General features: G+C 61.9%; 24 protein-coding genes (1 of these 24 cut by a window edge). 9 read left to right on the top strand and 15 right to left on the bottom strand.

The genetic code is table 11. The features are described from left to right. From DNK50_RS15180 to DNK50_RS15140, 9 genes are all read right to left on the bottom strand, one after another. Positions 1-2,460 carry the 5' portion of a type VI secretion system Vgr family protein gene (locus DNK50_RS15180; RefSeq protein WP_112194895.1) on the bottom strand. It extends 261 nt beyond the left edge of the window, so the window shows 2,460 of its 2,721 coding nt (coding positions 1-2,460); it begins with the start codon at positions 2,458-2,460; the stop codon falls past the left edge of the window. A 2-nt stretch (positions 2,461-2,462) separates the two neighbouring features. Then, a complete protein-coding gene (tssH, locus tag DNK50_RS15175; protein ID WP_112194893.1) occupies positions 2,463-5,129 on the bottom strand; it encodes a type VI secretion system ATPase TssH in 2,667 nt (888 codons plus the stop codon). A gap of 137 nt (positions 5,130-5,266) precedes the next feature. Then, complete coding sequence (locus DNK50_RS15170) at positions 5,267-5,758, bottom strand: Hcp family type VI secretion system effector (RefSeq protein ID WP_112194891.1); 492 nt, start codon at positions 5,756-5,758, stop codon at positions 5,267-5,269. A 23-nt stretch (positions 5,759-5,781) separates the two neighbouring features. Next, a complete protein-coding gene (locus tag DNK50_RS15165) occupies positions 5,782-7,503 on the bottom strand; it encodes an OmpA family protein (protein ID WP_112194889.1) in 1,722 nt (573 codons plus the stop codon). A 7-nt stretch (positions 7,504-7,510) separates the two neighbouring features. Continuing rightward, positions 7,511-8,194, bottom strand: coding sequence for a type VI secretion system protein TssL, short form (gene tssL / locus DNK50_RS15160; protein WP_112194887.1), 684 nt, complete (start codon positions 8,192-8,194; stop codon positions 7,511-7,513). After that, on the bottom strand, positions 8,191-9,546 hold the full coding sequence (gene tssK / locus DNK50_RS15155) for a type VI secretion system baseplate subunit TssK (protein ID WP_112194885.1): 1,356 nt from the start codon (positions 9,544-9,546) through the stop codon (positions 8,191-8,193). Before tssK ends, tssL begins: the two co-directional genes overlap by 4 nt. Positions 9,547-9,569: 23 nt before the next feature. After that, positions 9,570-11,108: a type VI secretion system contractile sheath large subunit gene (gene tssC, locus DNK50_RS15150; RefSeq protein ID WP_099584238.1), complete on the bottom strand. Its 1,539-nt coding sequence runs from the start codon at positions 11,106-11,108 to the stop codon at positions 9,570-9,572. 31 nt (positions 11,109-11,139) lie between these two features. Continuing rightward, positions 11,140-11,643, bottom strand: coding sequence for a type VI secretion system contractile sheath small subunit (gene tssB, locus DNK50_RS15145; protein WP_099584246.1), 504 nt, complete (start codon positions 11,641-11,643; stop codon positions 11,140-11,142). A 543-nt stretch (positions 11,644-12,186) separates the two neighbouring features. Further along, the gene (locus DNK50_RS15140) at positions 12,187-13,815 is read right to left on the bottom strand and encodes a PvdJ/PvdD/PvdP-like protein (protein ID WP_112194883.1); all 1,629 of its coding nucleotides are present in this window, start codon (positions 13,813-13,815) and stop codon (positions 12,187-12,189) included. 143 nt (positions 13,816-13,958) lie between these two features. Here DNK50_RS15140 and pvdM point away from each other — a divergent pair, with 143 nt between their 5' ends. Genes pvdM through DNK50_RS15125 form a run of 3 tightly spaced genes read left to right on the top strand, consistent with a single transcriptional unit; the run spans position 13,959 to position 17,494 of the window. After that, a complete protein-coding gene (pvdM, locus tag DNK50_RS15135; protein WP_112194881.1) occupies positions 13,959-15,302 on the top strand; it encodes a pyoverdine-tailoring dipeptidase-like protein PvdM in 1,344 nt (447 codons plus the stop codon). 18 nt (positions 15,303-15,320) lie between these two features. Beyond that, entirely contained in the window at positions 15,321-16,589 is a 1,269-nt protein-coding gene (locus DNK50_RS15130) for an aminotransferase class V-fold PLP-dependent enzyme (RefSeq protein ID WP_112194879.1), read from the top strand. 32 nt (positions 16,590-16,621) lie between these two features. Then, entirely contained in the window at positions 16,622-17,494 is an 873-nt protein-coding gene (locus tag DNK50_RS15125) for a formylglycine-generating enzyme family protein (protein WP_112194877.1), read from the top strand. Positions 17,495-17,601: 107 nt separating this feature from the next. Here DNK50_RS15125 and DNK50_RS15120 read toward each other — a convergent pair whose 3' ends face one another. Further along, a complete protein-coding gene (locus DNK50_RS15120) occupies positions 17,602-20,094 on the bottom strand; it encodes a TonB-dependent siderophore receptor (RefSeq protein ID WP_099584233.1) in 2,493 nt (830 codons plus the stop codon). Positions 20,095-20,524: 430 nt separating this feature from the next. On the opposite strand from DNK50_RS15120, the gene DNK50_RS15115 reads away from it, so the two are divergent. The 3 genes from DNK50_RS15115 (at position 20,525) to DNK50_RS15105 (ending at position 38,213) form a co-directional block, all read left to right on the top strand. Further along, positions 20,525-22,174 (top strand): cyclic peptide export ABC transporter, encoded by a 1,650-nt coding sequence (locus DNK50_RS15115; protein ID WP_112194875.1) that lies wholly within the window; start codon positions 20,525-20,527, stop codon positions 22,172-22,174. Between the two features lie 132 nt (positions 22,175-22,306). Continuing rightward, entirely contained in the window at positions 22,307-37,198 is a 14,892-nt protein-coding gene (locus tag DNK50_RS15110) for a non-ribosomal peptide synthase/polyketide synthase (protein ID WP_112194873.1), read from the top strand. 61 nt (positions 37,199-37,259) lie between these two features. Further along, on the top strand, positions 37,260-38,213 hold the full coding sequence (locus DNK50_RS15105) for an alpha/beta hydrolase (RefSeq protein WP_112194871.1): 954 nt from the start codon (positions 37,260-37,262) through the stop codon (positions 38,211-38,213). Between the two features lie 62 nt (positions 38,214-38,275). Here DNK50_RS15105 and DNK50_RS15100 read toward each other — a convergent pair whose 3' ends face one another. Together DNK50_RS15100 and DNK50_RS15095 are read right to left on the bottom strand one after the other, a co-directional pair. Continuing rightward, complete coding sequence (locus DNK50_RS15100) at positions 38,276-41,455, bottom strand: amino acid adenylation domain-containing protein (RefSeq protein ID WP_112194869.1); 3,180 nt, start codon at positions 41,453-41,455, stop codon at positions 38,276-38,278. Further along, on the bottom strand, positions 41,452-51,654 hold the full coding sequence (locus DNK50_RS15095; protein ID WP_112194867.1) for a non-ribosomal peptide synthetase: 10,203 nt from the start codon (positions 51,652-51,654) through the stop codon (positions 41,452-41,454). The genes DNK50_RS15100 and DNK50_RS15095 overlap by 4 nt, the downstream gene beginning before the upstream one ends. A 209-nt stretch (positions 51,655-51,863) precedes the next feature. On the opposite strand from DNK50_RS15095, the gene DNK50_RS15090 reads away from it, so the two are divergent. The 3 genes from DNK50_RS15090 to DNK50_RS15080 all read left to right on the top strand — a co-directional run bounded on the left by DNK50_RS15090 (position 51,864) and on the right by DNK50_RS15080 (position 53,622). Beyond that, the gene (locus DNK50_RS15090; protein WP_099584227.1) at positions 51,864-52,115 is read left to right on the top strand and encodes a type II toxin-antitoxin system HicA family toxin; all 252 of its coding nucleotides are present in this window, start codon (positions 51,864-51,866) and stop codon (positions 52,113-52,115) included. Continuing rightward, positions 52,112-52,477: a type II toxin-antitoxin system HicB family antitoxin gene (locus tag DNK50_RS15085; protein WP_099584226.1), complete on the top strand. Its 366-nt coding sequence runs from the start codon at positions 52,112-52,114 to the stop codon at positions 52,475-52,477. Before DNK50_RS15090 ends, DNK50_RS15085 begins: the two co-directional genes overlap by 4 nt. Positions 52,478-52,623: 146 nt before the next feature. Further along, positions 52,624-53,622, top strand: a complete 999-nt coding sequence (locus DNK50_RS15080; RefSeq protein ID WP_112194865.1) for a family 2 encapsulin nanocompartment cargo protein terpene cyclase — start codon at positions 52,624-52,626, stop codon at positions 53,620-53,622. A 3-nt stretch (positions 53,623-53,625) separates the two neighbouring features. Here DNK50_RS15080 and DNK50_RS15075 read toward each other — a convergent pair whose 3' ends face one another. From DNK50_RS15075 to DNK50_RS28930, 3 genes are all read right to left on the bottom strand, one after another. Next, positions 53,626-54,798, bottom strand: coding sequence for an MFS transporter (locus DNK50_RS15075; protein WP_112194863.1), 1,173 nt, complete (start codon positions 54,796-54,798; stop codon positions 53,626-53,628). 2 nt (positions 54,799-54,800) lie between these two features. Continuing rightward, the gene (locus DNK50_RS15070; RefSeq protein WP_099584223.1) at positions 54,801-56,156 is read right to left on the bottom strand and encodes an MATE family efflux transporter; all 1,356 of its coding nucleotides are present in this window, start codon (positions 56,154-56,156) and stop codon (positions 54,801-54,803) included. 250 nt (positions 56,157-56,406) lie between these two features. After that, the gene (locus tag DNK50_RS28930; RefSeq protein WP_177411527.1) at positions 56,407-57,531 is read right to left on the bottom strand and encodes a hypothetical protein; all 1,125 of its coding nucleotides are present in this window, start codon (positions 57,529-57,531) and stop codon (positions 56,407-56,409) included. Positions 57,532-57,671: the final 140 nt, after the last annotated feature.

Genomic DNA, 57,671 nt, shown 5'->3' with positions numbered 1-57,671 from the left:
CGGCATCCAGGTATGGACGCTCATGGTCTTGCCGTCCTTGTCAGTCACACCGCTGAAGACCTCTCCCTGCTGAGTGGTTATTCGGTAGCGAGTGAATCGGAGCGCCGCCTGGGTGGCGTCTTTCAAGGTATAGCCACCGGCGTATCCGGTGGGCAACACTGATGCCGGCGTCTGAAGACTGGCGCTGCCAAGTTTTTGCACGTGGGCGGCCTTGAGGTAAATATTGCCGGGCGCACCCAGCTCGATATCGCCGCCCTTGAGGCGGATATAGGCCCCACCGCAATTGATCACTACCTCCCGTGGCGCACTGATTTCCACACGTCCTTCAACGCTTTCGATTTTGAGGTCGGACTTTGCCAGGGCGTGAAGGCTATTGCCCCGAGCATGCAGTTCGACCTTGCCTTTATCTGCTTTGAGTTGCAGCTCACCACGTTGAGCGAACACGCTCACGCTGGCCTCGGCGACTGCGGTTATGTCGTGACCAGCGGTGATATCGGTGTTGCGTGCCGCCATAATGCCCACGCTCTCGCCGCCGGAAGACAGGCACAGGGCCTTCGGGGTGAGCACGCCAATACCTGCCGGCGCATGGAGCAGGACACAGGGCTGTACGAGTCCTTTAAGCCGCTGCTGCAGACCCAACTGGCTATCGATGTCTGCGGGGTTCACTTCGGCGCTGCTGGCTGCCTGTGCCATGGAGCGCGCAAGCGACAACGCCCCCTCCAGTTGTGTAATGGCTGCCGCCATATCCAAATGATTACCTTGAGCTTGTCGCTGTTCATCAGCACTGATAAACACCCCCTTGCCCCCCCGAATCGCGCCCCAACCATCGGTGCGCAACTCAAACCCCTCCCCGCGCTTTTTCTTCTTGCCATCCACCAAATGCCCAAGATTCAACTGGCTCTTGCCACTGTGCTCAGTACTGAGCTTGACGTGCTCCTGCCCCCGCGTGTCGTCCAGGCGCAGTTTGTTATTGGTTGGGGTGCGCAGGACGTTGCGTTTGTAGTTGCGCAAGGTCACGTGGTCGACGTGCTGGCTGTCGTGCAAGGCGTGGGCGATGTAGGGGCGGTCGGGGTCGCCTTGTTCGAAGGCCACCGCCACTTCGGTGCCGGCGATCAGCGGCAGGTGCAGGCCGTGGGTGTCTCCCGCGTAGGGCCGGGCCAGGCGCAGCCAGAGGCTTTCCTGACCGAGCGTCCAGGTGTCGCGGTCAAACAGGAAGTTCACTCGGTAGCGCCCCTCCAGGTCGATATGGGCGTAGGCATCGTTGGCCTGGTTGCTGGTTACGCGCGCGGGGATAGTGCCGGCGATCAGGGGTTTGTTCTTGAGTGCTGGGCGGAAGCACACGCTTTGCGAATAAGGGATGGCCTCGAAGGTGGCGATGAAGCTGCTGTCACGGGCGGCGACGGTGGTCAGGCCGGTGATGACTGCCCCAGGTTTGAAGGCCTGTGGGGCGCCGTCGGTAACGTTGAGCACCTGGCCTGGGGCCAGGGTGGCGCTGCTGGTGATGCCGGCGAGGTGGGTCTGCTCGTTGAGGTAGCGCTCGTGGCGCAGGCGTGCGTAGAAGTGGCCGCTTTCGCTGAGCAGGTCTTCGTCCTGATCCAGCCGGTCGCCGAGCGCTGTGTAGGGTTCGGCGTAGTGGTAGGCCTCGCCGTAGGTGGTTTTGGCGCCGCGAGTCTGGTCAATCTCGCCGCTCAGGTGCGCGTGGGCTTCGCGGTGGTGGTAGGCGCGAACATGCACCTGTTGCTCCACCACCTGGTGGTTCGATTGCAGGTTCCACACGCCGTCCTGGGCAGTGCTGCCGAGGCCCGACTGCGGGCGGTATGGGAGCTCGACGTTGAACTGGTACAAGCGTTGGTCGTCGCAGAACTCGACCACATCGATGCCCAGGCGCTCGTCGCTGCTGAAGCGGTACCAGATGCCCACTTCGGCCAACAGGCGGGTGATGAACGCCAGGTCGCTTTCGCCGTATTGCATGACCTGTTCGCGCTTGGGGTAGTCGCGTTTGAGGCTGAACAGAAAGTCCTGGCCTTCAAAGTCGTGGCGGCTGCGCAGGAGACTGTCGACGATCTGCGGCACCGATTGGTGCTGGTAGATGCGAAACTGCCGACCGCGCGCGAGCAGGGCCAGGCGTGGCTGCAGGGTGATTTCATAGCTGGCCTGGTCGTTGGAGCCGCACTGGCGCCTGAAGCCGGTGACCACGCCGCGCAGGGTACGCAGGGGTTTGATGGGAGGCGGCGTCAGCCCCAGCAAGGGCAGTTTTTGCGCCGGTGCGTGCAGGCTGAAGCGGGCGTGCTGACCGAGCAGGGTTTCGGCGGCGAGGTCACGTTCGGTGCTGGTGAATTCGATGTGGTAGGCGAAGGGTTCGCTTAGCCGTTCCTGGCTGTTGAAGGCCAGGACGTCGAGGTGGGCGTTGACGTTGCGAACGCTCAGGGTGTGGCGGCTGTGGTCAAAGAAAGTCAGCATGTTCACACCTGCGAGGCGACGGCCTGAACCGTGCTTGGAAGATCGTCGAAGTGCAGGCTGATACCGTCTTCGGCGCTATAACCGAAGCGCACACCCTGGGTGCGTTGCTGTGCTGCTCGACGCTCCAACAGTTGCTGGCTGAGTACCGGCAGGATTTGCTCGTTGAGCAGGCTGTCGATATTGCGTGCACCCGAATCAGGCAGCAGGCAGGCGGCAACCAGCGCGTCGTTCAGGGCGTCGTCGCTCCGGCACTCCAGGCCGTAGTGGCGTTGCAGGCGTTTGGCAACCTGGGCCAGCTTGATGGCGACGATGCGCTTGAGCGCATCGGCTTGCAGCGGGCGATAGATGAGGGTCTGGAAGCGCGCCAGCAGCGCCGGCTGGAAGTGGTCGCTCAGGATCGGCCGCAGTCGTTCGTACAGCATGCTGTCCGGTGCGTCGGGTTGCGCCTGCACACAGCGGTGCAACAGCTCGCTGCCGAGGTTGGAGGTCATGAGAATGACGGTGTTGCGAAAGTCGATCTCACGGCCTTCGCCATCGCGCATGAAGCCGCGATCAAAGACCTGATAAAACAGATTGAGCACGTCGCGATGAGCCTTTTCCACTTCGTCGAGCAGCACGACGCTGTAGGGCCTTTGCCGCACCGCTTCGGTTAAAACCCCGCCTTGGCCATAACCGACGTAGCCGGGTGGCGAACCTTTGAGCTGGCTGACGGTGTGGGCTTCCTGGTACTCGGAAAAGTTGAGGGTGATCAGCGATTTTTCGCCACCGAACAGGCTATCGGCCAAGGCCAGGGCCGTTTCGGTCTTGCCCACGCCGCTGGTGCCGACCAGCAGGAACACACCCAGCGGCGCCTTGTCATCGGTGAGCCCGGTTTTGGCCGCCCGCAGGCGCTGCGCCATGGCGTTCAGTGCCGAAGCCTGCCCGATCACACGTTCTGCCAGTCGCTGTTCCAACATCAGCAGGTTGGCCTGTTCGTCCTTGAGCAGAATGCCCAGCGGCACGCCAGTCCAATCGGCAATCACGTGCGCAACGCTGCGCGCGTCCACATCCAGCGACAGCAGCGGTTGGCTGCCCTGGATCTCGCTCAACTGCTGCTGTAGTTGCTCGCAGGTCTCACGCTGCGGTGGCTGGGCCTGACGTGCATCAATCAGCTGTTGGGTGACGTCGAGTTCCTGTCGGTATTGCTGCTCCAGATCGAGGTACTGGCGTTGCAGCTCGGCGTGTTGTGCGGCGATCACTGCCAGGCGCGCATCAGCCTGCTGGCCGCCCATGCGCTGATCCTGCTCCAGCGCTTGCCGCTCCAGTTCCAGGGCCACTTGCCGCGCGCCCAGGTGGGCCAGCGCCTGCGGCTCGCAGTCCAGGCTCATGCGCACGCGGGCACTGGCGGTGTCCAGCAGGTCGACCGCTTTGTCGGGCAGTTGCCGGCCGGTCAGGTAGCGTCGCGACAGGCTGACAGCCGCCTGCACCGCCGTATCCTGGATGTGCACACCGTGATGGTTGGCGTAACGCGCCTTCAGGCCTCGCAGCATCAGGCAAGCATTCGCGTCATCCGGCTCCTCAACCTTGACCCTTTGGAAGCGCCGTTCCAGGGCGGCGTCGCGCTCAAAATACTGTTTGTATTCGCTCCAGGTGGTCGCGGCGATGGTGCGCAATTCGCCACGGGCCAAAGCCGGCTTGAGCAGGTTGGCTGCGTCGGCCCCGCCGGCCTGGTTGCCGGCGCCGATCAGGGTATGGGCCTCGTCGATAAACAACAGCACAGGTCTTTCGGATTGCTGTACGGCGTCGATCACGTTTTTCAGGCGCTGTTCGAATTCGCCCTTGACCCCGGCCCCAGCTTGCAACAAGCCCAGGTCAAGGGTGCGCACACTGATCGACTTGAGGCTGTCCGGCACCCTGCCTTGGGCGATGCTCAAGGCCAGGCCTTCAACCAGTGCTGTTTTGCCGACACCAGGCTCGCCCACCAGAATAGGATTGTTCTTGCGCCGACGACTTAGGATGTCGATGACCTGCCGAATTTCGTCGTCGCGGCCAAATACCGGGTCGATCTTGCCTTGCGCCGCCTGGGCAGTGAGGTCGTGGGTGAATCTGTCCAGCACTGCCTGCAATGAACCCTCCTGGCTGACACGGGGTGGAGCTATGGCGAGCTCGCCGCAGATGTCGGCGGCACTCCCCGACTGGGCAGGTGCCTGCAGTTGCGGACACTCCTCGGAAGTGTGATCCAACAGTCCCGAGAGACGCTGCAACTGGACGTGGCTGAGGCTGAGCAAAGGCCAGGCGGACTCACACGCCAACAGGCCTGGTGTTTCCATCAGCGCGCTCAGAAGATGCACTGAGCGAAGGTTGTCGTTGTTGTCGTCCAGCGAGGCCAGCACCCAGGCATCACGGATCAGTTGCTGCAATGGCTGAGACAACTGCGGTTTGCTCTGCACACTACGCGGCAGCTGATCAATATGTTCGAGCAACCCGTACCACAGCGCCTCCAGATTCCACTCGTAGCGACGGGCGATCACCGTCAGGTCACCTTCGCCCTGCCCCAGCAACTTGAGCAACCAGTGCTCAATGCTGATCTGCGCATGTGCCCGGTTCTGGCACAACGAAGCCGCTGCACTCAATGCCTGGGCGCAGTAGGGGTTGAGACGGCGAAGCAAGCGGGTGGAGTTGGGGGCCATACGGTTGCGTCCTTGTGCAAAGATTCATTAAGAAATGGCGTCTGGAATCGATGTGATTGGCTGAACGTCCGCGAGCAGGCGCTCAACCCAGCACACCGGGGCCAGCAGGCGAAAGCGCGCCTGCTGCTCCATACGTATCAAGCGCTTTGGCGTTCATTCCAGGAGTCGGAGTGGATGATGTTGCCGTCCTTGTAGGTCCAGGTGACCTTCTCGTAGCGCAACTCAATTTGTTCCAGATGGTTGTGTTTCTCTTTGCTCGGGTCTTTGACGTCGTGCATTTTCGGCGCGACTTTCACCACCTTGACGTTCTCCAGCTTGGTGATGAAGTACTCGACTTCCTGCCCGGCATCGTCGATGCGGTACCACTTGAACTCGGCACTCTTGAGGGTTTGCCCGGTGGTCACGGCCTTGTAGAGGTAGGGGCTGGACGCATCGATCTCCTTGGAGAACAGAAAGGGGGTATGAACCCGCGCGCCGGTCAGCTTTCCGGTGTTGTTGTCGGTGGGGATGTACAGGCTGTGGTCCTGGGCGACCACCTCGATACTGCCCACACGCTTATCGACATTCACCGAGCCTTTGATTTCGGCACCACCATCGTCTTGCAGCCAGAGGTAAACGGGAATTGCCATGTGAAGCTCCTTTTCTCAGGAAGTTAAACGTCGCGGGATGCGACAGGGGGTTGTCTGTTCGGACCAGGGGTCGCGAGCTCGCAGGCCCCCGCCTCTGGTACCAGGCGGATATCGACGCGGCGATTGGCGGCACGCCCCGCCTCGGTGTCATTACTCGCTATCGGATAAGTGGCGCCGAAGCCCTGCACCGCAAAGCAATTGGCAGGAATACGCCCCATGCGCTGCATCCAGGCGTGCACGGCGGCGGCACGGGCGTGGGAAAGCCGAAGGTTTTTTTCGGAATCGCCGGTGGCATCGGTGTGTCCCGCGATAACGATCAGCCAACCTGGCTGAGCCTTGATATCGACCAGCGCTTTGATCAGGACGTGGGTCGAGCCGGCTTTGAGCTGGGCGCTGCCGGGAGCGAACAATGACAGGCTGTCCAGCCGTACTGAACTGGCGCTCCGCTCGGGTTTTGTAGCCGGTGGCGGCTCACTGTGGGCCGCCAACACCGCCTGGAGCGGTGCGCGCAACTGCTCGCCACGATACAGGCCCAAGCCAAAGGCCAAGGGCACGCCGTGCCGGTAGTAAGCGTCCAGGCGCTGGGCGTGCTGCCGGAGTACGCCCAGCGCATTTTCACGCCAAAGAAACTCACGCTGATTACGCTGGGTCGGCACAGGTATAGCCGAATAGCGCCGCAGGTCATCACTGATCTGGCGCGCCAACAGGGTGTTCTGCCATGCCGAGCTGGCCAGAGCGATGACGAGCGCGCCGGTGAACAACCAGAGCGCAATGACGCTTGCGCGTTGCAGTGGGGTGCGTAGCGGTCGCAGCGCAAGGAGGTTGAGCAACGGATCGGGAAATGGCAACAGCACATCCGTCATGACCTGCCGGTTATCCGCCAGCGCCACCCTACTGTGCAACCATTGCTGCCAAAGGTTTTCGGGTACCGCCTGAGGCAGCGACGGCACCAGTTTGATCACCCACGTCGTTGCCAGGCAATTGCGCGAGTTTCGAGCGACGAGGTGTGGCCGCACCGCTTCATGCAACCAGGCCACAATGCTGTTGAGCTGTACGCTCGCGTGCATCCGCGCAGCCTGTAGGAGCCTGTCGGAGGTCTGCCGCTGCCATTCATCCGAACTGACACATGCACCGGCGTCATGGACGCGGACTTCGGTATGGCCGTTGTCCCAACAGAACCATGGCTCCTCGCCCTGCAAGGTTTGCAGGTAGCTCGCGAGCAATAGTGGCAGTGCACTCCCACGCTTGCGAGCCAGGGCAAGCTGATCGCTGAAACCGCGCACCTTACCCGCGAGGATTGCACCGTCGCTGTGAACGCCTGGATTGACGATGAACATCACACCCAGTTGCCCTGCCCACTCTGGACGCAGCGCCAACAGTGCGTCGGTGACAGCCGGCAGTTGCTCCACGTTCGGTACACGCACATAGCAACCCAAGGCCGTAACACGCAGGGCCAAGTGCTCGGCCGGGATCTCACCGAACAGATTGCTCAGGCTGTCTCCGCAGACCAGTACCACTGGGTGACGAAACGACGTCACAGGCAATGCCACGTTATCCGCCAACCTGAACGCCCCAGACTGGCGCTCGGCTCGGCGGTTCTGCGACACCCAGGCCCAGGCGACACAACACACCCCGATCAACATCCCGAGCGCTCGCGCCCACAGTTCAAGCGGAATGATGACCAGTAAAGCCATGGCCAAAACGCCCGCCCACAGGTAAAGGATTCGATGCAGGTTGAAGGTCATCGTCCGCTCACCCCTGACCAGGCATAAGCGAAGCCACCGCATCGCTCAACAACTGATCCAAACCCCATCCCGTAGCCGCAAGCAACAAGCCCATCGCCAGGATCTGGATCAGCGGTGAGTGCAGCCAGGACAGGCCCGCAGGCACGCCTCCACGGGCCGCTTGCGTAACGAGGGTATGCCTGACCTTGCGTGGGGTGACCTGCGCGTCAAGGGCAACGCGCAATTGCTCACGTTCGGGATCGTCCAGGTCACGGTAGCGCCCGCGAAAACCCAGCATCAATACCCGCTGGAATGCGGTCAGCACATGCCGATCAGGTGCCGGCCCGCGCAGCACTTCGCGTATGTCTTCATAAAGAAACTCACCCGCCTGGTGACGGTTGAAAAACTTGGCCTGCAGCGGTTCGCTGGCCCACGACGCCCGCGCATCATCGCTGGCGCAGGTCAGCACCGTCTCGTCGAGCAACGCACATTGCGCATGGCTGATGTGATCAATGCTGCGTTGACCAAGGCCCGCCAGCTTGAGCTGCTGGCGCACCTGCTCCACTTGCGCCGTGCAAAGCTGCTCCAACTCCCGACTGTTCTGCACCGAGGCTCCCTGGCGCAACTCAACCACCAACAGATAGGTGTCCTGCAGCAGCGCATCGATATCCACCGCAGCCGAACTGCGCTCTTCCAAAGACGTCACTTTCATGAGCGCAGCACCGCGAACAGTTCAAGCTTGACGTCGGCCAATGTGCTGGGGACGTAGAACGCGCAAACGCCTTCGTCCAGCATTGCCTGCCCACTGGGATGGCCGAGGTCCAGGGCGAAATATTGATTTTCCAGGCGTAATGGAATCGCCGCTGGCACATGGCTGAGCGACTGCAACGGCACCCCATCAAGCGCCGCATTGACCAGGTAGTTGACAGCGTCGGGCGTGCCGATCTTGCACAAGCACGGGAACTGATCCTGCAACTGCGCCGCCGGTAGCCGACAACGCACTGACAAATAGAAGTCGGCACCGTTGCGTTCACGCAGGCGCGGGTCATTGAGCGTGACTTGCCAGCGATTGGCCCCACGCGCCTCCAGTAGCAAGGCAACGACCCGCGACGGTAGGCTGGCCTCCAGCAGCAGGGAAATGCTGTGCATCAAGGGCGGGAATACGGCCTCCAGATGCGCGTGTCGATAAGCCGGGATTTCATCGACATCGTGCTCCAGTGAAAACGTCAGCAGGCCGCCCGCCAGCTTGATCAGCACTTGATAGACATGCTCTGGATGACGCGCCGCAAATGCACGCAGATCCGCCAGCACCGGCTGATAGGTGTTCAGCGCATTAAGCAGCCAGAACAGCGAGACATCGGCCACCGCAAAGTCGGCCATGCGCTGATTGCTTTCGCGCCGCATGCCCATGAGCCGTTGCCGCTTGGCAGCTAACTGGGTCAACAGGTTGTCCAGTTGATTCACCAGCCCAGGATGCGCGGCGAAGCTGAGCAATGGCGGCACGAAACCGAGGTCGAGGCTCCAGGCCCCTTTCCCGTCTCGCACCAGACGTGCGACCGGACACGTTACGTAATCCGGGTTATCGTCACTGTGAAGGCGCAGGCTCAGCGCGTGTTCCAGCACACCAATCGACTGGGCCTCGTCTGCGTAGATATCCTGAACCTGGCGCCAGTCCTGACGATAACGAGTGGGCCGATCGACTCTGCTGCCTTCAAACACGCAGTTGTTTCCGTTGGCTTGCTCCAATGGCAGCGCCAGCAGCACGGTCACTTCCTGAACCTCGTCGGTGAGCAGCGCCGCCAGTTCCAACGCGGGAGGCAGCCGATCCATGCATTCGGTGTCGACCCATGTGCCATCCGGCATTCGCACTTGCAACAGAGCGGCCTTGAGCTTGCCCAGTCGCAACGCATCCAGGTCGAACTCCACAGCCTGGACGCCCCAGGGATGTACCCAGGTCATTAGAGCGAGCTGGTTATTGGTCCAAGCCTCGTAGCGTGTCTGCTGCTGAAATTGCTGCGGCGACAGCAATGCTCCGGCGGCCCATAAAGGGCGATCGATCTTCATGGCATCGTTTCCCTACGATTGAATCAGGCCTTGGCCTTGGGCATCTGCGAAACCAGCGACAGGTTCACGTCCATGCCCTCGACCTGGAAGTGCGGCACGGCGTACAACTTGACGCGGAAGAAGCCCGGATTGTCATCAATGTCTTCGACCGTCACCTTGGCATCGCGCAGTGGATGCGAGGCCTGCAGGTCATCACCGGGGTCTGTCATTTCGGTCACCAGCCCGCCAATCCATTTGTTCAGCTCAAGCTCCAGCAGACGTCGGTCCTTGGTAGTACCGATGTTTTCGCGCTGGATCAGCTTCAGGTAATGGGCGATGCGTGAGAGCAGAAAGATGTAAGGCAAGCGTGCGTTGATTCGACTGTTGGCGGTGGCGTCGGCCGTGTCGTACAGCGCCGGTTTCTGCGCGGAATTGGCCGAAAAGAAACATGCATAGTCGCGGTTCTTGTAGTACGAGAGCGGAATGAAGCCGAGGTTAGCGAATTCGAACTCACGGGTTTCCGGGATCATGACTTCGGAAGGAATCTTGACCTGATTACCGGTGCCCAGGTCGTACAGATGGATCGGCAGTTCCGTCACCGCGCCGCCCGATTGCGGCCCACGAATCTGCACGCACCAGCCATTGGTGATGAAGCTTTTGACCATGTTGGCCGCAAAGGCAAATGAGGCATTGGTCCACAGGTATTTACCGTGATCCGGACCCTTGACGCTTTCGATGTAGTTGAAATTGCGTACTGGAATGGTGTCGGGGCCATAGGGCAAGCGCCCGAGGACGCGTGGCATGGTCAGACCGATGTAACGTGCATCGTCACTGTCGCGGAACGCCTTCCACTTGATGTATTCAGCGCGGTCAAAGTAGTTGCCGATGTCCTTGATCGCGGCAACTTCTTCCATGGACTCTTTGCCGAAGAAGGCTGGGCCGACCGCGCCCACAAATGGCATGTGCGCGGCGGCGGACACTTTCGAAATGTTGCGCAGCAGGGCGATATCCTGAGGGCTTCGGTCAAACTCGTAGTTGGAGATAGCTGCTGCAATCGGCTCACCGCCGGGAGTGTCGTACTCCTGGGTATAGGTGTGCAGATACAAGCCGCTCTGGGCGATTTCCGGCGCATCCTCGAAGTCCTGCACGAGGTGATCCTTACTGATATCCAACAGTTCGATGCGCACGTTCTGACGGAAATCCGTCTGATCAATCAGCGACTTCACGCCACGCCAAGTCGACTCGACACGTTGGAAATCCGGATGATGCATGACTGCGTCGAGTTGACGGCTGATCTGCATGTCCAGGGAGGCGATGTGTTCGTCCAGCAGGACTCTATCCAGACGCTCTACTTTCTGCGGTGATTGTTTAAGCAACTTTAAAAACACGCTGACCGCTGCGGTCACCCGCTCATCGGCTGATACCTCAGACAGCGCGTCGGCGTTTTGAAACGCTTCTATACCACCCATCGTTACTATCGGGTTTAGATTGATCTTGCTAAACAGCGCACCGTAAATACCACCGCACGCTTCAGTTAACACAGTGGCGCTGCGCGATTGTTCGCTGGAACCTTCTACAGTCATAACGGCATTCCCTTTAAAAGCATGAATTAAATCAACGATCTTCCACAGGCGCCAAGGCAGCCAGCTCCGTCCTTAGTTCATCACTGAGCGCGTCATCTTTGAGAATACGCTCTAACTCGTGGCGAAAGGTCACGTTATCCAGCAAGTTGGATTTGAGATCGCGCAACAGGTTGCGCATAGCCAACAAGGCCCGTAGTTGCGGAATCTGCCTCGCTACTTGCTCGGGCTCAAAGTCCTTCATACAGTGAAAGTTCAGTTCGACAGACGTATCAGATGCCTCGTCGCTCAACGTATCGGGAACGGCGAGCTTCAGGCTGGGCGAGAAGTCCGCCAAGACGCTGTCGAGGTTGTTTTTATTGATGTTGACCTTGCCTCGCTCTGACAGCGGACGTTGCTCCTGGCCGTTGCTGTAGTCACCCATCAGCATCAGTTTAAGTGGCAGTTCAATCTTCTTCTGCGCACCACCGGTATGCAGGTCAAGCTTGATGTTGATCCTGGCTTTGGGTACTTCATTTTGAAAGCTGCTTAAAGTCATAACTCCATCCGTAAGTCGCCTTTTCAACAGCGCAGTTAGCCATTGAAAAAATAAAGACCGAAATCCATAGAGAGAAAATGGATTCCTTATTGGAAAAGCCAACGCACTACCCGGCCGCTGGCAAACTCCTTCTACTTAGAATGAAGTATTGCCTTTTATATTTACCACCCCCAAATCACGGGCAAGAGCTTTCCGAGGCGCTTTGCGGAAACTTCCCACAAATCGCCCAGATCGGCCCTCTCGCAATCAACGTTTAATATTTAACTACGAACACAAGAAAGATCCGTCAGAGCTTCAAACTATTTGTAGGCAATCACTGTAGGAAGTTTTATTAAAGTAACAAAAAGCGGACACTCTCTTACCGTTATAGGCGCTGTGTTTATAACGTAAGAGGCAATCAAGGAGGAACAGTTAAACCGCCCAATCAGGAGGAAACACTTCCATACCGTCAAGCAGACACCGAGGCGGAAGCGGCGGCAGGTGCAGAGTACTGCCCGCCACCGCTGGTCAATATCGTAAAAATTGAAATTTACGCGTGCGCAGTCACACCTCCCGCGCCTTCACCTTCAAATGCCGCGCATACCAAGGCCGCTTCGGCACCCGCTTGAACAAGCCTTTGAGCGCATCGTCATCAGCGCCAAACGTAATCCTCAACGCGAGCTTCATGGTCTCCGGGTCCATTTCCATCGACTTGCCCATCTGCAAGCCCGGTGTGGTGCTGCAGCCATGGGTGTCCGGGCCGAGCCACGGGTCGCCGACTTCGACCCAGCGGCCGGGTGCGAACCAAGCCACGCCGTTGACCTCCAGCCGGCTGACTTCGCCTGGATTGAAGCGCTCGTGGGCGCGGAACCAGTCTTCGATGCGGTCGTCGATCCAGCCGTGGAAGTGCCAGAACACCGGGTTTACGTGGGAGGAAAAAGGGTCGCCAAGGAAGTCGTTTTCAGCGGCATACCAGCGTGCGGAAAAGTCTGCTGGGTCACGGGCAAAGGGTACTGGCGCGCCGTTGGAGGGGTCGCGGGGCACCGAGGCCCAGCGCATGTGCAGCCAGTCGTGCAGGCCCAGTTCCATTTGCGAGCCCAACTGCCCAAGCGTGAATTTGGCCAGGTAACGTGGGTCGCGGTATTGGGACTCCCAGACCTGGAAGTTGCTGTGGTAGGTCTCTTCGGACTTGATGTCGCTGACCCACTGGGTGTATTCGCTGTCGTCCGGGGCTGACCAGGTGGGCGGCAGCGCGAAGCCATCGTGGTTGTCGAAGTAGCGCACAAAGCCCAGGCGATCACGCTCCAGCGCCGGTTGCGGCTCAGGGAAGGCGGGCCACGAGGGCAAGTCCTGCATGGCGCGGGCGGCGCCCAGCATGTGCCGGTGCATGAAGAAGAAGTCGATACCCGAGCCGTTGCGGTCTTTGCGTTTGCCACGGGCATCGCGCTCCTGGCCACGGGGCCCCGGTTGCCAGCCGATGCCGCGCAGGGCGTCGCGCTTTTCTTCGGAGAGTTTGTGCCATTGGTCGCGCGTAGCGTGCCACAACTGGTGGAACAGGCGGTGTTCAGGGGCAATCAGCCACGCGAGCAGCGTCGGGTTATGGCCGATGCGCTGGCGGGCTTCGGGAAACAGTTGTTTGTGGGCGATAAAACGGTTGTCGCGCTCAGTCAGCGCCAAGGGGCGATCAAGGTCTAGGATCTGCCCGCTGAGGGTGCCGCTGCCGGCGTTGCCGAAGTCGGCCCAGACTTCATCGAGGGTCATCTTGAATTCATAGGCGGGCCGGCCATCGGCCGCGTCGCGGTCGATCAGGCGCCAGTAGAGCAAGGCGCCCTCGCCCGTCAGCAAATCGCCCAATACGCGATAACGTGGTTCGCCTTCGGCACGCAGGTTCGCAGCCGTGTCCAGGTAGCCGCGCAGGCCTCGGCCACGGGGTGCGATGTCGAGCAGCAGCTCCAGACCTTGCAGCGGCAGGCCCTTGAGGCCCGCGTCGCGGCCTTCCAGGCGCAGGCTCCAGACACCGCGCAAGGTATTGGCCAAGTGTTGGCCGGCAGTGTCAGCCAGATCCACCGTGGCTTCGCCGGGGGTGATGGGGAATTCTTCACACGTCCACTCGCGATGGGCATAGAAGGCGGCCGGCACAGCGGCGCCGGTGAGCGCGAGGCCTGCGATGAACCCACGTCGAGAGATGGTCATTGTCTACCTTAGGAAACGGCTTGATCAGAGCTAGAACGTTTGCTGACAGGGGAAATTTACCGCTGCCGCCTCGCCCGCCTAAATTTCCCCGCTCATTGCTCGTTCCTCCCTGATAGCGAAGGCCTCAACTGACTGAGATGGCAATGACAAAATCACGTTCGAAAAAGGCGCTGTACATCGGCCTGCCCCTGGCCCTGGCGGTCGGCGCTGGCTTGCTGGCCTGGGATCACTGGTTCAGGGGCAATGCCGGCTACCCGCTGGAGGTGATCAAGCAGGCCAATGAAATGCAGGACCGCCTGCTGTCATTCGACAGCCATATCACCGTGCCGGTGGATTTCGGCACCGCCGGCAAGGAAGCGGACAAGGACGGCAGTGATCAATTCGACCTGGTCAAGGCCAGTCGTGGCCGCTTGTCCGGCGCCGCGTTGACCATCTTCGGCTGGCCAGAGATCTGGAACGGCCCCAACGCACCACACAAGCCCACCGAAGGGTTCGTAGAAGCGGCACGCCATGAACAGGAAGTGCGCTACAAGATCATCAGCGCCATGGTGCGCGACTTCCCCAACCAGGTTGCCATTGCCTACACCCCGGATGACTTCCGGCGCCTGCATGGCGAGGGCAAGTTTGCGATCTTTATGAGCATGCTCAACGCCTACCCTCTGGGCAACGACCTGAACCAACTGGACCTGTGGGCCGCGCGCGGCATGCGCATGTTCGGCTTCAGTTATGTGGGCAATAACGCCTGGTCGGACTCCTCGCGCCCGCTGCCGTTTTTCAATGACAGCCCGGATGCCCTGGACGGCCTGTCGGACATTGGCAAGCAAGCTGTGCATCGCCTCAACGACCTGGGTGTGATCATTGATGTGTCGCAGATGTCGACCAAGGCCCTGGAGCAGGTGGCACAGCTGAGCCGTACGCCGATGGTGGCTTCTCACTCGGCACCGCGAGCATCGGTGGATATTCCGCGCAACCTCAGCGACAAGGAGTTGCAGCTGATCAAGCACAGCGGCGGCGTGGTGCAGATCGTGGCTTTCTCCGCCTACCTGCGCCCGCTGAGCCAGCCGACCCAGGACAAGCTCAACGCCCTGCGCGCCCGCTTCGACCTGCCGCCCCTGCCGAACCTGGCCATGGCGCTGATGCCGGGCGACCCCATCATCGCGGCTTGGCCCGAGCAGCGGTTCGGCGAGTACGCCAGCGCGCTGTACGGCATCCTCGAAGAAGAACCCAAGGCCACCCTCAAGGACCTGGGCAACGCGATCGACTACACCGTGCGCAAGATCGGTATCGACCATGTCGGCCTGTCTTCGGACTTCAACGACGGCGGCGGCATCGACGGCTGGAACAACGTGGGCGAAATCCGCAACGTCACCGCCGAGCTGATCCAGCGCGGCTACTCCGAAGCCGATATCGCCAAGCTGTGGGGAGGCAACTTCCTGCGGGTGTGGGACCAGGTACAAAAATCCGCCAAGCCATTGGCCAACCGCTAACCACCTGGAAGCCAGTCCATGACCGACCGCCGTACGTTTCTCAAGCAGGCCGGGGTATTTGCCGCCAGCCTGCCGCTTGGCGCTGCCATCCTGCCTCACGCACAGGCAGCCCCCACGCAAGACCCATGGACGGGATTCAAGCAACTGTTCAACCAGGACCCGGATTACCTGCATTTCTCCAATTTCCTGGTGGCCTCGCACCCCAAGCCGGTACGCGAGGCCATCGAGCGCTACCGTGCGCAGATCGACCGCAACCCAGGGCTGGCCATGGACTGGGACCTGCAGGAAACCTGGAAGCGCGAAGGCCAGGTGCGCGAATGGGCCGGTCACTACCTGAAGGCCACACCCCCGCAGATCGCTCTGACTGGCAGCACCTCCGAAGGGCTGGCGATGATTTATGGCGGGATCAAGGTGCGGCCCGACCAGGAAATCCTGACCACCGTTCACGAGCATTACGCTACCCAGAACGTGCTGGATTATCGCGTCCTCAAGCAAGGCACCCAGGTCCGTCGGATCACGCTGTTCGACAATGCCAACCAAGTGTCCGCCGACGAAGTGCTGGGCAATATCCAGCGCGCCATCCGGCCCAACACCCGCGTGCTGGGGATGACCTGGGTGCAGTCCGGCAGCGGCGTGAAGCTGCCCATCGGCGAAATCGGCAAGTGGGTGGACGAGCACAACCGCGACCGCGACGAGCAGGACCGCCTCCTCTATGTGGTGGACGGCGTGCACGGCTTCGGCGTGGAAAACCTCGATTTTCCCGACATGCACTGCGACTTCTTCATCGCCGGCACCCATAAATGGATGTTCGGCCCACGCGGCACCGGCCTGGTGTGCGCCCGCGACCCCGAGAACAAATACGTGACACCCATGGTGCCGACCTTCTCCGAGGACAAGGATTTCGCCACCAGCATGACGCCGGGCGGTTACCACGCCTTCGAGCATCGCTGGGCGGCGGACGAGGCCTTCAAGCTGCACTTGCAGTTGGGCAAGGCGCACGTGCAGGCGCGCATCCATGCGCTGAATACCGAATTGAAAGACCAGTTGCTGGCACAACCCCAAGTCGAACTGGTCACCCCGCGCAGCACCGAGCTGTCCGCTGGCTTCACCTTCTTCCGGGTCAAGGGCCAGGACAGCGACGCGGTGGTGGCCCAGATGATGAAACACCGCGTGGTGATCGATGCAGTGGAGCGTGATGTCGGCCCCGTGATCCGCACCTCGCCCGGCCTGCTTAACAACGCCGACGAAATCCAGCGGTTCATGACCCTGCTGCGCCAGCGGGTGTGACGCTTACCTTTCCCTTTGAACGAGATGCCCACATGATTCCATTCCGACCCAAACCCTTGAGCGCCCTGGCGCTGATGGCCCTGTGCAGCGCAATGCTGCCGGGCCTGGCCCAGGCCGCCGCGCCACAACCGGGCAAGGTGTTCAAGGACTGCAAGGACTGCCCGGAAATGGTCGTACTGCCCGCCGGCACCTTCACCATGGGAACGCCTGAAGATGAAGTCGGCCGCGAGCCGGATGAAGGCCCGATGCATGACGTGACCTTCGCCAAACCGTTCGCCATGAGCCGCTTCCATGTCACCGCCGGTGAATGGGACAGCTATGTGCGCCAGAGCGGTGTGAAGATCGCCAACGGCGACGAGCGCCCCGGCCGCGAATGCATCGCCAGCAAGCCGCGTTACCCGCAAGGCCCGCGCCAGCCGGCGGTGTGCATGGACATGGACGACATCAAAGCCTACGTCGCCTGGCTGTCGAAAAAGACCGGCCAGAAGTACCACATGGTCAGCGAAGCCCAACGTGAATACGCTGCCCGCGCCGGCTCCACCGGGCCGTTCCCGTTCCCCTTCGATGAAGGCAAGGGCTACAGCATCGCCCAGCACGCCAATACCTATGGACCGGCAGACGGCTACAGTTACTCCTCGCCCGTGGGCAGCTATCCGCCGAACGCGTTCGGCATGTACGACATGCACGGCAACGTCTACGAGCGCGTCGCGGACTGCGAACACACCAACTACATCGGTGCCCCGACTGACGGTAGCGCCTGGGTGGAACCGAACTGCGAGTCCTATCAGATTCGCGGCAATGACTGGGGCGAAGCACCCGTGTTTTCGCGCTCGGGCAACCGCAACACCATCTACCCGCAGACGCGGGGGGACTGGATCGGTTTCAGGGTGGTGCGTGATCTCTGATAACGCACGCTGAAACCGGCATAAAAAAACCGCCTGGCATGTGCCAGGCGGTTTTTTTATGTCTGGAGGAAGCTGGCGCGAGCGCCCGCTTCCGGTGGGTCAGTGAATCAGAAGGCGTACTTGGCGTTGATCATTGCGTTGCGCGGTTCGCCGTAAGAGCCCGACGCGAATGTGCCAATACCGTCGTAATATTTCTTATCGAACAAGTTGTTTACATTCAGACCAACGGTCAAGTGCTCATCCACTTTGTAGTTCGCCAACAGGCCCACCACTGCAAACGGATCCTGCGTCGCCTTGTAGGTAGGGCCGGTATATTGTGGAATTTGCCCCTCGGCGTACATCTTGCTCTGCCAGGTCACATTGCCGCCGATGGTCAAACGCTCCAGGTCACCCTGCAAGCGGTAGGTAGTGCCGAGTTTGAGGAGATTGGAAGGCTGGTTGGTCTGGACACGCTCACCGTTCTTGTCGTGCGACTCACGATAGGTGTAGCCACCAAATACGTTCCAACCAGTGGTCAACTCGCCCGAGATCTCGGTCTCAACACCGCGCGTACTGGTACCGCTGATCGCTTTATAGGCCGCCTTGTTGGAGTTCGGATTGGCGACTTCCTCAGGGCTGTTCTTCTGTTCTACGTCAAACACCGCAATGCTGGCGTTCAACGCACCGTTGAAGAACTCACCCTTGAGACCAATCTCATAGTTATCGCCCTGCAACGGCTCAAGAGACTTGTTATCAACCGTCTTATAGAACGTCTGCGGCAAGAAGATGTTGGTATAGCTGGCATATGCCGAGTACGTGTCATTCAGCTCGTAGACAATCCCTGCATAGGGAGTGACAACTCCGGTTTTTCGAGTTTTGTCAGTGGCTTTGGTCTGATTCGAAATGCTCGTTACGCGATCTTCCTGATCCCACCAGCTAACACGGGTGCCAAGAATCACGGTCAATGGATCGAATGGCTTTAGACGTACCGCACTGTAAATCCCGGATTGCTGCAGGGTCGTAACCGTTCCACCATTTTCTGCGAACTTCGGCCTGGCGAATTGGCGACCATCCCAGGCGAAAATATTATCCACCGCTGCGAAGTCCCCATCGGCTCCGGTGCTGACGTAGTCAGGGAAGTTCAGGTGCGTGCGCGAGGTGCTGGCACCGACCACCAACTCATGCTCACGCCCGCCCAAAGTGAACGGGCCGGTGGCAAAGGTATCCAGGGTGTCTTGCGTCTGATAGCTATCCAGGCGGCTGATGTAGGCATTCGCGCCGACGCCTGTCACTGGGTCGGGCGCGCCATTACTGGCAGAAGCACCTTCCCCTTTGCGATAACTGTATTGGTGGCTGTAGGCGGTTTTCCAACTCCAGTCATTACCCAGCTTGTGATCCAGCATGGTGCTGAAGTTGTAACTGGTGTTGTCCTGGAATGCCCAACGGCTGGCAGGGTTGAACGAACGAGAGAAGTTAGTCTGCTTACCCGTGTTGTAGAACAACGGGATATGCCCGTATGTCGTGCCATCAGCGTTGTTGTTCTGGTAATCGAGGCTGGTGCGTAACGTGGTGTCGTCGCTCAAGTCGATGTCCAACGCCCCGTACATCACGCGTTTTTCTTGCTTGTACCAATCAATGAACGAGTTCTGCTTCTGATAGGCCGCGACAAACCGCCCGCGTACGTTGCCGGTTTCCGTCAACGGGCCGGACACGTCCACCTCGGAGCGGTAACGGTCCCACGCACCCGCTTCACCGGAAACGTAGCCTTGGAAGTCTTTGGTCGGACGCTTGCGCACCAGGTTGATGGTGGCAGACGGAGTGCCTGCACCGCTCATCAGGCCGGTCGCGCCGCGCACCACTTCAACGCGGTCATAAATCGCCATGTCAGACAGTGGGCCGGTGTACTGCTGGGACTCGTTGGCCACTTGCGACGGAATGCCGTCGTACTGGAAGTTCTGGATTGAGAAGCCACGGGAATAGAAAGAATAACGCTCGCTGTCGCGATGGTTGATGCTGATGCCCGGCGTGAAGGCCAGGACTTCGTTGAGCGTCGAAAGATGCTGATCATCCATCAACTGGCGGGTAATCACGCTGACCGACTGCGGCGTTTCACGCAACGACAATGGGAGCTTGGTTGCCGTGCTGGTGGCCCCTGTAGTGTACGAACCGGTATTTTCGGTCGTCGCCCCAAGCCCCTCGGCACTGATGGTGGTTGCCCCAAGGTTCAGCGCAGAACCGCTGGTGGGCGTCATCACGATGTAGTTGCCGTTCGCTTCGCGACTGGCCTGCAAGCCACTGCCCGACAACAGTCGAGACAGGCCTTCATCCACGCCGAACTGCCCTCTCAGCCCTGGGGTGGAGCGCTGGCTGGCGAGCGCCGGATCATAGGAAATCGATACGCCGGCAGCCGAGCCGAATGCCATCAGCGCATCCGACAATTTACCGGCCGGGATCGCGAAGGCAACCTTGCCCGCTTCACTCTGGGCAAATGCAGCGCTCGGCATCAATGTGGCAGCAGCTGGCACAGCCAGCGCGGCACCCAGCATCATCAGACGCACGGTCTGCGGCAATTTCTTCAGCGCGTAATGCTTGGGCGTAGACAACCAAAGGAAATAAGGCATCGACAGCAATCCTTGAACAGTGAGGCGTGTGATTGGCAGAAATAGTGGCGTCTTTGAGCGCCTCTGGTTAATAAGACGGTTCAGGTAATGAAAACCAGACTCATTTACCTGCTTATTTTTCACCGCGCCTCCAAACGCACTCGACCAACAACCGCGAGGACTATTAATGCTCGGGCGCGCCAGCTCATCGAAATGAAAGCGTCCACGGGAGAGGAACGGCGTACCGGCCTACGGGTGCCGACCGAAGAACGCGGCCGCATCAAGCTATAACGTGGGACGGCAGGACAAATTTAGGCCCCGCGCTCAACGCAATAAGGCTAAATCGCGCCGCAGTCGAAACGTCTCCTACAAAAGCCCGCGAGCGATCAAATGGATCGCCGGGCCTCCACTCGCCCTTAGCACGTAGCCACGTCGCGACCGAGGTAGTTTCATGACTGCAAAACCGCGTAGCGCCCTCAGTGAACTCTTGAGCCTGCTCAAGCCGTATCGCTACACCGTCATCCTGTCGATTCTGTTCGGCATCCTCGGAGGCGTGAGCGTCACGGCCCTGCTTGCCACGGTCAACCAGGGCCTGCACAGCGAGTCCGGCCTCACCACCGCCGTGGTCCTGGCCTTCGCCGGCCTGTGCCTGCTCGCCCTGCTCAGCAGCATTGCCGCCGACATCGGCAGCAACTTCGTCGGGCAAAAAGTCATTGCCAGGCTGCGCAAGGACCTCGGCGCCAAGGTACTGTCAGCACCGATCGAACAGATCGAACGCTACCGCAGCCATCGCCTTATTCCGGTACTGACCCACGACGTCGACACCATCAGCGACTTCGCCTTCGCCTTTGCCCCGCTGGCCATTTCCATCACCGTCATCCTCGGCTGCCTGGGCTACCTGGCGAGCCTCTCGCTGCCGATCTTCATCATGACCCTGCTGGCCATCGGCATTGGCTCAGCCATCCAGTTCATCGCGCAAAGCAAAGGCATCAAAGGCTTCTACGCGGCGCGGGAAGCGGAAGACAACCTGCAAAAACACTACTCGGCCATCGCCGAGGGCGCCAAGGAACTGCGGATCCACCGCAAGCGCCGCCACGCCATGCTGACCCGCAATATCCAGGCCACCGCCGACCACATCTGCGACACCCACGTGCGCTCGATCAATATTTTCGTGATCGCCAAAAGCCTGGGTTCGATGCTGTTCTTCGTGGTCATCGGCCTGGCGCTGACCCTGCAATCGTTCTGGCCCAGCAACAACCCTGCGATGATGAGCGGCTTTGTCCTGGTACTGCTCTACATGAAAGGCCCGCTGGAGAACCTGATCGCCAACCTGCCGATTATCAGCCGCGCACAGATCGCCTTCCGCCGCATTGCCGACCTGTCCGAACGCTTCTCGTCGCCGGAACCGCACTTGCTGCTCGACGCCGATGAGAGCCGCACGCCGGCCATGAAGCATCTGGAGTTGCGCGACGTGCAGTACGCGTTCCCGCCCGTGGAAGGCAGCGCGCCTTTCAAGCTGGGCCCGGTGAACCTGACCATCGAGCCTGGGGAAATCCTGTTTATCGTCGGTGAAAACGGCTGCGGCAAGACCACCCTGATCAAGTTGCTGCTGGGCCTGTATACCCCGCAGCAAGGTGAGATCCGCCTCAACGGCACAACGGTGGACGCCCACGGCCTGGACGATTACCGGCAGATGTTCACCACCATTTTTGCCGACTACTACCTGTTCGACGAACTGGTGCAAAGCGACAAGGCCCTGCCGGACGACGCCAACCAGTACCTGGAGCGCATGGAAATCGCGCACAAGGTCAGCATTCGCGATGGCGCGTTCACCACCACCGACCTCTCCACCGGGCAGCGCAAGCGCCTGGCGCTGATCAACGCCTGGCTCGACGAGCGTCCAGTGCTGGTCTTCGACGAATGGGCCGCCGACCAGGACCCGACCTTCCGCCGCGTGTTCTACACAGAGCTGCTGCCGGACCTCAAGCGCCTGGGCAAGACCATCATCGTGATCTCCCACGATGATCGTTATTTCGATATCGCCGACCAATTGGTGCGCATGGAAGCCGGGCGCGTCATCACCGAAAAAGCTTTCGCCTGACCTCACCCTCCGGCGAGCGCCCTGCCGCTCGCCGCTTGCCCGCCAAGTCCCACGTCACACCTAAATCTCGTTGGCCACGCTTCGTCTTTCTGACAACGCATATTTACGCAGCCGATGGCGACGAGACCAAACATGAACCCACTGAATCAACTCCCCGACGACGACTTGCTGGCTTTGTTGATGGCCGACGACGTCGGTTCAGAGCATTCCATCAAGGCTTCCCCCCATCGCGGCCCCACTCCCCTGTCCTTCGCCCAACAACGCCTGTGGTTCCTGCAACAGCTCTCGCCCGACAGCAGCGCCTACAACCTGCCCAACGCACTGCACCTGCGCGGCCCGCTGGATACACCGGCGCTCGGTGCAGCCTTGCAACAGGTCATCGACCGGCACGACGTGCTGAAAACCGCATTCCACACCGTTGATGATGAACCCCGGCAAGTGCTCGACCCGCAAGCCCGCATCCACTTGCGCGAAGAGGACCTGTCCGGCCTGGCACCACACGCGCGTACCGCCGCCGTCACCGAGCGCCTGGCCGCCGAGGCCGGTGCGCCGTTTGACCTGGCGCGTGCGCCGCTGATTCGCGCCACCCTGATCAAACTTGAGCGCGATGACCACATCCTGCTGTTGAACATGCACCACATCGCCTCGGACGCCTGGTCCAACCCGATCCTGATGCACGACCTGATCCAGGCTTACCAACGCGCCTGCCAGGGCGACACGACGCCGTTGGCGCGACCTGCCATCCAGTACGCCGACTACGCCCGCTGGCAGCGCGAGGAGTACCCGAACACGCCTGAACAACAGCGCGCCGCCGAGTATTGGACGGATTACCTGGGACGCGAGATTCCCACGCTGGACCTGCCTACCGAGTTCCCCCGCAATGCCGGACAACAGCACCGCGCCGGCAATCTCCAGCTGTCAGTGCCCTCAGCCCTGAGCCAACAGTTGCAAGGCTTCTGCCAGCAACAGGAGGTGACGCCGTTTATCGTGCTGCTGGGCACTTGGCAACTGCTGCTCAGCCGCTACAGCGGCCAGCAGGACTTCACTGTCGGCGTGCCAAATGCAGGCCGCAATCAGAGCGAGACCCAGGACCTGGTGGGGTTCTTCGTCAGCAGCCAGATCTACCGCACGCAACTCACCGACGACCTGACCACAGGCGAGTTTCTCCAAGCGTTGCGCCAGCAATCGCGGGCGGCCATGGAACATGCCGACTACCCGATTGAACTGATCATTGAGCACCTGCAACTGCAACGCAGCACACAGGCCAATCCGCTGTTCCAGACCCTGTTCAACTGGCGTGTGAGCCAGGAACAAACCGGCGCGCTGAAGCTGGGTGAGTTGAGCCTGACGTTCCTGCCGGTGGCGCAACATGAGGCCAAGTTCGACCTGTCGATGGACGTGGACTACGCGCCACAGCACATCACCGCGAGCATCGAGTACAGCACCGCATTGTTTGGCGCGGCGACGATTGAACGCCTGGGACGCCACTGGCTGCGCTTGCTGCACAGCCTCATTGCCGACCCACAACAGCGGGTTGCCGACCTGCCGATGCTGGACCACGCCGAGCAACAGCAGATCGTCAGTACGTGGAACGCCACCACCACCCACTACCCGCTCGACCACAGCGTCCAGCAATTGATCGAAGCCCAAGCGGCCGCCACGCCCGATGCGCCGGCATTGGTGTTCGGCGACCATCAACTGAGCTATCGCCAGCTCAACCAGCGCGCCAACCAACTCGCCCACAAGCTGATGGCCCTGGGCGTCGGCCCGGATGCACTGGTGGGCATTGCCACCGAGCGCAGCCTGGAGATGGTCATCGGCCTGCTCGCCGTGCTCAAGGCCGGCGGCGCCTATGTGCCGCTGGACCCGGAATACCCGCAAGACCGCCTGAGCTACATGATCGAAGACAGCGGTATTGGCCTGCTGCTGACCCAGCAACACCTGCTCACGCAGTTGCCGATCCCCGCCGCGCTGCCGGTGCTGGCCCTCGACCAACTGGACGTCAGCGGCTATGCCGACACCAACCCGCAAGTCGCCGTTGACGGCGAAAACCTCGCCTACGTCATCTACACCTCAGGTTCCACCGGCAAGCCCAAGGGCGCCGGCAACCGGCATGCGGCCCTGACCAACCGGCTGTGCTGGATGCAGCAGGCCTATGCCTTGACCGCCGACGACACCGTGCTGCAAAAGACCCCGTTCAGCTTCGACGTGTCGGTGTGGGAGTTCTTCTGGCCGCTGATGACCGGCGCCCGTTTGGCCGTTGCCGGGCCTGGCGACCATCGCGATCCGGCGATCCTGGTCAGCCTGATTCAGCGTTACCAGGTCACGACCCTGCACTTCGTGCCGTCGATGCTGCAGGTGTTCCTGCTGGACGAGAACGTGGCCCAGTGCACCCGCCTGACACGCATCGTGTGCAGCGGCGAAGCCTTGCCCGTGGATGCCCAGCAACAGGTGTTCGCCAAGTTGCCGAACGCCGGGCTGTTCAACCTCTACGGCCCTACCGAAGCCGCCATCGACGTGACCCACTGGACCTGCCGCGAAGAAGGCAAGGCCAGCGTGCCGATTGGCCAGCCGATCGCCAACCTCACCACCTACATCCTCGATGCCGAGCTGCAACCGGTGCCGGCCGGTGTGATCGGCGAGCTGTACCTGGGCGGCGAAGGCCTGGCCCGGGGCTACCACCGCCGCCCTGCCCTTACCGCCGAGCGCTTCATGACCAGCCCGTTCGGTGACGGCCAACGCCTGTATCGCACCGGCGACCTGGCCAGCTACCGTCCCGACGGCGTCATCGAATATCGGGGCCGTATCGACCACCAGGTAAAAATTCGTGGCCTGCGCATTGAGCTGGGAGAGATCGAAACCCGCCTGATGGAACTGGACTGCGTACGCGAAGCCGTGGTGATTGCGGCCGACGGCCAGTTAGTCGCCTACGCCGTGCCCAGCGAAGCCGGTGACGCAGATGAACTGCGCAGCCACATCAAGCAACGCCTGGGCGAACACCTGCCCGACTACATGGTGCCTGCCCAGTTGATCTTCCTCGATCAACTGCCCCTGAGCCCCAACGGCAAACTGGACCGCAAGGCCCTGCCGAAACCCGATGCAAACCTGCTGCAAAAAACCTACGTGGCGCCGCACAGCCCGCTGGAACAGCAGATCGCCGCGATCTGGCAAGACGTGCTCAAGCGTGAAACCGTCGGCCTGCACGATGACTTCTTTGAGTTGGGCGGTCATTCACTGCTGGCCACCCAGGTCGTCTCCCGTGTGCGGCATGCCCTGAACACCGATGTGCCCCTGCGCAACCTGTTCGAGTGCAGCACCTTGCAGGCGTTCGTGGCCACCCTGGAGCAAGAACCGGCCCGCCATGAGCCGCCCTTGGTACGGGTCGCACGCGATCAGCCGCTGCGCCTGTCGTATGCCCAGGAACGCCAGTGGTTCCTCTGGCAACTGGACCCTCAAAGCACCGCGTACCACATCCCGGCGGCCCTGCGCCTGCGAGGCCATCTGGACACCCATGCACTGCAGCGCAGCTTTGACCACCTGATCGAGCGCCATGAAAGCCTGCGCACTTCGTTCGCCCAGGACGGCGAGCGTGCCGTGCAACGGATCGCCGCCCACGCCCCGCTGGCAATCACCGTCGAGTCACGGCCGGGCGCAGACCAGCAAGTGATCCAGGCGTGTGTTGAACACGAAATCCAGCAGCTGTTCGACTTGCAGCACGGCCCGCTGCTCAGGGTAAAACTGCTGAAACTGGCGGATGACGATCACGTCCTGATCCTCACCCAGCACCATATTGTCTCCGATGGCTGGTCGATCAACGTGATGATCCAGGAGCTGATTGCCCTGTACGCAGGTTTCAGCCAGCAGCAACCCGCCAGCCTGCCCGACCTGCCTGTGCAGTACGCCGACTATGGCGTGTGGCAGCGTCAGTGGATGGAAGCTGGAGAGCGCGAGCGCCAACTGGCCTACTGGACCGAACAGTTGGGTGGCGAGCAGACGGTATTGGAACTGCCCGCCGACCACACCCGGCCGTCCGAGCAGAGCTACCGCGGCGCCCAACTGGAACTTGCGCTGGGCCACCCGTTGAATCAGTCGCTCAAGCAATTGGCCCAGCAGCAAGGCGTGACGTTGTTCATGCTGTTGCTGGCCTCGTTCCAAACCCTGTTGCATCGCTACAGCGGGCAAACCGACATCCGTGTCGGTGTGCCGATTGCCAACCGCAACCGCGTGGAAACCGAAGGGCTGATCGGGTTTTTCGTCAACACCCAGGTATTGCGTGCAGAACTCGACGGCCAGGCGCGGTTTGTCGACGTGTTGCAACAGGTCAAACACCATGCCTTACAGGCCCAGGCTCACCAGGACCTGCCCTTCGAGCAACTGGTGGAAGCCCTGCAACCGGAGCGCAGCCTCAGCCATAGCCCGCTGTTCCAAGTCATGTACAACCATGCCAGCGTGCAGCCCCAACACAGCGTCAGCTTGCCCGGCCTGAGCCTTGAAGTCTTGGAAGGCACGTTGCCCAGCACCCAGTTCGACCTCTCGCTGGATACCACCGAGTCCGCCGACGATCTGCTGGCCACCCTCACCTATGCCATCGACCTGTTTGAAGCCTCAACCGTCCAGCGTCTGGCCGGGCATTGGCAAAACCTGTTGCAGGCCATCGTCCGTAACCCGCAGCAACGCCTGGGTGAACTGGACATGCTTGGGCGTGAAGAACGGCACCTGATGCTCCATGACTGGAGCAGTGCCACCCTCGAATACCCAAGTGAACAACGGGTCCATCAGTTGTTTGAAGCCCAGGTGGCGAAGCAACCATCAGCCCCGGCCTTGCTCTTCGAAGACCGCCAGCTGAGCTACGCCGAACTCAACGCCCAGGCCAATCGCCTGGCCCGCCATCTGGTGAGCCTGGGCGTCGGGCCCGACGTGCTGGTGGGGATTGCCGTGGAGCGCGGCCTGGACATGATCATCGGCTTGCTGGCGGTGCTCAAGGCCGGCGGCGCCTACGTGCCCCTGGACCCGGAATACCCGCAGGATCGGTTGCTGTGCATGATCGAAGACAGCGGCACGCAACTGATGCTGACCCAGGGCCACTTGCGCGAACGCCTGACGATTCCTGCCGATGTGGCGCACCTGTGCCTGGACCAGAACCAAGCCTGGGTCGATCTGGACGATAGCAACCTGGTCAATCGTGCCCATGCCGATAACCTTGCGTATGTGATGTTCACCTCTGGTTCCACGGGCCGGCCAAAAGGCGTGGGCATCAACCACTCCTCGCTGACTCGCCATGCCTATGTGTCGCTGGGGTTTTTCAATCTCAATGGCGGCGACCGCATCCTGCAGTTTTCCACCTTCAACTTCGACGGTTTCGTCGAGCAGTTGTACCCGGCACTGATCTGCGGCGCGTCGGTGGTGCTGCGCGGCACTGAAATCTGGGACACCGAGACGTTCTACCGCGCACTGCTCAAACACCAGATCAGTGTGGTCGACCTGACCACGGCCTACTGGAACCTGCTGGCCAAGGATTTTGCCGCGGCGGGCCCACGGGATTACGGGCGACTCAAGCAAGTACACGCCGGTGGTGAAGCCATGCCGCCGGAAGGCCTCGCCGCGTGGAGCCAGGCCGGCCTTGGCCACGTCAAATTGCTCAACACCTATGGCCCTACTGAAGCCACGGTCACGGTCACTGCCCTCGATTGCACCGACTACGTAACCGGCGCCCGCCCGACGCCACTGACCATGCCCATCGGCAAGGTTCTGGCCGGGCGCAGCATTTACCTGCTGGACGACAGCGGTGCCCCGGCGCCGATTGGCGTGGTGGGCGAACTGATGATCGGCGGCGAGTTGCTGGCACGCGGTTATTTCAATCGCCCGGACCTGACGGCCGAGCGCTTCATGCCCGACCCGTTCAGCCAAGGCGGCGGCCGCTTGTACCGCACCGGCGACCTGGCGCGCTACACCCCCGAGGGGGTGATCGAATATGTCGGCCGGATCGACCATCAGGTGAAGATTCGCGGTTTCCGTATCGAGTTGGGCGAAATCGAGGCCCGACTGCTGGAGCAAGACGTGGTGCGAGACGCCATCGTCCTCGCCCAACCGGCAGCCAGCGGCTTGCAGTTGGTGGGTTATGTGGTGCCCCATGCCACGGCCGTGCCGCACGCAGAGCTGCGTCAGTCGATCAAGGCCGCGTTGGCCGCCGTGCTGCCGGACTACATGGTGCCGGGCTTCCTGATGTTCCTTGATGTGCTGCCCCTGAGCCCGAACGGCAAGCTGGACCGTAAAGCGCTGCCCAAGCCGGATGCCAGCCAACAGCAAAACCACTATGTGGCGCCGCGAACGGCCCTGGAAACCCAGGTCGCCGGAATCTGGCAAAGCGTGCTCAACCTTGAGCAGGTGGGCCTCACGGATGACTTCTTCGCACTCGGCGGCCATTCGTTGCTGGCGACGCAGATCATTTCCAGGGTGCGTCAGGCCCTGGGGCTGGATGTCGCCCTGCGCAGCCTGTTCGAACGCAGCGTGCTCGGGGATTTCGTCGCCGGCCTGGACGGTCGCGCACGGCAGCATGAGCTGCCACTGGTGCCCGTCGAACGCACTCAATCGCTGCCCCTGTCCTACGCGCAGGAGCGCCAGTGGTTCCTCTGGCAATTGGACCCGCATAGCGCCGCGTACCACTTGCCGGCCGCACTGCGTCTCAAAGGCGCGCTGGATGTCGCGGCGCTGGAGCAAGCGTTCAATCAACTGATCGCCCGTCACGAGGCACTGCGTACCACCTTCGTGGTGGAAAACGAACAACCGCGCCAAATCATCGCCGACCATGCGCCGCTGGCGCTGGTGGTCGAGACGCTGAGCGGCACACCGGACGACGCCACGATCAAGACGTTTGTGGAGCACGAAACCCGGCAACTGTTCGACCTGCAAAACGGCCCGCTGCTGCGAGTCAGGCTGCTGCGCCTGGCGGACGATGAACATGTACTGGTACTTACCCAGCACCACATCGTTTCCGATGGCTGGTCGGTGCAGTTGATGGTGGAGGAACTGATCAGCCTGTATGGCGCCGCCCAGGCGGGGCAGCCTCACTCGCTGGCGCCGTTGCCCATCCAGTACGCCGACTATGCCGCCTGGCAACGGCAATGGATGCAAGCCGGCGAGCGCGAACGTCAACTGGCCTACTGGACCGGCCAGTTGGCCGGCGAAAACAGCGTATTGGAGTTGCCGACAGATCGCCCGCGCCCGGCTGAACAAAGCTACCGGGGTGCCCACCTGTCACTTACCCTCACGCCTGGCCTGGGCGATGCAGTGCAAGCCTTTGCCCATCGCCTGGGTGTGACGCCGTTCATGCTGTTGCTGGCGTCTTTCCAGGCGCTGTTGCACCGCTACAGCGGCCAGAACGATATTCGCGTCGGTGTGCCGATTGCCAACCGCAACCGGGTCGAAACCGAGGGGCTGATCGGCTTCTTCGTGAACACCCAAGTCATGAAAGCCGAGTTCAGCTCGCACCTGCGGGTCGAGGCTCTGCTGCAACAGGTCAAGCAACATGCACTGGATGCCCAGGCGCATCAGGACCTGCCGTTCGAGCAACTGGTGGAGGCCTTGCAACCGGAGCGCAGCCTCAGCCACAACCCGCTGTTCCAGGTGATGTTCAACCACCAGAGTGCCGACAAACCCAGCGCCACCGAACGCCCGTCACTGCCTTTGGCGTTGCAGGTCGAGGGATTGGACTGGGAGGGCAGCACCTCGCAATTTGACCTGACCCTCAGCACCAGCGAATCGGCCGAGGGCTTGAGCGCAACACTCACCTACGCCACCGACCTGTTCGACGCCACTACCATCGAGCGCCTGGGACGGCACTGGCTGCACTTGCTGCAAAGCCTCATTGCCGACCCGCAACAGCGGCTGGCCGACCTGGCGATGCTGGACCACGCCGAGCAGCAGCAGATCGTCAGCGCGTGGAACGCCACCACCACCCACTACCCGCTCGACCACAGCGTCCAGCAATTGATCGAAGCCCAAGCGGCCGCCACGCCCGATGCGCCGGCATTGGTGTTCGGCGACCATCAACTGAGCTATCGCCAGCTCAACCAGCGCGCCAACCAACTTGCCCACAAGCTGATGGAACTGGGCGTCGGCCCGGATGCACTGGTGGGCATTGCCACCGAGCGCAGCCTGGAGATGGTCATCGGCCTGCTCGCCGTGCTCAAGGCCGGCGGCGCCTATGTGCCGCTGGACCCCGAATACCCGCAAGACCGCCTGGGCTACATGATCGAAGACAGCGGTATTAGCTTGCTGCTGACCCAGCAACACCTGCTCACGCAGTTGCCGATCCCCGCCGCGCTGCCGGTGCTGGCCCTCGACCAACTGGACGTCAGCGGCTATGCCGACACCAACCCGCAAGTCGCCGTTGACGGCGAAAACCTCGCCTACGTCATCTACACCTCAGGTTCCACCGGCAAGCCCAAGGGCGCCGGCAACCGGCATGCGGCCCTGACCAACCGGCTGTGCTGGATGCAGCAGGCCTATGCCTTGACCGCCGACGACACCGTGCTGCAAAAGACCCCGTTCAGCTTCGACGTGTCGGTGTGGGAGTTCTTCTGGCCGCTGATGACCGGCGCCCGTTTGGCCGTTGCCGGGCCTGGCGACCATCGCGATCCGGCGATCCTGGTCAGCCTGATTCAGCGTTACCAGGTCACGACCCTGCACTTCGTGCCGTCGATGCTGCAGGTGTTCCTGCTGGACGAGAACGTCGCCCAGTGCACCCACCTGACACGCATCGTGTGCAGCGGCGAAGCCTTGCCCGTGGACGCCCAGCAACAGGTGTTCGCCAAGTTGCCGAACGCCGGGTTGTTCAACCTTTACGGCCCTACCGAAGCCGCCATCGACGTGACCCACTGGACCTGCCGCGAAGAAGGCAAGGCCAGCGTGCCGATTGGCCAGCCGATCGCCAACCTCACCACCTACATCCTTGATGCCGAGCTGCAACCGGTGCCGGCCGGTGTGATCGGCGAGCTGTACCTGGGCGGCGAAGGCCTGGCCCGGGGTTACCACCGCCGCCCTGCCCTTACCGCCGAGCGCTTCATGACCAGCCCGTTCGGTGACGGCCAACGCCTGTATCGCACCGGCGACCTGGCCAGCTACCGTCCCGACGGCGTCATCGAATACCGGGGCCGTATCGACCACCAGGTAAAAATCCGTGGCCTGCGCATTGAGCTGGGAGAGATCGAAACCCGCCTGATGGAACTGGACTGCGTACGCGAAGCCGTGGTGATTGCGGCCGACGGCCAGTTAGTCGCCTACGCCGTGCCCAGCGAAGCCGGTGACGCAGATCAGTTGCGCAGCGACATCAAGCAACGCCTGGGCGAACACCTGCCCGACTACATGGTGCCTGCCCAGTTGATCTTCCTCGATCAACTGCCCCTGAGCCCCAACGGCAAACTGGACCGCAAGGCCCTGCCGAAACCCGATGCAAACCTGCTGCAAAAAACCTACGTGGCGCCACACAGCCCGCTGGAACAGCAGATCGCCGCAATCTGGCAAGACGTGCTGAAACTGGAACGCGTCGGCCTGAACGACAATTTCTTCGAACTGGGCGGTGATTCCATCATTTCCATCCAGGTGGTCAGCCGCGCCCGCCAGCAGGGCATCGGCTTTACACCCAAGGAACTGTTCCAGCACCAGACCGTGCAAGGCCTGGCCAGCGTGGCCCGTATGGGCGCAAGTGCCCACGTGATCGACCAGGGCCCAGCCACGGGCCCGCTCACGTTGCTGCCGATTCACCAGGCATTTTTTGAAACGGCGATCCCAGAGCGCCATCACTGGAACCAGTCGGTACTGCTCCAACCTGCCCAGCCGCTGGTGGCCGAGGCACTGCAACAGGCGTTGCTCGCAGTGATTGAGCACCACGACGCCCTGCGTTTGAGCTTTGAGCAACACGCTGGCGACTGGAGCGCCCAGTACCGGCCAATGGCCGACTGGCAGTTGCAACAGGTAGACGCCAGCGTCGAGCAACTGCCGGACCTGTGCGATCAAGCCCAGGCCAGCCTCGACCTGCAACACGGCCCGCTGATCTGCGCCGTATTGATCCACGTGGCCGACGGCAGCCAGCGCCTGCTGTTGGTGATTCACCACCTGGCAGTGGATGGCGTGTCCTGGCGGATTCTCTTTGAAGACCTGCAAAACGCCTATCAACAGGTCTGCAACCAGCAATCGGTGCAATTGCCGGCCCGCACCAGTTCAGTCAAGGCCTGGGCCGAGCGCCTGCAACAGCGTGCGCAACAACCCACCGCCCAGGACGAATTGCACTACTGGCTGGCGCAACTCGATACCGACACGCCCGATCTGCCCTGCGAACGCCCCCATGGCAGCCTGGACAATCGCTACAGCCACACCCTGCATACCCACCTCGACGCCCGGCAGACCAGACAGTTGCTGCAACAGGCGCCCAAGGCCTATCGCACGCAGATCAACGACCTGCTGCTGACGGCCCTGGCGCGTGTCATCAGCCGCTGGACCGGCGCCGCGCATTGCCTGGTGGAGCTGGAAGGCCATGGCCGCGAAGACCTGTTCGATGACATCGACCTGACTCGCACGGTGGGTTGGTTCACCAGCCTGTTCCCGGTCAAGCTGGTACCGGCCGGCACCCTTGGCGACTCCATCAAGCAGATCAAGGAACAGTTGCGGGCAATCCCCGACAAGGGCTTGGGCTATGGCGCCCTGCGCTACCTCGGCACGCCGCAGGCACGGGCCAGCCTCGGCGCCTTGCCGGCGCCACGCATCACCTTCAACTACCTGGGCCAGTTCGATGGCAGCTTCGATGCCAAACAGGGCTCGTTGCTGGCCCCCGCCGCCGAAGGCAGCGGCCGTGAGCAGGCGCCGGATGCGCCACTGGGCAACTGGCTGAGCCTCAATGGCCAGGTATACGGCGATGAACTGACCCTGGGCTGGCAATTCAGCCGTGAGATGTTCGACGAGGCGACCATTGCGCACCTGGCCGATGACCTCAAGCGCGAGTTGCTGGCCCTGATCGAGCACTGCTGCGACACCGCCAACATGGGGGTCACGCCGTCCGACTTTGCGCTGGCGCGTATCAGCCAGGCGCAACTGGACCGCCTGCCGGTGCCGTTGCCACAGCTCGAAGACCTCTACCCGTTGTCGGCGATGCAACAGGGCATGCTGTTCCACACACTGGAAGCACCGGAAAGCGCACTGTACGTGAACCAGATGGCCGTCTCGGTCACCGGCCTGGACGTTGCGCGGTTCACCGCCGCCTGGAACGCCGTGATTGAGCGCCATGAAATCCTGCGTACCGGGTTCTGGGCCGACAACCAACTGACCGAACCGCTGCAAGTGGTCTACCGCGCGGCGAAGATGCCAGTCGACGTCCTCGACTGGCAGCAACGGGACGTCAGCGCACAGGACCTGGAAGTACTCGCGAGCCAGGATTGCGCCCGTGGCTTCGAACTTCTGCGTGCACCGCTCACACGCCTGACCCTGGTACAGCTCGACGCGCAGACGCACTACCTGATCTGGACCAGCCACCACATCCTCATGGACGGCTGGTCCAACTCGCGGCTGTTGGGTGAAGTCTTCGCGATCTACAACGGCCAGGCCGCACCGCCCAAACGCGGGCATTACCGCGATTACATCCGCTGGCTGCAAGATCAATCCCAAGCGGTACTGGAGCAGTTCTGGAAAACCAAGCTCCAGGACTTGAACGGCACCTCGTCCCTCGCCAACAGCCTGTCGCCCAAGCCGGCCATGGAGTTGGAAGGCCACGCGGCGCTGTATCTGAATTGGGATACGCGGCAAACCGCACACTTGCGTGAGCAGGCCCAACGCCTGCGCGTCACGCCGAACACGCTGATCCAGGCCACTTGGTTACTGCTGTTGCAGCGCTATACCGGCCAGGACACCGTGTGCTTCGGCGCGACGGTCGCGGGTCGTCCGGCCAGCCTGCCAGGCTCAGAGGACATGCTCGGGCTGTTTATCAACACGTTGCCCATTATCCAGACCCCGCAACCGCATATGCCCGTCGCCCAATGGCTGCAAGCGTTGCAGGCCTATAACCTGGAAGTGCGCGACCACGAGCATGCGTCCCTGGCGGATGTACAACGCTGGTCGGGCCAAGGTGGCCAGCCGCTGTTTGACAGCATTCTGGTGTTTGAAAACTATCCGGTGGACGAGCGTCTGCAGGAAGCCGGGCAGGAACACCTGAGCTTCGGCGACGTCAGCAGCCGCGATGTGACCAACTTTGCCATGGACCTGGCGATCAACCTCGGCCACACCCTGAAGATCGAGTTCCTGTACCTGCGCAACCGCTTTACCGAGGCCGCCACCGCACAAATCCTGCGCAGCTTTGAAACCCTGCTGCTGGAACTGCTGAACAACGCCCAGGCCAACGTCGGCAGCCTCAACATGCTGGCAGGCCCCGAACAGCAATTGTTGCTGCAACGCAACCACCTGAACCCAGCCAAGGCGCCACGCGCGCACCTGGCACAGGTGATCCGGCAACACGCACTGGAGCGGCCAGACGCAGTGGCGGTCGTGTGCGACGGTATCGCGTTGAGCTACGGCGAACTGGATGCGCGGGCCAACCGCCTGGCCCACTGCCTCATGGCCCAGGGCATCGGCCCGGAGATGTTCGTCGGCGTCGCTCTGGAGCGCTCGGTGGACGTCATTGTCGCGTTCTATGGCGTCATGAAAACCGGCGCCGCCTACGTGCCCCTGGACATCGACTACCCACAGGACCGCGTGCAGTGGATCGTCGAAGACTCTGCCATGAGCGTACTGATCAGCCAGCACTCGCTGCGGTCGCGCTTCGACGGCCTGGGCGAGGCGACGCTTATCGAGCTGGATCGCCTGCCGCTGTCGGACTGGCCGGCGACGTGCCCGGCGACCCTGGTGCACGACCATAACCTGGCCTATCTGATTTACACCTCGGGCTCCACCGGCAAGCCCAAGGGGGTGGCCGTGGCCCACGGGCAAATCCGCATGCATTGCCAGGCCATCGCCGAGCGTTACGAGATGGACAGCAGCACCCGTGAATTGCTGTTCATGTCGTTCGCCTTCGACGGTGCCCAAGAGCGTTGGCTATCGACGCTGCAAAGCGGCGGATGCCTGGTCGTCAGGGGTAACCAGCTGTGGACACCGGAAGAAACCTGGCAGGCGCTGCACGCGCACAGCATCAGCATCGCGTGCTTCCCCCCGGCGTATCTGCAACAGCTGGCCGAGTACGGCGACAGCCAAATCGATGCACCACCGCCCGTGCGCATTTACTGCTTCGGCGGCGACGCGGTGGCAGAGGCCAACTTCGAGTTGGTCAAGCGCGTGCTCAAGCCGCAGTACCTGACCAACGGGTACGGCCCCACCGAAACCGTGGTGACCCCGCTGCTGTGGAAAGTGAGTGTCGATGAACGCTGCGACGCGGTGTACGCGCCGATCGGCACCCGCATCGGTGAACGTACCCTGTATGTGCTGGACGAACACCTCAACCCCCTGCCCGATGGTGTGGCGGGCGAGTTGTACATCGGCGGCGAAGGCGTTGCCCGTGGGTATCACCAGCGGCCCGGCCTGAGCGCCGAACGGTTTGTGGTTGACCCGTTCGCTGCCGACGGCACACGCCTGTATCGCACCGGGGATCTGGTGCGCCAGCGCCCCGACGGCGTGATCGACTACCTTGGCCGCCTGGACAACCAGGTGAAAATCCGTGGTTTCCGGATCGAGCTGGGAGAAATTGAGTCACGCCTGCGCGAGATCCCGGATGTGCAAGACGCCGTGGTGGTCGCCCGCGATACCGCCGGCGGCAAGCAACTGATCGGTTACGTGGTAGCCGACGCTTCGGCCGGGCTGGGCGAACGCCTGCGAGCGGCTTTGCAGGTGGAATTGCCCGACTACATGGTGCCGGCGCAAATCCTCGCGCTCCCAGCTTTCCCACTCAACCCCAACGGCAAGCTGGACCGCCTGGCCCTGCCTGACCCGGATTTCAAGGGCCGCGCCTTCGTTGCACCGCGCAATTCGTTGGAGGCACAACTGGCGGCGATCTGGCAGGAGGTGCTGGAACTAGAGAGCGTGGGCGTCACCGACAACTTCTTCGAATTGGGCGGCGACTCGCTGCGCATTCTCAAGGTGCTGTCGAAGGTGCGCAGCCAACCGGATATCGGCATCGAGCTGAAACTGCGGGACATGATCGGCAAGCCCACCATCGCTGAGTTGTCCGGGTTTGCCGAAGACGATGCGAGCCTCAATCCGCTGCTGCTGCTCAACAGTGAAACAACGCTCAGCGCGCCGCTGTTCTGCCTGCATGCCGGTTTTGGCACTGTGTTCGACTACGAGCCCCTGGCCCGTCGCCTGGATGGACAGCGCAGCGTCTACGGCCTGCAATGTCGCATGCTGCTGGACCGTCAGTGGAACGATGATTCGCTGGCGTCCATGGCCATCGATTACAGCCAGTACATCCGCCAGCAGCAAGCCAGCGGCCCTTACCACCTGATGGGCTGGTCGCTGGGTGGCACCCTTGCGGTGCTGGTGGCCCAGGAGCTGGAAAGCCAGGGCCAACGCGTGGAGTTCCTCGGCCTGGTGGACAGTTTTGTACCCACTGGCGAGGACGTCTTGAGTGACGACTGGAGCGAGGACCTGCGCGGGTTCCTCGCGGTACTGTTCGGCCTCTCGGCCGAGGAGTTGCCAACCTTTGAGGTCGGGGCGACGACGGACAGCACGGCGCTGGAGCAGCTGATCGCGCAGGTCCAGGCAGGTGCTGCCGCCCGTTCGGCGTACGCCGCAATCAGCACCGAGGAGCTGGCTCACACCTTCCAGGTAGCGATGAAACTCAAGGCGTTGTCCACGCGCCTGGACGGCTTGCCGCCCACCCGGGCGCAGGCCCATTGCTGGTGGGCCAAGGCGATTGCCGGCCAGCCTGCATCGAACATGGCCAGCGCCCGGAGCAACGAACAGATCGCCGCCGGCCACTACGACATTCTCAACCACCCGACCCTGCTTCAGGGTCTGTTGCAGCACCTGGCGCTGCAACCCGTAGCCAGTTGAAACCGTCGCCGCCCCTGATGGTCAGGGGCGGCGCTTCAGCCTATTTCACAAGGAACATGCAATGCCCCTGGACCCTGATCTCGAAGGTTTTCTGGAATTGGCACAGATGGGTCGCCTGACCGGTAAAAGCCAACCCATGCACGCACTGAGTGTTGAACAGGCACGGCGGGAGTTCGAACAGACTTCGGCCATTCTCGACCCCAGCCCGCCAGGGTCGGTGGTGGTCAGCCAACTGACGTTCACCGCCCGCGATGGCCATGCCTTGCCCGCCCGCCTATACCGGGCGCCGGGCACCGCGCAATTGCCGGTGATTGCGTATTTCCACGGCGGCGGTTATGTGGTGGGCAGCCTGGACTCCCACGACTCCATCTGCCGCAGGCTCGCGGCCAGCGGCGAGTACGCGGTGTTCGCGCCCGCTTACCGTCTGGCGCCACAGGCGAGCTTCCCGACCGCTGTCAATGACAGCCTTGACGCCGCCAATTGGCTGGCCGAACAGGCTGGCAACCTGCAACTGGACAACAACCGGATTACCCTGGCAGGTGACAGTGTGGGGGCAACGCTGGCGACCGTCCTGGCGATCACCGCAGTGAAAGCGCCGCTGCAACTGGCGTTCAAACCCTGGGCCCAGTTGCTGTTTTACCCCGTCACCGATACCTCGCGGCAGCGTGATTCCCATCGCCAGTATGCCGAGGATTACCTGCTGGAAACGGCCACGCTGCAATGGTTCTACCACCACTATTGCCCGGATGCCCAACAGCGCCTCGACTGGCGGGTCTCGCCACTGCTGGCGCAGGGGCTGACAGCATTGGCCCCGGCCTATATCAGCCTGGCCCAATACGATCCGCTGTATGACGAAGGACAGGCTTACGCCCAGATGCTGGCGGCGAGCGGCACAGCGGTGAGCCTGCACGTAGAGTCGGGGTTGACCCATGACTTTCTGCGCATGAACGGTATTACCGGTGCGGTTGCGGGTATTTATGAAGGGGTGTTGAGCTGGTTGGGGGAACAGCGCTAAGCGCCACTTGAGCATTCCCGCCATTAACCAACGGGGCTGATTGCCAGCCCCGTTTTACATGCCTATCCCTGCTCCTTGCTCGCTTGCAACTGCTTGGCCTTCTCCACAAGCGCCGCTTTCTCTTCAGGGGTCATTGCATCCAGGCGCAAACGCGCCTGGGCGATTTTCTCCAACTGCCCCGCGACACTCTCACGCTCGCGCAGCACCCGCGCCAGTGCCGCCACGCTGGGGTGATCAAACACCACACCCGGATGAATCTCGCATTGCAGCAGTTTGCGGATACCTGCCACGAGCTTGATCACCAACAAGGAATGCCCGCCTGCGGCGAAAAAGTCCTCCTCGATGCTCAGCCGTTCCAAACCGACCAATTGGGCCATGCGCGTGGACAACAGCGTTTCGAGCGCATCCCGTGGCGCGACGTACAGCGTCTGGGAAACCACGGGTTGAGTGTGCTGCAGCGCCTTGCGGTCAACCTTGCCGTTTGGCAGGCGCGGCATGCGTTCAAGGCTCACAATCTGGCGTGGCACCATGGCCGCCGGGAGGTGCTGAGCCAGTTGTTTTTTCAATTGAGGCCCTGCGTCCTCTGCCGTCGCCGCACGCATGACCACGAACGCTTGCGGCTCCTCCTGCACCAGCACCACCACGGCCTCACTGACCTCGGGCAACCGCAGCAACTGCGCCTCTATCTCCGCCAGCTCAATGCGGAAACCCCGCACCTTGACCTGATGATCACGGCGGCCATACAACTGCACGCCACCCTCCACGCGGTAACGGGCCAGGTCTCCCGTGCGGTAAAGGCGCTCGCCGCCCACCAGTGGGCTATGGATAAACGCGTCTGCGTCAGCCTCGCCCTGCAAGTAGCCTCGGCACAGCTGTCGGCCACCGATGAACAACTCACCGAGTTCCCCCGTCGCCAGCAGTTGTGCGTCCGCACCGAGTACGAACACCTGGTTGCCGGCGAGCACCTGTGTCAGCGGCACGCCATGGGACACGTCCTCAGCGGGGAGTAACGGATGCACCATCACCCCCACCGTCGCTTCGGTCGGGCCGTAATGGTTGAATACACGGCAGTCGGGCCGCAGCTGGCGAATGCGCTGCACCAGGCTTGCGCCGATGGCTTCACCGCCCAGCACCAGCGTGCCAGGTAATACGGCGGCATCAGCCTCAAGCAAGGCGGCCAGGTGTGAAGGCACGATTTTCAGGCAATCGATGCGGTTTTCCCGCAGGAACCCGGCGAAGCCCTGGGGATCTTGCAGGGTGAGGTCATCCACGACGTGCAGCGTAGCCCCGTTGTACAGCGCGCCGAACAAGGTGGTGTTGCCCAGGTCCGCCGCTACCGTGGAACTGAAGGCAAAATCGCGGCAGGCGGACAGGCCCAATTGCTGACTGCTGCTCGCGACATAGCTGAGCAACGCGCCATGCTCGATCACCACGCCTTTGGGCTGGCCGGTGGAGCCGGAAGTGAAGAGCACATACGCGACATCATGGGCCTGCACGGATACCGCCGGGGCCACCGGCACATCCAAGGTCGCGGCGCCCAGGTTGAGCAGCTTGAACGAGGTCAGCGGATCGTCCTGGCTCGGCGCGTGTGCCACCAGAATCAGGCTCGCGGCGGCGTGCCGTGCGATTTCAGCCTGGCGCGCCACTGGCCATTGCGGGTCCAGCGGCAGATAGGCTGCGCCCGCACGCCAGGTGGCGAGAATAGCGACGACCAGTTCCACCGAGCGCGGCAGCGCCAGGGCCACAATCGACCCAGCGCTCACACCCTGGCGCAGTAATTCGGCACTCAATTGCGCGGTGCGGGCGTCCAGTTCGGCGTAGCTGAGGGTCTGGCCCGCCGCGACCAACGCCACGGCATCCGGCGTCTGCCCAGCCCAAGCGGCAATACGTTGGGGCAACAGCTGCAGCGCCTGCATCCCCTGAACCGGCGGGTTCAGCGCCAGCAACCGGCTCTTTTCCTCGTTATCCAGCAGGTTCAGACGCGCAAGGGTTTCATCCGGTTTATCGGCAATGCTGTGGAGCAACTGGCGCAGCTGGCCCAACAGCGTCTCGACGGCGTGCGCCGAATAGCGTGCGGGAGTGAAGTCCAGTGATAAACCTTGAGGTTCGCCCGACACGGCGATTTCCAGCTGCAGTGCCAACTCGAACTCAGGCAGACGGGCCGGCAGGTCGCTGCCCGCCCAGACCGTCCCGGCGACTTCAAGCGGTGCCGACACCAACCGATTGCCAAAACCGACCGCAGGCGCGGCCTGTTGGGGGAATGACAACGGTGCCCAGTATTCCTGCCAGGTGCGGTGCTGATCCAACTGTGCGGCAAGGGTGGTCACCAGCTCACGGAAAGTGCTGGCCGGATCAATACGAATCGCCAACGGCAGGGTTTTCTCGAACAGGCCCAGGCTGTGGCTGAAAAACTCATAGTCCTGGCGCGCATCATGCCGCCAGCCCGCCAGGAAAGAGTCGCGACCACTGATGCGTGCCAGCAGCACCCACCAGGCGGCGTGTATCAGCACGTCCAGCGGCAGCCCCGCCGTGCGCAGGCGGGCCAACAGCGATTGATCCAGTGGCATGCTCACGCGTTCTGCCGGCAGGACTTCTGCGCCGGTCAGGCGATAGGGCAAGTCTGGCCCGTTGACCAGATTCTCGTGCCCTTGCAGGTACTGCTGCCAGTAAGCCTTGGCAGTGTCTGCGTCTTCGTCGAAGATCACCTCGCTGCGCCATTCCAGGTACTGGGAGAACTGCCCCGGTTCGTCCTCTTCAAACCCTTGCTGCCCATAAGCGGCCACCAACTCCTGCTGGATCAGGGCCAGGGTCCCGGCATCCGCGGCATAACGCGCCACGCCTATCAGCAGTTGCCAGTGGTCCGTTTCCAGGCGCTGTAACAACGCGCCGATCAGCGGCTGTTGCTGCTGCCACCACTGCTGTTGGCGTGCAACCACCTGTTGGGGCGACGCCACGTCGAGCCACTGGGTCAAGCTCACCGCTTCAGCCAGCGCGACCCGCTGGCGCAATCCGTGATAACCACTGACGGGCGCAAATTGCGTACTCAATGCTTCGTGGCGCACCGCCAGGCTGTCGAGCGCGTGTTGCAGGCGCACCGGGTCCAGTTCGCCGCGAATATCCAGTTTCACGCAGTGGCTCAGATCGCCCCAGCTCGTCCCCTGTTGCCGGGCGTCCAGATGCTGTTGCTGTTCGACCAGCAACGCCAGTCCCGCGTCCACGGTGCCCTGTTGTGCAGTACTCATGCTCCGGCCTCTTCCTTTTCGGTCTCGCTGTGCGCCACGTTCAGCGCACTGCGTTCAATCATTTCGCCCATTGCCACGACAATCTTGCGCGGGCCTTCGAAAGGATCCCGAGCGTGGGCAGCCAGCATGTTGTCCAGCAGGATGACATCGCCCTTGTGCCAGTCGAACCGCACTGCGCACGCTTCGTACAGCTCGCCCACCAGGGCCATGACCTCGTCTTCAATCGGCGAGCCATCGCCGTAGTACACGTGCCGGGGCATACGCTGCTCGCCGAACAGCGCCAGCAAGTCTTCGCGCACGTCCGGGTCCAGGCAGAAGATGTGATGCAACTGAACCTGGTTGAAGAAGGTTTTTTCCCCCGTCACCGGGTGCCGGATGATCGCCGGGCACGGGGTGCGGATTTGCAGTTCATCGTTGTCCAGCCAGGTCCAGGCGATGCCCGCCGCCCGGCAACGCGCTTCGACGTCGGCACGCACGTCGGTCTTGAAGAAGTGCTGCCAGGAGACGTCCAGCTTGTCGGCAAAGGTGCGCACGTACAGCAACCCCTTGTCCTCGAAACGCTCGCGGATCGTCGCCGGCAACTTGAGGTACATCTGCCGGCAGTCCACCACCGGCGTGGCACCGCCGATTGGCGATGGCTGCTCGCAGAAGAACAGCTGCTTGCGCGGCCAGCGGTCCTGATGGGAGCTTTCGTTATGGAACAGGATCATTTTCTTTTCGGGGTACGGCGTGGACCGGTAGGTGTTCTTACCGCCCTCTTTTTTCGGCAAGTCGCCGTATTGGCCATAGAGGCCCGGCTGTACGGCTTCAGCAAACGCTTCGAAGTCATGAATATCGCGCAGGGCAAATCCACGGAACAGAACCCCCGCATGGCGGGCCAGTTTTTCTTCCACCAGGGCGCGGTTGTCCTTGATCCAGGCCACCAGGTCCAGGCCCGGATCGGTGGGTTCCATCAGCAATGGAAAATCCTGTCCGGGGACCAACAGCGATTCACGCATCAGCGCGCCGGCAGGCTTGTCGGTGCGACTCTGGGATTTTTTCAGGAACTTGCCCAGCTTGTCGGCCTTGATGGCTGGCGGTACGGGCGTCGTGGCGTGTTCAACAGTGTTGCTAGGCATGGTGATATCCCCTAATTGAATGTTCGGATCACACACAATCTGTTCAAGAATTCCCGTCCAGGCGTTGACGAAGGACTCGATGCGTTGTTGTTCAAACAGGTCGCTGGCGTACTGCCAGGTACCGTGCACGCCGCCTGCGTCCTCGTCGATGAACAGGGCCATATCGAACTTGGAGTAACCGCCACGAGTCGGCAGCACTTCAACCTCGATCCCGTCTATCCGGCCACCCTGCACCGGCAGGTTGTTCATGACGAACAGCACCTGTACCAGCGGGTTGAAACCCCGTTGGCGCGGGCGTGGCGAGGCCTCGACAATCATGTCGAAGGGCAGGTCCTGGTGATCGAAAGCGTCCAGCGCGGTGCCTTGGGTGTTAGCCAGGAAAGCGCTGAACGGTTGCAGCGGCGCAAAGGTCGAGCGCAGCGGCAGAATGTTCACGAAGAAACCGATCAGCCCTTCCAGCTCAGGCTGCTGGCGCCCGGCAACGTCGGCGCCGACCAGCACGTCATCGCTGCCGCTGAGGCGATGCAGCAGGATCTGGAACGCGGCCAGCATCGTGCTGTACAGCGTGACACCGGCACGCGCCGACAGCGCCTTGAGCCCTTCGTGCAACGCCACGGGCAGCGTGAAGCCTAGGTCGCGACCTTCATGGGTCGGCGCCTGGGGGCGCGGCTGGTCGGTGGGCAATTGCAATACGCCGCTGTGCCCGGCCAATGCCTGCTCCCAGTAACGCGCCTGCGCGGCCAGCACGCCGGTGTGTTGTAGTTGGTGTTGCCAGAGGGCGTAATCGGAGTACTGGATCGGCAGCGCAGGCAGCGGCTCAACCACCCCCGCCTTCGCCCGGCCGTAGAAGCCCACCAGTTCATTGACCAGCACCGCCATCGACCAGCCATCGGAGATGATGTGGTGCATCGAATACAGCAGCACATGTTCGGTGGGGCCCAGCTTGAGCACCTGTCCACGCAACAAGGGCGCCTGCAACAGGCTGATGGACTGGCGGGTATTGGCCTCAACGGCGGCGGCGACCCGGCGCTGCTGCTCGGCCGGATCCAGGGACGACAAGTCCAATACCGGCAAGTCGACCTCTACGTGCGCGGCGATGACCGCCAGCGGATCACCCTCCTCGTCGGTGATGTAGGCCGTGCGCAGGGTTTCGTGGCGGGCAATCACCTGTGCCAGGCTGCTGATCAGCAGCGGCACCGACAACTCGCCGCGCAAGCGCACGGCCAGCGGCATGCCATAGGCGCCACTGGCCTGCGACAGCTGTTCCACTACCCATAGCCGGCGCTGCACCAGAGAAAGCATCGCGCTGGTTTTTTCGCCGTGGGCCACTAACGGGCTGCGCGCCGGTGCCGCGTCCTGCCCGGTGCGCGTGGCCACTGCCGCGATAAAGTCTGCCAATCGCGGCGCACCAAACAGGTCGCGCAGGGTCAGGTCGCAGGCCAGCAGCGTCTTCAGGCGTGCAACCACTTGGGTGGCCAGCAGCGAATGCCCACCCAACTCAAAGAAGTGGTCGTCCAGCCCAACCTGCTCCAGCCCCAGCACGTTTTGCCAAACCTGCGCGACCTGGGTTTCCAGGGTCGTTCGGGGTGCCACATAGTGTTTTTGCCGTTGGCTGACATCCGGTTTTGGCAAGGCTTTTCGGTCGAGCTTGCCGTTGGGGCTCAGAGGCAACAGGTCGATCAGCATCAGGAAACTCGGCACCATGTAGTCCGGCAAGGACTGACGCAAAGCCGCCGTCAAGGCTGGCGCCTCCAAGGCATTCGACTGGGGCACGACATAGGCGACCAACTGCGCACCGGTTGGCCCGTCCAACGCAATCACAGCCGCCTCGCGCACCTGGGGCATGGCTTGCAGACAGGCTTCGATTTCCCCCATCTCGATCCGGAACCCACGGATTTTCACTTGATGGTCAATGCGGCCCACGTACTCCAGGGCCGCGTTGTCGTTGTAGCGAGCCAGGTCGCCGCTGCGGTAGAGCCGCGATCCCGGCACGCCGGAGAACGGGTCCGGCAGGAAGCGTTCGGCGGTCAGCGCCGGACGATCGAAGTAGCCCTGGGCCAAGCCCGCCGCAGCACCGATGCACAGCTCGCCGACGCCGCAGGTGGGCAGCAATTCAAATCCGCTGTCCAGCACGTACAGCGAGCGCCCGTCGATAGCCCGCCCGATCGGCATGCCGAAGGCGTCATTGGCATCTGCAAGCTGGCATTCATGCACGCTGGAGACCACGGTGGCCTCGGTCGGGCCATAAGTGTTCACCAAACGAACATTGCCCAACCCGGCCTCGTGCCAGGCACGTACGCCCTCCACGGCCATGGCTTCGCCGCCGACATGCACCTGGCGCAGGTTGCCCAGCGTGCGGCCATCGACAGCGCATTCCTTGGCCAGCAAGTACCAATAGGCCGCGGGCAGGTCGGCCAGGGTCACGCCCTGCTCGACGATTTCCCGCGCCAGCAACCCGGCGTCCCACAGCTCATCGCCGCGCATGATCAGCGCCGCGCCGACACACAGCGGCGGATAGCATTGCTCGACAAACCCGTCGAAGCTGAACGTCGCAAATTGCAGCACGCGGTCGGCGGGCGTCAGCGCACTGTAATCCGCCGCTGTGTCGCAGAACTGATCGAGTGCAGCATGATCGATGGCCACACCCTTGGGTTGGCCGGTGGAGCCGGAGGTGTAGATCACATAAGCGAGGTCGGCGGCGGTGGCGTGGTTGGCTGGGTTGGTCGACGGGTAACCCGCCAGCTCTTGACCCTGAGCGCTGAAATCCACACGTTTGAGCCCATGGGGCAATGGCAGCTCTGCCAGCAACCCGGTCTCGCTGAGCAATAGGTTCAGACGGCTGTCTGCCAACATGTAGCTGAGGCGCTCGGCGGGGTAATTGGGGTCCAGCGGCACGTAGGCCGCGCCGCTTTTTAGCACCGCCAGCAGGCTGACGATCAACTGCGGGCCACGGCGGGAAACCAGGCCTACGCGCTGGCCCGGGCCCACGCCCTGCTCCAGCAGGCGGTGAGCCAGGCGGTTGGCCCGCTGATTGAGCTGGGCATAGCTCAAGCGTTCACTGCCTGCCTGCACCGCCAGCGCATCCGGGGTGGCCTGGGCCTGGGCGGCGATGCGTTCATGCACGCGCACCTGGCGCCGGGGCGTGCCAGGGGATTGGCTGATGGCGAGCAGCGAAGCCTGCGTGCTGCTGTCCAGCAATTGCAGGTTGCCCAGTGGCACCTCGGTATCCGCCACCAGTTGCACCAGCAGGTGCTGCAGATTGGCGCTCAATTGCGCGACCTGTTGCTCGGTGAACCGCGCCCGGTCGTAGCTGAACTCCAGGCGCAAGCCGGTCCCCAACTCGATGCCCAGGGTCAACGGGTAGTGGGTGCGCTCATGGTTATGCATCTTGCCGAAGGTCAGGCCTGCCGGCGCGCCTTGCTTGAGCGCTTGCGCCACCGGGAAGTTTTCAAACACCAGCAAGGTGTCGAACAGTGCGCCACCGGGTTGACCGGCCCAGCCCTGGATGTCGTAAAGCGGTACGTGTTCATGGTCGCGCAGGCTGAGATTCAGCGCTTGCAGCTCAGCGAGCCAAGTGGCGGCGGACTGGGCCGGCGAGGCCGCGCTGATGATCGGCAGTGTGTTGATAAACAGGCCCAGTTGCTGCTCGATACCCGGCAACGGCGCCGAACGTCCGGCAACAGTGGCACCGAAGGCCACGCAATCCTGACCGGTGTAGCGTTGCAGCAAGAGGCTCCAGGCGCCTTGCAGGAGGGTGTTGAGGGTGACTTTGTGCTGGCGTGCGCAATCGCCGAGTGCACGGGTGAACTGGCTATCCAGGGTGGTGTGATGGTCAGCCATGCCCGCCCCTTCGACCGGCACGCGCAGTGCTTCAGCCAGCAGGGTTGGGGCTTGCAACGGTGCCAGGGCTTCCTTCCAGAACACTTCACCCGAGGCTTGTTGCTGCAGCCAACCCAGGTAATCGCGGAACTGTCCCAACGGCACGGGCAAAACGTGGCCTGCGTAGTCGGCAATGACTTCGCCAAGCAACTGGGCATTGCTCCAGCCATCCATCAGGATGTGATGGCTGGTGAAAATCATGTGCCAGCCCGTACCGGCACCGCGCACCAACATCAGGCGAAACAGGGGCGCCGTGTTCAACTCAAAACCGCGCTGACGCTCGGCATCGGCCAAGGCGTCGAGGTCAGGATGCGCGGCTTCGATCACTTGCAACTGCAAATCGACCTGGCGCTGGATCACTTGATGGGCGCTGTCCAGGCCGAGCCAGTGAAAGCTGCTGCGCAAAATGTCATGCCGGTCCAACGCTGCCTGCCAGGCACGACCGAAGCTCAGCAGATCAAGGCCTTCAATATCCAGGCGCAACTGGTTGATATAGGCCTGGACCTCAGGCTCGTACAGGGTGTGGAACAGCATGCCTTGCTGCATGGGCGACAGCGGGTAGATATCGGCGATGGCCGGGCCGGCCACGGGCAAATCATCCAATTGCTGCTGGGTCAGGGTTGCCAGCGCAAAGTCCGATGGTGTCACCTGCCCGGCGGGCGTTTCGCAGCAGTGCTGGATCAAGGCGGTGAGTTCGGCGGCGTAATCATCCGCCAGGCGCTGGATGCTCGACGCCTGGAACATCTCGCGGCTGAACCCCCATTGCAGCGCCAGTTCGCCGCCATAGACCTGCCCTTCCACCGTCAACCAGTTGGCCAACGGCGCTTCGGGGTCCTGGGCCTGGCCGCTGCCCTGGGTGGCGGGCACGAACAATGCGGACTCATTGAACTGGCGATCGAACTGACCGAGGTAGTTGAACGTGATACGCGGCGCGGCCAGGCCCGAAAGGGCTTCACGCACATGAGGCGCAGCCAGATAGCGCAGCAGGCCGTAGCCCAGCCCTTTGTCGGGCACGGCACGCAGTTGCTCCTTGACCGACTTGATCGCGCTCGACAGCTCGCCGTCCGCCTGCAGACGCACAGGGAACAGGCTGGTAAACCAACCCACCGTGCGGGTCAGGTCGACGGCGTCGAACAGGTCTTCACGCCCATGGCCTTCCAGCTGGATCAGCGCCCCAGCCTGCCCGCTCCAACGGCTGACTACCCGCGCCAACGCCGTCAGCAACAGGTCGTTGACCTGAGTGCGATAAGCCGCCGGCGCATCTTGCAGCAAATGACGGGTTTGCTCGGCGCTGAGGCGGGTTTCAATCTTGCAGCCCAAGCGGTTTTGCAGCCCGCCACGGGGGTTGTCGCACGGCAACTCGGCGTCGATGGACTGCGCCTGCCAGTAAGGCAGTTGTTCGCCGAGGGTTTGCGCGTGGGCGTGCAGTTGGTGCGCCCAGGTTTGATAGGCGCTGGTCTTGGCCGGCAACGTTGCCTGGCGGTAAGCCTGTTGCAGGTCTTCCAGCAGGATGCGCCATGAAACCCCATCCACCACCAGGTGATGCACCACCAGCAGCAAGCGCTGGGTGCCATCGGCCATGGCGACGAGGGCGGCGCGCAGCAGCGGGCCTTGCGTCAGGTCGAGGCTGCGCTGGGCTTCGTCGCATAGCGCTGCCAGTTGCGTATCGTCGGCGGCATGAGAGTGCCACAGCGCAGGCTCGGCGACGGGCGCAGCGTGGGTTTGCTGCCAGCCATCGGGACGTTGCACAAAGCGCAGGCGCAGGGCGTCATGGTGGTTAATCAGCTGCGTCAGGGCCGCTTCAAGGCGCACCGAGTCCAGGGCCTCGCGTGGGGTCAGCAACAAGGATTGGTTCCAATGGTGACGCGCCGGGATCGCCTCGGCGAAAAAGCCGTGCTGTACCGGCGTCAGGATGACCTCGCCGCTGACCGGCCCTTGGTCGATAACGCTGGCCTGCTCAAAGGTGGCGACCAGCGCCAGGCTGCGCACGCTCTGGTACTGGAACAGGTCGCGCGGGCTGAGGCGAATCCCCGCCTGGCGCGCACGGCTGACCACCTGGATAGAGATGATCGAATCGCCGCCCAGCTCGAAAAAGTTGTCGTCCAGACCGACCTGCTCCACGCCAAGCACATCGACCCAGATTGCTGACAGGGCTTTTTGCAGGGCGTTTTCCGGGGCGCTGTACGCCTGCTGCGGCGCAACGTCCGGCAGCGGCAGCGCTTTACGGTCGAGCTTGCCATTGGCGGTCACCGGCAGCTTGACCAGGTGCATCATATGGGTAGGCACCATGTATTCCGGCAGGCTGCTGAGCAGCCAGGCCTTGAGGTCGGTCGGCGCTTCGCCTTCCAGCACCAGGTAGGCCACCAACTGCTTGCCGCCCTGCACCAGCACTACTGCCTCACGCACGCCAGGGTGTTGCATCAGGCGCGTCTCGATTTCTCCCAACTCGATGCGCAGGCCGCGCAGCTTGACCTGATGGTCGAGGCGACCGAGGTAGTCAATCACACCATCGTCACGCTGGCGCACGCGGTCGCCGGTACGGTACAGACGCGCACCATCACCGAAAGGGCTGGGCACAAAACGCTCGGCGGTCAGCGCCGGACGGCGGTGGTAACTGCGGGCCAGGCCGGTGCCGCCCAGGTACAGCTCGCCGGACACGCCGGCGGGCACCGGGCTGAGCTGCGCATCGAGCACATAGGTGCCGAGGTTGGCGATTGGGCGGCCAATAGGTACGGCGTCACGGCCTTCGTCGACGCAGGTCCAGTGGGTCACGTCGATGGCCGCTTCGGTCGGGCCATAGAGGTTGAACAACCCTGCCAGGGGCAGTTTGGCGAAGACTTGCAGTTGCGCATCCAGTGGCAAGGCTTCGCCGCTGCACACGATGCGCTTGAGGCTGTTGCAGCCCTGTACGCCCGGCTCATGGATAAACGCCTGGAGCATGGAAGGGACGAAGTGCAAGGTGGTGATGCCGTGCTGGCCGATGGTCTCGATCAGACGCGCCGGCTCGCGATGTTCGCCAGGGGCCGCGACCACCAGGCGTGCACCGGTCATCAGCGGCCAGAAGAACTCCCAGACCGAGACGTCAAAGCTGAACGGGGTTTTCTGCAGTACCGCATCGCTGGCGTCGAGGCCATAGGCTTGCTGCATCCAGCACAGACGGTTGACCAGCGCACGGTGGCTGTTACCGGCGCCCTTGGGCTTGCCGGTGGAACCGGAGGTGTAGATCACATAGGCCAGGTTCAGCCCGTGGATGGCGACTGCGGGCGAGGCGCTGCTGTAGCCGTCAAGCCAGCCGGGGGCGTGGTCCAGGGCGATCACCTGAATGCCGTCAGTGGGCAGCGACGGCAACAGGCTGTGCTGGCTGAGCAGCAGTTGGATGCCGCTGTCTTCGATCATGTAGGCCAGGCGTTCCTGGGGGTATTCGGGGTCAAGCGGCACATAGGCGCCGCCGGCCTTGAGAATGGCCAGCAGACCAATGACCATTTCCACGGAACGCTCGACGCAGATTCCCACCAACACATCGGGGCCAACCCCCTGTTCGCGCAAGGCATGGGCCAATTGGTTGGCGCGGGCGTCAAGCTCGCCGTAGGTCAAGGAGACAGCGCCGAAGGCCAGCGCCGGAGCATCGGGCGTGGCCTGGACCTGATCTTCGATCAGTTGATGAATACCGCGCTCGGTCGGGTACGCCTGCGCGGTCTGGTTCCAGGCATGCACCATGACCTGCTGCTCTTCGGCAGCCAGCATCGGCAACTCGCCGATGCGCTGCTCGCCATCGGCAACCATGGCCTGCAACAGGCTGATCCAGTGCCGGGACATACGCGCGATGGACGGCGCGTCGAACAGGTCGTTGGCGTAGGTCAATGCGGCGTGCAGCGTGCCGGATTTCTCATAAGTATCGAGAGTCAGGTCGAACTGGGTGGTGCGACCTTGCCACTCCACCAACGCGAGTTCCAGCCCGGAGGCGGTACTGACGGAGGCGATATCGGCCACCACCGGCTGGTGGTTGTACATCACTTGGAACAGCGGCGTATGGCTGAGGCTGCGCTCGACTTTGAGGGCTTCCACCAGGCGCTCGAACGGCAGCTCCTGATGGGCCTGGGCGCCGAGGGCGTGCTCCTTGATGCCTTGCAGCAACTCGGCAACGCGGGTTTGCCCGGTCAGCTCGGTACGCAGGACCTGGGTATTGACGAAAAAACCGATCAGCCCTTCGACTTCACCACGGTTACGGTTGGCAATCGGCACGCCGATGCGAATATCGCCCTGGCCGGTGTAACGATGCAGCAGCACATTGAAGGCACCGAGCAACAGCATGAACAGCGTGACGTTGTGCTTTTGCGCGCAGGCACGCAATTGGGCGGCCAGTGCCGGCTCAATCGCGAAGTTATGGCGGGTGCCCTGGTAACTGGGCATGGCCGGGCGCGGGTGGTCCGTCGGCAGTTCCAGCACCGGGTGCTCATCGCCCAGGCGCGCCTGCCAGTACGCCAATTGACGGGCCTGCTCCCCCGCTTCCAGCCAGCGGCGTTGCCACAGGGCGTAATCGCTGTATTGAATCGGCAGTGCCGGCAATTGTGGAGTTTCGTTGCGCTCATGGGCGTCGTAGCAGCGGATGAACTCTTCGATCAGCACGTTCATCGACCAACCGTCGGAGACGATGTGGTGCAGGGTCAGCAGCAGCACGTGCTCCTGCGCGTCCAATTTGAGCAATTGCACACGCAGCAGCGGGCCATGCTCCAGATCGAAAGGCAGCAGCGATTGACGGGTCGCTGCGTCATTGACTGCCTGCTCACGTGCGTGCGGTGCCAAATCACTGAAATCCACGACGTCAACCGCCAGCATCGGCTCCGCTGCCACTTGCAACAGACGCTCATCCGCTTGGCGCTGGAACACTGTACGCAGGGTTTCATGCCGCGCCACCAGGCTGGCGAACGCCTGCTCCAGCGCTTTCAGGTTCAGTGCGCCCTTGAGGCGCACCGCACCGGGCAGGTTGTAGGCACCGCTGGCAGGGTCCAACTGCCAGAGAAACCACATGCGCTGCTGCGCATAGGACAACGCCTGGCGATCCTCGGCATCCACTCCTGCCGGTATCGGAAACCGGGAGAAATCCACCCCTTCTTTCTGCAGTGCCTGCAGGAACAGCTGGCGTTTTTCCAGGGGCAACCCGATAAACCGGCGAGCAAGTTTCAAGGAGTCTTCAGCATTCATTTGTTGGAGTCCGGAGCAATAGGCAGGAAGCACAAAGGCACGTCGTCCCTATAAAACGAACCGCGGAGGGAAAAATTAGCTGCGGGTGGAGGGGCTGGAGCGCGGTGTCATCAAGGGTTACATCAATCCCGGGAAAGCCATGCAAAGGCGAGCTAGCATTGACATACACCAATTTTTGCAACTACATTTAGTTACACGCAGGGATCGCCGTGTCAAAAAATGAAAAGCTGCTCGCCAAATTGCTCAACGAGCAAACGATATTCACCTGGCCCGAACTCGTCACACTGTTACACCGGCTGGGCTACACACAGATTGAAGGAGCCGGAAGCCGCGTCAAATTCGACATCGGCGATCCCAGTGCAATGATCACCTTGCACAGGCCCCACCCCGGCAACGAACTGAAACACTACATTCGGCGCCAGATCATCGAACAATTGCGATCAGGAGAACTGATTCCGTGAACAACCAACTCAATTACAAAGGCTACATCGGCTCCATCGAAGCCAGCCTCGAAGACAACTGCCTGTTCGGCAAGATCCTGTTCATCAAGGCGCTGGTCAGCTATGAAGGTAAAACCGTCGCAGAATTGGATGCGGCATTTCATGAGGCAGTGGACGACTACCTGGCTACATGCCAGTCCCTCGGGCAAACACCCGAAAAACCGTGCAAGGGCTCGTTCAATGTACGGGTCGGCCATGACCTGCACCTGGCGGCCGCCCTGGCAGCGATGCGCAAAAAAGTGACGCTCAATGATTTGACGCGCCAGGCGCTGAATGAATTTCTGCAACATCATTGCGCAGAAACATTCCCCGCGATTGGCTGAATGAGCGGGTTGATTCCAGATAGCGCCGAACGGACGAGTTGTGTTTGGCGCCAGACCTTCTAGATTTACAGATCAGTCATCTCTTATCTTTTCTGCTTCTTGGTCCGCAGTAACGTCCAATGGCACCGACACTTCGGAGTCTTGCTATGAACGACATCCACTGCCCATCGCCCGACGCCCCTGCCCGCCTGCAAATACCGGAGCTGGAATACCCCGTACCGGTGCGGATGGATGAGGCACTGGGCAATCACGTCAACGACTTGTTGCTGTCCTGGGTCAGGCGAGTGGGCATTTTCGAGGGTCAATGGGACCAGGTGAGGGCCTCGAATTTCGGCCGATTTGCCATGCTGTGCCACCCCGGCACCGACAACCCGGACCGCCTGTTGCTCTCGGCTAAATGCATCGCTGCGCTGTTCGCAGTGGACGATCACTACTGTGATGATGAGCGAAGTGGCGCCAACCCCAGGTTACTGGGCCCACGCCTGTCGTTGGCACTCGCCGCGCTGGACAGAGCGCACCTGAACCCGCCGCATGACCTGGCACTGGAGCAGGCGCTGAAACGTGATCCGGTGTTGCGGGGATTAAAGGGGTATATGAACCATCTGTCTCGCTTCGGCACAGCGTCCCAGATGGCTCGCGTGCGGCTGGAGACCCTTGCCATGTTCGTGACCATGAATGCCGAAGCCACATGGCGCATCGAACACAGCCTGCCGTGTATCTGGGAGTACCTGGCACACCGACAGGTCAACAGTTTTCTACCCTGCATGGCCTTGATTGATGTGGTCGACGGCTATGAACTCGACGCCGAGACGTATTTCGCGGCCCAGGTACGAGAAGTCGTTACCCTCGCCGCCAGCGCGACCATCATTGCCAATGATGTGTACTCCGCCCACAAAGAGAGCGTGCCTGAAATAGGCGACTTCAACCTGCCTATATTGCTGGCCCGTGAACACCACTGCTCGTTGCAGCAAGGCGTGTGGCTGACCGCCCAAATGCACGACGATATCGTGCATCGCTATGAAGCCAAGGAACGCCGCTTGCTCAAACAGGCGCAACCGTCACTCAAGCGTTTTTTGGGAGGCGTGAAAGCCTGGCTCGCAGGCAATAACGAGTGGCACCGACACAGTGGACGATACCAAGTGTGAACCTCAGCCCAACCGCCGATACCCCAGCACCGCCGAACCCATTACCACCGCGCCCGCCGCCAACGCCACCCAAAAGCCACTGGCAGCCCCCATGTGGTCAATCATCCAACCGGAGCTGGCGGCGCCGATGGCCACACCGATGCTGAGGCCGGTGATCAGCCAGGTCATGCCTTCGGTCAGGCGGCTAGCGGGGACAATCCGCTCCACCAGCGCCATCGACACGATCAGGGTCGGGGCAAAGAACAGCCCGGAGATAAAGATCGCCACCGCCAGGCCAGGGATGTTCGTGACCAGCAGCAACGGCAACGTGGTCAAGGCCGTGGCTACGCCACAGAACAGGAACTGCCGGGGCAGCGGCGCCTTGAGCTTGAGCGTGCCAAAAGCCAGCCCCGCCAGGCACGAACCGATGGCGTACACCGACAGCACGATACTCGCCGCCGCTGGCTGGCCCTGCTGCTGGGCAAAGGCGACACTGACCACGTCCACCACACCGACGATCACGCCCATGGCCAGCAGCAGGATCATCAGGATCAGTACCGAAGGTGACGCAATCAGCCAACCGCCATGCTGATCGTGATGCTCGTGCACCGGTGGCTCAGTCGCCCGTTGCAGCACGAACGTGGTCACGCCCACCGCCAGCAACAGCGCGGCCACCAGTGGCCCGGCTTCGGGAAACAGCACCACGCTCAGGCCGACCGAAAGCGGCGGGCCGACAATAAAACACACTTCATCGAGCACCGACTCCAGGGCAAACGCGGTTTGCAGCTTGGGCTGGCCCCGATACAACTCGGTCCAGCGCGCCCGCACCATTGCGGACATGTTCGGTATACAACCGGCCAGGGCGGCGCACAGGAACAGCGTCCAGGTCGGTGCCTGCAACCGCGTGCACAGCAACAGCATCAACAACGCCCCGCCACCGATCAACGCGGCAATCGGCAGCACCCGGCCCTGGCTGTAGCGGTCCACCAGCCGTGATACCTGGGGTGCGCAAATCGCTGTAGCCAAGGCGAATATCGCCGCCACCGAACCTGCCAGACCGTAGCCGCCATGTACCTGGGAGAGCATGGTGATAATGCCGATGCCGGTCATCGACACCGGCATGCGCGCCAGCATGCCTGCCAATACAAACGCCCGGGCGCCAGGGACCTGGAATAATTCGGCGTAGGGGTTTGCCATGTTCATACCAACCGTTTGATCTGTTTATGCCGCCACACCAACCGGTAGTAAGCGGTCTGCAACCCCAGCATCGCCAGGTACGTCACCGGAAATGCCATCCACACGCCTTCCAGGCCGAAGTGGGCATTGAGCAGGTACGCTATCGGCAGCTCCACGCACAGCACGCAGAAGATCGAGATCGCCACCGGCATCAGCACCACGCCGCTGGCGCGCATGATCCCGCCGATCACCGCCTGGAAGCCAAACACCAGGATGCTCCAGAGCATGATGTGCAGCAGGTGTTCTGCCTTGACCCGCGCAGCGTCGTCGGTGATGAACAGCCCCAGCAGCCAGTGGGACAACACGTACCCCAGCACAATCAGGCCACCGGTGAGGCAGGTGTTGATCAGCAATCCGGTACGCAGGATCGGCCCGATGCGTTCCAGGCGCCCGGCGCCAATGGCCTGGGCCCCCAGGATCGAGGCAGTGATGGCAATCGACAGCGCCGGAAATTGCACGTAGTTGACGATCTGCGTCACCGCCCCATAGGCCGCCGTGGCCTGGGAACCGTGGCCGTTGACCAGCGCCAGGATGACCAGTTCCGACAGCGACAACACCACCATCTGCAAGCCGGTGGGCAGGCCGATGCGCAGGACTTTGCCAAGGATCACGCGGTCCAGGCGCAAGGCCGCGAGCAGTTCGCGATCCGGCGCCATCACGTGGTGTTTATGGCGCAGGCGCAAGATCAAAAACAGCATCGCCATGGCGTTACCCACCAGGCCGGCGTACACCGCGCTCTGGATGCCCAAGGGCGGCAGGCCGACCCAGCCACGAATCAGCGCCGGAGTCAGCAGCAGGCCGACCAGGGTCGAGACCACCAGCGCAAGCAGCGGCGAAATCGTGTCGCTGACGCCCCGCAGCAGTTGGGTATAGAGGATGAACACCAGCAACAACGGCATGATCAGCATCATTGCCTGGGCATAGCCGACCGCGTCGTCGAGCACATCCACCGGCGTGCCCAATGCCTGCAATGCCGGGCGTGCGAACAGACTGCCCAGCACCGCAGCGATCAAGCCCACCAGCGCGCCGAGGGTCAGCGTCGCACCGGTAATCGACTTGACCATCGCGGTTTCCTGGGCACCCCAGGCCTGGCCGATCAACACCGACGCGCCCGCCCCCAGGCCGATCACCAGTGCGATAAAGAAAAACACGATGGGAAACATCCCCGACACCGCTGCCAACGCCTGGGTGCCGAGCATTTGCCCGACATAGATGCCGTTGAGCGTGCCAGAAAAACTCTGCAGGAAGTTCGACAGCACCATCGGTGCCAGAAAGATCAGGTAGACCTGCCACAGCGGACGTTGCAAAGGGCTTTGCATGAAAAACGGGGCCTCGGAGAACTAAAGCGTCCGAGGGTTATACCGCAAGTGGATCCAATGTTCCTGCGCTTTATCCAGTCACGGGTTCCAGATAGGGCGAGCCCTCGGAGTTCCTCTTGCCCGCCACCTATCAACTGCTCCGAACGATGCACGGTCATCCGGACGGGCTCGGCGCGCGGGGAAACTCACCCAAAAAACGGCTTCGCCCATCCGAATATTGCCTTGTCCACTCAATCAAACCTTAGCCAATCTACTTGGTTTTTTTGAGCTCATAATTAAGGTTTTCTATATCAAACCGACCATCCTCAAGCCCGCGCCCGAAGAAGCCAGTGCCGATATCCAAGTCCCGCAGAAGCCCCGGGCGCTGCAGAAGTTCCATCGCCGCTTCACGCGCTTGCGGGCTGAAGGTTCTATCTGACGGAATCAAGCCGGCAGCTTCTTTCAACTCATTGACGTTAACGTAGCTATCGCTGGCGCCGGCGGTGTACGACCTGAAATTGTCTTTGATGACTTGAATAAGCTCGTGATCGCTGGATTTCTTATACTTGTTCGATGAATCTCCCAGATCGTCCCTGGAGAACGCACCGTCCAACTTTCCACTACGCCCTTGGTCAAGTTCTTTGAACTGATCTCCCCGTGACAACACTTCCTGGGCTATCTCCATCTCATCCTGACTGGCGGGACGCCCATCCAGGTGACAGCCGCCCGCGATTGAACTCAGTGACTTGTCGGTTATAAGACCTGGGGTGCTCGGGTCTTCCAGAGCGCCGAAACGGGCCAGCACTTTGTTGGCAAACTCTTCCTTGGTGTCGTTGGCATACGGTCTTGATTCGGACCTCGGCGCATGACCGCTGTAGGAGGTTGCGGTCATGTAGGACGGCTGCGGCGCAAAGTTCTGCTGATTCATTTGTTGCTGGCGCATATTGCCTGGCATACCGCGTGGCCCTCCCTGCATGAAGGCCTGGTTGTTAGGCATGGATTGCGCATCGTAGAAACCAATCGTTTGGTGTACATCCTCTGGACTGATCAGCCCATCTTGCTCGCCGCCGTTGGTGATGCCATCCAGCACAGAGGCCATTTCAGGGTTTCGGATGACCTCCCGGCCAAGCATGGTCATCCGGTCATGGTAGTGATTCCCGGTCATTGGCCGATTGGCGGCAAACTCTAGCGACTCACGTGTAACGAAAGGCGACCCCGGATCGCGGAAGTAATCGAAGTTGTTCGCGAACTCTCTCAAAATACGGGAAGGTGGAAGGCCCCCATCGTTACGCGCAGGCTGACCTACACCACACCACTGGCCATTGCCAATGGGCATAGGGTTACCGCTGGGGAAGGCGCCATTGCTACATAACGATGACGGATAAAAGCTGCTCATAGTAGTACCTCAGTAATAGAAATCTGGCTGCCAATCCAGACACTCCTGCACTGGATCAACGCTCCATGTGTGGCTGCCTGCCACATCGTGGTTCCAGCGTTGCGCAGTAAAAGAGCAGTCAGCTGCATGAACATTCACTC

Origin of the sequence: Pseudomonas sp. LG1E9 (genome assembly GCF_003290225.1) — a bacterium.
GTDB classification, from domain to species: domain Bacteria; phylum Pseudomonadota; class Gammaproteobacteria; order Pseudomonadales; family Pseudomonadaceae; genus Aquipseudomonas; species Aquipseudomonas cyclaminis.
The sequence above is the reverse complement of the archived record's forward strand: the minus strand, read 5'-3'. Positions and strand labels throughout refer to the sequence as shown.

Coding starts and splice junctions, on each gene's coding strand:
- DNK50_RS15075 (WP_112194863.1), bottom strand. CDS start 54,798: ATGGCAAACCCCTACGCCGAATTATTCCAGGTCCCTGGCGCCCGGGCG.
- DNK50_RS15120 (WP_099584233.1), bottom strand. CDS start 20,094: ATGCCTTATTTCCTTTGGTTGTCTACGCCCAAGCATTACGCGCTGAAG.
- DNK50_RS15170 (WP_112194891.1), bottom strand. CDS start 5,758: ATGGCAATTCCCGTTTACCTCTGGCTGCAAGACGATGGTGGTGCCGAA.
- DNK50_RS15125 (WP_112194877.1), top strand. CDS start 16,622: ATGATTCCATTCCGACCCAAACCCTTGAGCGCCCTGGCGCTGATGGCC.
- pvdM (WP_112194881.1), top strand. CDS start 13,959: ATGACAAAATCACGTTCGAAAAAGGCGCTGTACATCGGCCTGCCCCTG.
- DNK50_RS15080 (WP_112194865.1), top strand. CDS start 52,624: ATGAACGACATCCACTGCCCATCGCCCGACGCCCCTGCCCGCCTGCAA.
- DNK50_RS15115 (WP_112194875.1), top strand. CDS start 20,525: ATGACTGCAAAACCGCGTAGCGCCCTCAGTGAACTCTTGAGCCTGCTC.
- tssB (WP_099584246.1), bottom strand. CDS start 11,643: ATGACTTTAAGCAGCTTTCAAAATGAAGTACCCAAAGCCAGGATCAAC.
- DNK50_RS15140 (WP_112194883.1), bottom strand. CDS start 13,815: ATGACCATCTCTCGACGTGGGTTCATCGCAGGCCTCGCGCTCACCGGC.
- tssK (WP_112194885.1), bottom strand. CDS start 9,546: ATGAAGATCGATCGCCCTTTATGGGCCGCCGGAGCATTGCTGTCGCCG.
- tssC (WP_099584238.1), bottom strand. CDS start 11,108: ATGACTGTAGAAGGTTCCAGCGAACAATCGCGCAGCGCCACTGTGTTA.
- DNK50_RS28930 (WP_177411527.1), bottom strand. CDS start 57,531: ATGAGCAGCTTTTATCCGTCATCGTTATGTAGCAATGGCGCCTTCCCC.
- DNK50_RS15130 (WP_112194879.1), top strand. CDS start 15,321: ATGACCGACCGCCGTACGTTTCTCAAGCAGGCCGGGGTATTTGCCGCC.
- tssH (WP_112194893.1), bottom strand. CDS start 5,129: ATGGCCCCCAACTCCACCCGCTTGCTTCGCCGTCTCAACCCCTACTGC.
- DNK50_RS15110 (WP_112194873.1), top strand. CDS start 22,307: ATGAACCCACTGAATCAACTCCCCGACGACGACTTGCTGGCTTTGTTG.
- DNK50_RS15070 (WP_099584223.1), bottom strand. CDS start 56,156: ATGCAAAGCCCTTTGCAACGTCCGCTGTGGCAGGTCTACCTGATCTTT.
- DNK50_RS15095 (WP_112194867.1), bottom strand. CDS start 51,654: ATGAATGCTGAAGACTCCTTGAAACTTGCTCGCCGGTTTATCGGGTTG.
- DNK50_RS15105 (WP_112194871.1), top strand. CDS start 37,260: ATGCCCCTGGACCCTGATCTCGAAGGTTTTCTGGAATTGGCACAGATG.
- tssL (WP_112194887.1), bottom strand. CDS start 8,194: ATGAAAGTGACGTCTTTGGAAGAGCGCAGTTCGGCTGCGGTGGATATC.
- DNK50_RS15165 (WP_112194889.1), bottom strand. CDS start 7,503: ATGACCTTCAACCTGCATCGAATCCTTTACCTGTGGGCGGGCGTTTTG.
- DNK50_RS15100 (WP_112194869.1), bottom strand. CDS start 41,455: ATGAGTACTGCACAACAGGGCACCGTGGACGCGGGACTGGCGTTGCTG.